The sequence below is a fragment of the Streptomyces sp. NBC_01463 genome (assembly GCA_036227345.1).
Lineage (GTDB): Bacteria > Actinomycetota > Actinomycetes > Streptomycetales > Streptomycetaceae > Streptomyces.
In genome coordinates this window covers 1725839-1783017 of the sequence record CP109468.1, presented here as the reverse complement: position 1 = coordinate 1783017, position 57179 = coordinate 1725839, and the positions used below count along the sequence as shown (strand labels likewise).

Annotated in this window: 50 protein-coding genes and 1 pseudogene (1 of these 51 cut by a window edge); 32 read left to right on the top strand and 19 right to left on the bottom strand. The window is 71.5% G+C overall.

What is annotated here, in order from left to right; translation table 11 throughout:
- The first annotated feature begins 58 nt into the window (after window positions 1-58).
- From OG521_07755 to OG521_07740, 4 genes are all read left to right on the top strand, one after another.
- A complete protein-coding gene (locus tag OG521_07755; GenBank protein ID WUW20691.1) occupies window positions 59-1282 on the top strand; it encodes a histidine kinase in 1224 nt (407 codons plus the stop codon).
- Window positions 1279-2010: a response regulator transcription factor gene (locus OG521_07750; GenBank protein ID WUW20690.1), complete on the top strand. Its 732-nt coding sequence runs from the start codon at window positions 1279-1281 to the stop codon at window positions 2008-2010. The genes OG521_07755 and OG521_07750 overlap by 4 nt, the downstream gene beginning before the upstream one ends.
- Window positions 2011-2096: 86 nt before the next feature.
- Entirely contained in the window at window positions 2097-3275 is a 1179-nt protein-coding gene (locus tag OG521_07745) for a cytochrome P450 (GenBank protein ID WUW20689.1), read from the top strand.
- Window positions 3276-3342: 67 nt separating this feature from the next.
- Window positions 3343-3762, top strand: coding sequence for a PaaI family thioesterase (locus tag OG521_07740; protein WUW20688.1), 420 nt, complete (start codon window positions 3343-3345; stop codon window positions 3760-3762).
- 9 nt (window positions 3763-3771) lie between these two features.
- On the opposite strand, the gene OG521_07735 is transcribed toward OG521_07740, so the two are convergent.
- A complete protein-coding gene (locus OG521_07735; protein ID WUW20687.1) occupies window positions 3772-4776 on the bottom strand; it encodes a Gfo/Idh/MocA family oxidoreductase in 1005 nt (334 codons plus the stop codon).
- A gap of 151 nt (window positions 4777-4927) precedes the next feature.
- On the opposite strand from OG521_07735, the gene OG521_07730 reads away from it, so the two are divergent.
- The 12 genes from OG521_07730 (at window position 4928) to OG521_07675 (ending at window position 18508) form a co-directional block, all read left to right on the top strand.
- Window positions 4928-5686, top strand: coding sequence for a GntR family transcriptional regulator (locus OG521_07730; protein ID WUW20686.1), 759 nt, complete (start codon window positions 4928-4930; stop codon window positions 5684-5686).
- A gap of 261 nt (window positions 5687-5947) precedes the next feature.
- The gene (locus OG521_07725; GenBank protein WUW20685.1) at window positions 5948-6931 is read left to right on the top strand and encodes a substrate-binding domain-containing protein; all 984 of its coding nucleotides are present in this window, start codon (window positions 5948-5950) and stop codon (window positions 6929-6931) included.
- Window positions 6928-7977, top strand: coding sequence for an ABC transporter permease (locus OG521_07720; protein ID WUW20684.1), 1050 nt, complete (start codon window positions 6928-6930; stop codon window positions 7975-7977). The genes OG521_07725 and OG521_07720 overlap by 4 nt, the downstream gene beginning before the upstream one ends.
- A complete protein-coding gene (locus tag OG521_07715; protein WUW20683.1) occupies window positions 7974-8843 on the top strand; it encodes an ATP-binding cassette domain-containing protein in 870 nt (289 codons plus the stop codon). The genes OG521_07720 and OG521_07715 overlap by 4 nt, the downstream gene beginning before the upstream one ends.
- Window positions 8844-9018: 175 nt before the next feature.
- Window positions 9019-10182, top strand: coding sequence for an ROK family glucokinase (locus OG521_07710; protein ID WUW20682.1), 1164 nt, complete (start codon window positions 9019-9021; stop codon window positions 10180-10182).
- A 14-nt stretch (window positions 10183-10196) separates the two neighbouring features.
- Window positions 10197-10787 (top strand): hypothetical protein, encoded by a 591-nt coding sequence (locus tag OG521_07705; protein WUW20681.1) that lies wholly within the window; start codon window positions 10197-10199, stop codon window positions 10785-10787.
- 704 nt (window positions 10788-11491) lie between these two features.
- Window positions 11492-12196 (top strand): class I SAM-dependent methyltransferase, encoded by a 705-nt coding sequence (locus OG521_07700; GenBank protein ID WUW20680.1) that lies wholly within the window; start codon window positions 11492-11494, stop codon window positions 12194-12196.
- Window positions 12197-12227: 31 nt separating this feature from the next.
- On the top strand, window positions 12228-13961 hold the full coding sequence (locus OG521_07695) for a thiamine pyrophosphate-binding protein (GenBank protein WUW20679.1): 1734 nt from the start codon (window positions 12228-12230) through the stop codon (window positions 13959-13961).
- 57 nt (window positions 13962-14018) lie between these two features.
- The gene (locus OG521_07690) at window positions 14019-15059 is read left to right on the top strand and encodes a saccharopine dehydrogenase (protein ID WUW20678.1); all 1041 of its coding nucleotides are present in this window, start codon (window positions 14019-14021) and stop codon (window positions 15057-15059) included.
- A 6-nt stretch (window positions 15060-15065) separates the two neighbouring features.
- On the top strand, window positions 15066-16226 hold the full coding sequence (locus OG521_07685) for a saccharopine dehydrogenase NADP-binding domain-containing protein (protein ID WUW20677.1): 1161 nt from the start codon (window positions 15066-15068) through the stop codon (window positions 16224-16226).
- A 54-nt stretch (window positions 16227-16280) separates the two neighbouring features.
- On the top strand, window positions 16281-17288 hold the full coding sequence (locus OG521_07680; GenBank protein WUW20676.1) for a DMT family transporter: 1008 nt from the start codon (window positions 16281-16283) through the stop codon (window positions 17286-17288).
- The gene (locus OG521_07675; GenBank protein ID WUW20675.1) at window positions 17285-18508 is read left to right on the top strand and encodes an ATP-grasp domain-containing protein; all 1224 of its coding nucleotides are present in this window, start codon (window positions 17285-17287) and stop codon (window positions 18506-18508) included. Before OG521_07680 ends, OG521_07675 begins: the two co-directional genes overlap by 4 nt.
- 79 nt (window positions 18509-18587) lie before the next feature.
- Here the strand turns inward: OG521_07675 and OG521_07670 are convergent, their stop codons facing one another.
- The 3 genes from OG521_07670 to OG521_07660 all read right to left on the bottom strand — a co-directional run bounded on the left by OG521_07670 (window position 18588) and on the right by OG521_07660 (window position 21594).
- Window positions 18588-18893 (bottom strand): DUF1330 domain-containing protein, encoded by a 306-nt coding sequence (locus OG521_07670; protein ID WUW20674.1) that lies wholly within the window; start codon window positions 18891-18893, stop codon window positions 18588-18590.
- 77 nt (window positions 18894-18970) lie between these two features.
- Window positions 18971-20323 (bottom strand): MFS transporter, encoded by a 1353-nt coding sequence (locus OG521_07665; GenBank protein ID WUW20673.1) that lies wholly within the window; start codon window positions 20321-20323, stop codon window positions 18971-18973.
- A complete protein-coding gene (locus OG521_07660; GenBank protein WUW20672.1) occupies window positions 20320-21594 on the bottom strand; it encodes an ATP-grasp domain-containing protein in 1275 nt (424 codons plus the stop codon). Before OG521_07660 ends, OG521_07665 begins: the two co-directional genes overlap by 4 nt.
- Before the next feature lie 573 nt (window positions 21595-22167).
- Between OG521_07660 and OG521_07655 the strand changes: the two genes are divergently transcribed.
- The 11 genes from OG521_07655 (at window position 22168) to solA (ending at window position 33451) form a co-directional block, all read left to right on the top strand.
- Window positions 22168-23367, top strand: coding sequence for a GNAT family N-acetyltransferase (locus OG521_07655; protein WUW20671.1), 1200 nt, complete (start codon window positions 22168-22170; stop codon window positions 23365-23367).
- Window positions 23368-23396: 29 nt separating this feature from the next.
- On the top strand, window positions 23397-24611 hold the full coding sequence (locus tag OG521_07650) for an ATP-grasp domain-containing protein (GenBank protein WUW20670.1): 1215 nt from the start codon (window positions 23397-23399) through the stop codon (window positions 24609-24611).
- Window positions 24608-25426, top strand: a complete 819-nt coding sequence (locus tag OG521_07645; GenBank protein WUW20669.1) for a PIG-L family deacetylase — start codon at window positions 24608-24610, stop codon at window positions 25424-25426. Before OG521_07650 ends, OG521_07645 begins: the two co-directional genes overlap by 4 nt.
- A 43-nt stretch (window positions 25427-25469) precedes the next feature.
- Window positions 25470-26390 (top strand): 4-hydroxy-tetrahydrodipicolinate synthase, encoded by a 921-nt coding sequence (gene dapA, locus OG521_07640; protein WUW20668.1) that lies wholly within the window; start codon window positions 25470-25472, stop codon window positions 26388-26390.
- Window positions 26387-27043 carry a hypothetical protein gene (locus tag OG521_07635; protein ID WUW20667.1) on the top strand — a complete coding sequence of 219 codons (657 nt, stop codon included), beginning with the start codon at window positions 26387-26389 and terminating at the stop codon, window positions 27041-27043. Before dapA ends, OG521_07635 begins: the two co-directional genes overlap by 4 nt.
- 129 nt (window positions 27044-27172) lie before the next feature.
- Window positions 27173-28354: a M20/M25/M40 family metallo-hydrolase gene (locus tag OG521_07630; protein ID WUW20666.1), complete on the top strand. Its 1182-nt coding sequence runs from the start codon at window positions 27173-27175 to the stop codon at window positions 28352-28354.
- 96 nt (window positions 28355-28450) lie between these two features.
- Window positions 28451-29230, top strand: a complete 780-nt coding sequence (locus OG521_07625; protein ID WUW20665.1) for a hypothetical protein — start codon at window positions 28451-28453, stop codon at window positions 29228-29230.
- Window positions 29231-29477: 247 nt separating this feature from the next.
- Window positions 29478-30377 carry a TauD/TfdA family dioxygenase gene (locus OG521_07620; protein WUW20664.1) on the top strand — a complete coding sequence of 300 codons (900 nt, stop codon included), beginning with the start codon at window positions 29478-29480 and terminating at the stop codon, window positions 30375-30377.
- Window positions 30378-30495: 118 nt separating this feature from the next.
- Entirely contained in the window at window positions 30496-31344 is an 849-nt protein-coding gene (proC, locus tag OG521_07615) for a pyrroline-5-carboxylate reductase (GenBank protein ID WUW20663.1), read from the top strand.
- A 5-nt stretch (window positions 31345-31349) separates the two neighbouring features.
- Complete coding sequence (locus tag OG521_07610; protein WUW20662.1) at window positions 31350-32282, top strand: class I SAM-dependent methyltransferase; 933 nt, start codon at window positions 31350-31352, stop codon at window positions 32280-32282.
- Window positions 32279-33451 carry an N-methyl-L-tryptophan oxidase gene (gene solA, locus OG521_07605; GenBank protein WUW20661.1) on the top strand — a complete coding sequence of 391 codons (1173 nt, stop codon included), beginning with the start codon at window positions 32279-32281 and terminating at the stop codon, window positions 33449-33451. Before OG521_07610 ends, solA begins: the two co-directional genes overlap by 4 nt.
- A gap of 73 nt (window positions 33452-33524) precedes the next feature.
- Here solA and ssuE read toward each other — a convergent pair whose 3' ends face one another.
- The 8 genes from ssuE to ispH all read right to left on the bottom strand — a co-directional run bounded on the left by ssuE (window position 33525) and on the right by ispH (window position 43386).
- Window positions 33525-34076, bottom strand: coding sequence for an NADPH-dependent FMN reductase (ssuE, locus tag OG521_07600; GenBank protein ID WUW20660.1), 552 nt, complete (start codon window positions 34074-34076; stop codon window positions 33525-33527).
- 81 nt (window positions 34077-34157) lie between these two features.
- Window positions 34158-35483, bottom strand: coding sequence for an NtaA/DmoA family FMN-dependent monooxygenase (locus tag OG521_07595; protein ID WUW20659.1), 1326 nt, complete (start codon window positions 35481-35483; stop codon window positions 34158-34160).
- A complete protein-coding gene (locus tag OG521_07590) occupies window positions 35480-37150 on the bottom strand; it encodes an ABC transporter ATP-binding protein (GenBank protein WUW20658.1) in 1671 nt (556 codons plus the stop codon). Before OG521_07590 ends, OG521_07595 begins: the two co-directional genes overlap by 4 nt.
- Window positions 37147-37998, bottom strand: coding sequence for an ABC transporter permease (locus OG521_07585; GenBank protein ID WUW20657.1), 852 nt, complete (start codon window positions 37996-37998; stop codon window positions 37147-37149). The genes OG521_07590 and OG521_07585 overlap by 4 nt, the downstream gene beginning before the upstream one ends.
- Window positions 37995-39035 carry an ABC transporter permease gene (locus OG521_07580; GenBank protein WUW20656.1) on the bottom strand — a complete coding sequence of 347 codons (1041 nt, stop codon included), beginning with the start codon at window positions 39033-39035 and terminating at the stop codon, window positions 37995-37997. Before OG521_07580 ends, OG521_07585 begins: the two co-directional genes overlap by 4 nt.
- Entirely contained in the window at window positions 39032-40591 is a 1560-nt protein-coding gene (locus tag OG521_07575) for an ABC transporter substrate-binding protein (GenBank protein WUW20655.1), read from the bottom strand. Before OG521_07575 ends, OG521_07580 begins: the two co-directional genes overlap by 4 nt.
- A gap of 136 nt (window positions 40592-40727) precedes the next feature.
- The gene (locus OG521_07570; protein WUW20654.1) at window positions 40728-41972 is read right to left on the bottom strand and encodes a cytochrome P450; all 1245 of its coding nucleotides are present in this window, start codon (window positions 41970-41972) and stop codon (window positions 40728-40730) included.
- Window positions 41973-42042: 70 nt separating this feature from the next.
- A complete protein-coding gene (ispH, locus tag OG521_07565) occupies window positions 42043-43386 on the bottom strand; it encodes a 4-hydroxy-3-methylbut-2-enyl diphosphate reductase (GenBank protein WUW20653.1) in 1344 nt (447 codons plus the stop codon).
- Between the two features lie 194 nt (window positions 43387-43580).
- Between ispH and dxs the strand changes: the two genes are divergently transcribed.
- Entirely contained in the window at window positions 43581-45542 is a 1962-nt protein-coding gene (gene dxs / locus OG521_07560) for a 1-deoxy-D-xylulose-5-phosphate synthase (GenBank protein ID WUW20652.1), read from the top strand.
- Complete coding sequence (gene ispG, locus OG521_07555) at window positions 45539-46696, top strand: flavodoxin-dependent (E)-4-hydroxy-3-methylbut-2-enyl-diphosphate synthase (protein ID WUW20651.1); 1158 nt, start codon at window positions 45539-45541, stop codon at window positions 46694-46696. Before dxs ends, ispG begins: the two co-directional genes overlap by 4 nt.
- Before the next feature lie 17 nt (window positions 46697-46713).
- Here the strand turns inward: ispG and OG521_07550 are convergent, their stop codons facing one another.
- From OG521_07550 to OG521_07540, 3 genes are all read right to left on the bottom strand, one after another.
- Window positions 46714-47415, bottom strand: a complete 702-nt coding sequence (locus OG521_07550; GenBank protein WUW20650.1) for a helix-turn-helix domain-containing protein — start codon at window positions 47413-47415, stop codon at window positions 46714-46716.
- Window positions 47416-47562: 147 nt separating this feature from the next.
- Window positions 47563-48621, bottom strand: coding sequence for a polyprenyl synthetase family protein (locus OG521_07545; GenBank protein ID WUW20649.1), 1059 nt, complete (start codon window positions 48619-48621; stop codon window positions 47563-47565).
- 566 nt (window positions 48622-49187) lie between these two features.
- Window positions 49188-50624 (bottom strand): MFS transporter, encoded by a 1437-nt coding sequence (locus tag OG521_07540; GenBank protein ID WUW20648.1) that lies wholly within the window; start codon window positions 50622-50624, stop codon window positions 49188-49190.
- A 270-nt stretch (window positions 50625-50894) separates the two neighbouring features.
- On the opposite strand from OG521_07540, the gene OG521_07535 reads away from it, so the two are divergent.
- Window positions 50895-51305 (top strand): helix-turn-helix transcriptional regulator, encoded by a 411-nt coding sequence (locus OG521_07535; protein WUW20647.1) that lies wholly within the window; start codon window positions 50895-50897, stop codon window positions 51303-51305.
- A gap of 2 nt (window positions 51306-51307) precedes the next feature.
- Here the strand turns inward: OG521_07535 and OG521_07530 are convergent, their stop codons facing one another.
- Both OG521_07530 and OG521_07525 read right to left on the bottom strand, forming a co-directional pair.
- On the bottom strand, window positions 51308-52645 hold the full coding sequence (locus OG521_07530; GenBank protein WUW26603.1) for a serine/threonine protein kinase: 1338 nt from the start codon (window positions 52643-52645) through the stop codon (window positions 51308-51310).
- A gap of 450 nt (window positions 52646-53095) precedes the next feature.
- Complete coding sequence (locus OG521_07525; GenBank protein ID WUW20646.1) at window positions 53096-53764, bottom strand: TetR/AcrR family transcriptional regulator; 669 nt, start codon at window positions 53762-53764, stop codon at window positions 53096-53098.
- A 57-nt stretch (window positions 53765-53821) separates the two neighbouring features.
- Between OG521_07525 and OG521_07520 the strand changes: the two genes are divergently transcribed.
- Together OG521_07520 and OG521_07515 are read left to right on the top strand one after the other, a co-directional pair.
- Entirely contained in the window at window positions 53822-55270 is a 1449-nt protein-coding gene (locus tag OG521_07520; GenBank protein ID WUW20645.1) for an MFS transporter, read from the top strand.
- Window positions 55267-55662 carry a cupin gene (locus OG521_07515; protein WUW20644.1) on the top strand — a complete coding sequence of 132 codons (396 nt, stop codon included), beginning with the start codon at window positions 55267-55269 and terminating at the stop codon, window positions 55660-55662. The genes OG521_07520 and OG521_07515 overlap by 4 nt, the downstream gene beginning before the upstream one ends.
- Window positions 55663-55726: 64 nt before the next feature.
- Here the strand turns inward: OG521_07515 and OG521_07510 are convergent.
- Together OG521_07510 and OG521_07505 are read right to left on the bottom strand one after the other, a co-directional pair.
- A pseudogene (locus OG521_07510) lies at window positions 55727-55837 on the bottom strand (SDR family oxidoreductase).
- A 566-nt stretch (window positions 55838-56403) separates the two neighbouring features.
- Window positions 56404-57179, bottom strand: partial view of a glycosyltransferase 87 family protein gene (locus OG521_07505; GenBank protein WUW20643.1) — the 3' portion only. It continues 247 nt past the right edge of the window; 776 of the gene's 1023 nt are visible here — the last part of the coding sequence; its start codon lies off the right edge, out of view; its stop codon occupies window positions 56404-56406.

The following is a 57179-nucleotide window of genomic DNA, read 5'->3' as shown; positions in this document are numbered from 1 at the left end:
GTCGCTCCGCGGACCGCAACGCCCAAAAGCGGCCTCCGGGCCGCATAGCTTTGTCGATATGACGCGTACGGAATACCCCTGGCTGCTGCCCTCGGCGATGGCCGACCCCGAGCTGCCCGGGGACCGGGGCGGCAGATCGCGCCGCACCGTGCGGGACTGGGCCGTCGACATCACGGCCTTCCTCTGCGCGGCGGCCATCGGGATGGCGGCCGTCTCCGCGATCGAGGCGGACGACACCACCCCCGAGGTCTTCGTCCTGGTGGACTCGCTCGTCGGCGCCGCGGCCTGCTGCTCGCTGTGGGTGCGGCGGCGCTGGCCCGTCGGGGTCGCGGTCGGCCTGACACTGCTGTCCACCGTGGAGCCCGCAGCGGCGGGAGCCCTGATGGTGGCCCTGTTCAGCGTGGCCGTGCACCGGCCGTTCCGGCCCGTGGCCCTCGTCGGCGCGGGAGCCCTGCTCGTCGCCCCCGTACAGCCGTACCTGCGCCCCGACCCGTCCACCTCGTTCATGGCGTCCACCGTCATCGGGGTGCTGCTGGTCCTCCTCGTCATCAGCTGGGGCATGGTCGTACGCTCCCGGCGCCAGCTCGTCGTCACCCTGCGCGAACGCGCCCGGCGGGCGGAGACCGAGGCAGGGCTCCGGGCCGAACAGGCCCAGCGGCTGGCCCGGGAGGACATCGCCCGCGAGATGCACGACGTCCTCGCCCACCGGCTGACCCTGCTCAGCGTCCACGCGGGGGCACTGGAGTTCCGGCCGGACGCGCCCCCGGCCGAGGTCGCCCGGGCCGCCGGCGTCATCCGGGACAGCGCCCACGAAGCACTCCAGGACCTCCGCGAGATCATCGGCGTGCTGCGCAGCCCCCGGGACGGCGACGCCGACGGCAACCGGCCGCAGCCGACCCTCGCCTCGCTGGACGGCCTCGTCGCCGAGTCCCGGCAGGCCGGCATGAAGGTCGCCCTCGACAACCACATCGCCGAGCCGTCCGCCGCGCCCGCCGCCACCGGCCGCACGGTCTACCGCATCGCCCAGGAGGGCCTGACCAACGCCCGCAAGCACGCGCCCGGGTCCGAGGTCACCGTCACGGTCAGCGGCGGGCCGGGGCAGGGGATCACCGTGGAGGTGCGCAATCCGGCCCCCACCGAACCCTTCGAGCAGGTGCCGGGCTCCGGCCAGGGACTGATCGGCCTGACCGAACGGGCCACCCTCGCCGGGGGCCGCCTCGACCACGGACCGGAGCCTGACGGCGGGTTCGGGGTGCGGGCCTGGCTACCGTGGTCCTCATGACCACCCCGGCGCCCACCCCCTCCACGCCCCCCGAGTCCCGGCCCGTCCGGCTGCTCATCGTCGACGACGACCCGCTCGTCCGGGCGGGGCTCACCCTCATGCTCGGCGGTGCCGACGGCATCGACATCGTGGGGGAGGGGGCCGACGGCAGCGAGGCGGCCGGACTCGTCGACCGGCTCCGGCCGGACGTGGTGCTGATGGACATCCGGATGCCCGTCATGGACGGGCTGACGGCCACCGAACTGCTGCGCGCCCGCCCGGACGCGCCCGAGGTCGTCGTCCTCACGACGTTCCACGCCGACGAGCAGGTGCTCCGTGCCATCCGGGCCGGAGCCGCGGGCTTCGTCCTCAAGGACACCCCGCCCGCGCAGATCGTCGACTCCGTGCGACGCGTCGCGGCCGGTGACCCCGTCCTGTCGCCCGCGGTCACCCGTCAGCTGATGGCCCGTGCCGCGGGCTCCGGACAGGAGGAACGGGCGGACCGGGCCGAACGGGCGCGGCAGCGGATCGCATCGCTGGCGGACCGGGAGCGCGAGGTCGCGGTCGCCGTCGGACAGGGCCGCTCCAACGCGGAGATCGCCTCGGCGCTGTATCTGAGCGTGGCCACGGTGAAGACCCAGGTGTCACGCATTCTCGCCAAGTTCGGCTTCAACAACCGGGTCCAGATCGCGCTGCTGGTCCACGACGCGGGGCTCCTCGGCGACGACGGTGACGCGGATCCGGCCTGAACCACTCGGCCGCGCGGGAGCGGGCCGCCTAGGCTGACCGTTGCCGGTCCTGGCGGCCGGCGCGACCAGACCGGGAGGGCGGGCCCATGTCCGATGTCGACGCCGATCTGCGCGGAGCAGCCGACTTCGTCGCGAATCCGTACCCCTACTACGCCACGATGCGCGCCAAGGGTCCGGTGCACACCGTGCGCACCGACGACTTCGACCGGGTCTGGCTCGTCGTCGGATACGACGAGGGCCGCGCCGTCCTGGCCGACCAGCGCTTCGGCAAGGACTGGCGGAAACTGCCCGGGCAGACGGCCACCGGCGACCCGATCAACGCCAACATGCTGGAGATGGACGCCCCGGACCACACCCGGCTGCGCAAGCTGGTCGCCCGGGAGTTCACCCCGCGCCGCATCGAGGCGCTGCGCCCCCGCGTGCAGGAGATCACCGACCAACTGCTCGACGCGATGCTGCCCGCCGGGCACGCGGACCTCATCGACGCGCTGGCCTTCCCGCTGCCGATGACCGTCATCTGTGAACTCATCGGAGTGCCCGACCTCGACCGGGCCGGGTTCCGCACGATGTCCAACGCCGTGGTCTCCCCGGCCGGTGCGCAGGAGGAGGGGGACGCGGTCCGCACGATGGGCGCCTATCTCGCCGAGCTGATCGAGGACAAGCGCCGCGCGCCGGGCGACGACCTGCTGAGCGCGCTGATCGCCGCACGGTACGACGACGATGACACGCTGTCGCCCGACGAACTGGTCGGCATGGCCTTCCTGCTCCTGGTCGCCGGCCACGAGACGACGGTCAACCTGATCTCCAACGGGGTGCGCGCCCTGCTCACCCACCCGGGTCAACTCGCTGATCTGCGGGCGGACTTCGGTCTTCTCGACGGGGCGGTCGAGGAGATGCTCCGGCACGAGGGCCCGGTGGAGACCGCCACCTTCCGCTTCGCCCGGGAGGCCGTCGAGATCGGGTCCCGGACGATCGGGGCCGGCGACCCGGTCCTGGTCTCCCTGGCCGGCGCCGACCGGGACCCGGCACGCTATCCCGGGCCCGACCGCTTCGACATCCACCGCGAAGCCCAGGGGCACCTGGCCTTCGGGCACGGAGCCCACTTCTGCATGGGGGCACCGCTGGCCTGGATGGAGGGCCGCATCGCGATCCGTACGCTGCTGGAGCGCTGCCCCGGGCTCGTGCTCGACCCCGGCGCGGGGGAGCCCGACTGGCTGCCGGGCATGCTGATCCGGGGGACGCGCCGGCTCCCGGTGCGCTGGTGAGACAGACTCGGCGGCAGAACTCGCCGACAGGGTGCGGCGGGAGAACCGGATACAGGGAGGAGCCGTCGTGTCAGGACTCGACCTGGGGATGGCACAGAAGGTGCTCGACAGCCAGCCGTTCAGCAGCCTCGTCGGTGCCCGGATCACCGCCTTCGGCGACGGCGCGGCCACGCTGGAGATCGACAGCCGCGCGGAGCTGCACCAGCAGAACGGATTCCTGCACGGCGGCGTGCTCGCGTACGCCGCCGACAACGCACTGACGTTCGCGGCCGGCACGACCCTCGGCCCGGCCGTGCTGACCGGCGGCTTCTCCATCCAGTACCTGCGTCCCGCCACCGGCACCGCACTCGTGGCGCGCGCCGAGGTCGTGCACTCCGGACGCCGGCAGGCCGTGGCGCGCTGCGATCTGTTCGCGGTGGGGGAGGACGGTGCCGAGACCCTCTGCGCCGTCGCCCAGGGCACCGTGCTGAACGCCAACCCGTCCTGAGGGCTGTCCTCAGACGGCCGGGATCTCCGTCAGCTCCACCGGGCGCCCCTCCCGCCGCGACACCTCGCACGCCTCCGCGATCCGCAGGGCGTGCAGCGCCTCCCGGCCGTCGCAAGGATTGGCCGCCTCGCCCCGCACCAGGCGGACGAAGGCGTCGAGTTCGGCCTCGTACGCCGGGGCGAACCGCTCCAGGAACCCGGGCCAGGGCTTGGCGGGAGCGCCGGGGCCCTGCGGCTCGGCGGAGGTGAGCGGTGTGCGGTCGTCCAGGCCGACCGCGAGCTGGTCGTCCTCGCCCGCGAGCTCCATCCGCACGTCGTACCCGGCGCCGTTGCAGCGGGTCGCCGTCGCGGTGACCAGGGTGCCGTCGTCGAGGGTCAGCAGCGCCGCGGCCGTGTCGACGTCACCGGCGGCGCGGAACATCGCAGGACCGGCGTCCGACCCGGTGGCGTACACCCGTGTCACCTCACGGCCCGTCACCCAGCGCACCATGTCGAAGTCGTGGATCAGACAGTCCCGGAACAGGCCGCCGGAGAGCGGGAGGTACGCGGCGGGCGGCGGCGCCGGATCGGAGGTCACCGTCCGCACGGTGTGCAGCCGGCCGAGTGCCCCGCCGCGCACCGCCGCACGGGCCGCCGCGTATCCGGCGTCGAACCGGCGCATGAAACCGAGTTGGAGGACGCTGTGAGCCCGCTCCGCCTCGCGCAGCGCGCCGAGCGTGCCCGCCAGATCCAGGGCGACGGGCTTCTCGCAGAAGGCCGGCAGTCCGGCGCGCGCGGCCCGGCCGATCAGTTCGGCGTGCGCGGAGGTGGCCGAGGCGATCACCACCGCGTCCACGCCCGCGTCGAACACCTCCGCCGCCGTGGCCACGGCGCGCGCCCCGGTCCGGCCGGCGACGGCGGCCGCGCGGACCGGGTCGGTGTCCGTCACCACCAGGGCATCCACCGCGGGATGGCGGGCGAGGACGCCCGCGTGGAAGGAGCCGATCCGGCCGGTGCCGAGGAGTCCGATGCGCATGGACCCAACGTGCCGTCCGCCGGGAACGGTGTCAACTAAATGTCATGACAAATGCGGTTCCGTTCCCGCGAGTCGGTCCCGGGTCATGCTGTCCGGACAACAGGACGACCGGACTACCGGAGATTCGGACGTGCGGGATACGCTCCCCGGCGTGCCGAACCCCACCGCCGACACCGCCGCGCTCGACCTGGACGTGGACCGTGCCAGCCCGGTCCCGCTCTACCACCAGCTCGCCCAGCAGCTGGAGGCGGCCATCGAGCAGGGCCGGCTCGCCCCCGGCGGACTCCTCGGCAACGAGATCGGGCTCGCCGCCCGGCTCGGACTCTCCCGGCCCACCGTCCGCCAGGCCATCCAGTGCCTCGTCGACAAGGGCCTGCTGGTCCGCCGCCGCGGCGTCGGCACCCAGGTGGTGCACAACCGGGTCAGGCGCCCGGTCGAGATCAGCAGCCTGTACGACGACCTGGAGGCCGCCGGCCGGCACCCCACGACCACCGTCCTCGTCCGCACCACCCGGCCCGCGACCATCGCGGTCGCCGCGGCGCTCGGCGTCCCGGAGGGCGCGGAGGTGAGTTACGTCGAGCGGCTCAGGTACGCGGACGGCGAGCCCCTCGCCCTGCTGCGCAACCACCTGCCCGCCGGACTCCTCGACCTCTCCGGGGATCGGCCCGCGGCCACCGGCCTCTACCGGATGATGCGCGGCGCGGGCATCACCCTGCACAGCGCCCGCCAGACCGTGGGCGCCCGCCCAGCCACCGCCGAGGAGGCCGGACGGCTCGCCGAGAGCGAGGGCGCCGCCCTGCTCACGATGGAGCGCACCACCTTCGACGACACCGGCCGGGCCGTCGAGCACGGCACCCACCTCTACCGGGCCTCGCGCCACGCCTTCGATTTCCAGCTCCTCGCCCGGTGACACCGGCGCCCGGCTCTCGTACGGTGACACAGGCTTCCCGGCTACCCGTACGGTGACGACGGCCGCACCCCGGCCGCCCCCGGCGCCGTACACGCCCCGGCCCGACACACGCGCCGCGCCCCTCCGGGCGACGGCGGCACGGGCTCGGGGATACTTGCCCAGCCGGGCCGGGACCGTATGGCCCCGGCTCCACCAGCAGCACAGCGAGCAGCACAAGAAGGGCACGGCGTCGTGGCAAGGGTTCGGACAGGGGTACGTGCGATGGGCGCCGTGCTTGCGGCGGTGCTCGGCGCTTCCCTCATGGGATGCAGCAGCACCGGCGGCAAGCGGGCGGAGGAGCGTGCGGCGCAGGCCGCATCCGAGGGCCGGTCCGCGGTGAACACACCCCGCTGGACCTTCGCCATGGTCACCCACTCGGGCGACGGCGACACCTTCTGGGACATCGTCCAGAAGGGTGCCGACATGGCGGCCAAGAAGGACAACATCAACTTCCTGTACTCGCACAACGACGAGGCGCAGCAGCAGGCCCAGCTCGTCCAGGCCGCCATCGACAAGAAGGTCGACGGGCTGATCGTCACGCTCGCCAAGCCCGACGCCATGAAGGCCGTCGTCGCCAAGGCCGTCAAGGCCGGCATCCCGGTCATCACGGTGAACTCCGGCTCGGCCGAGTCCAAGCGGTACGGCGCGCTCACGCACATCGGCCAGGACGAGTCGATCGCGGGCGAGGCCGTCGGCGACGAGCTCAACGCGCGCGGCCGCAAGAAGGCGCTGTGCATCCTGCACGAGCAGGGCAACGTCGGTCACGAGCAGCGGTGCGCCGGCGCGAAGAAGACCTTCGACGGCGAGATGCAGAACCTGTACGTCGAGGGCACCAACATGCCCGACGTGCAGGCCTCCATCGAGGCGAAGCTCCAGGCGGACAAGGACATCGACGCGGTCGTCACCCTCGGCGCGCCGTTCGCGGACGCCGCCGTCCAGGCGAAGAAGACCGCCGGCAGCAAGGCCGAGATCGACACCTTCGACCTGAACGCCAAGGTCGCAGCCGAGCTCCAGGCCAAGACCCTCGGCTTCGCCGTCGACCAGCAGCCCTACCTCCAGGGGTACGAGGCCGTCGACCTGCTCTGGCTCTACCGCTACAACCGCAACGTGCTCGGCGGCGGACGCCCGGTCCTGACCGGCCCGCAGGTCATCACGTCCGACGACGCCGCCCAGCTGGCCGAGTACGCGGACCGGGGAACCCGATGACCGCGGGGCCCGGTACGTCCTCCGCCGTGGCCGACGAGCGGCTGCTGCGCACCTCGCCGCTGCGCAAGCTGCTCGGCCGCCCCGAGCTCGGCTCGGTCGTCGGCGCGCTCGCCGTCTTCCTCTTCTTCGCGATCGTCGCCGACAGCTTCCTGCGCGCCACCAGCTTCGGCACGGTGCTGTACGCCGCCTCCACCATCGGGATCATGGCGGCGCCGGTGGCGCTGCTGATGATCGGCGGCGAGTTCGACCTCTCCGCGGGTGTGATGGTCACCAGCTCCGCGCTGATCTCGTCGATGTTCAGCTACCAGATGACGGCCAACGTCTGGGTCGGCGTCTTCGTGTCCCTGCTGGTCACGCTCGCCATCGGCGCGTTCAACGGCTTCATGCTGACCCGCACGAAACTGCCGAGCTTCATCATCACGCTCGGCACGTTCCTCATGCTGACCGGACTCAACCTCGGCTTCACCAAGCTGATCAGCGGGACCGTGTCGACGAAGACCATCGGCAACATGGAGGGCTTCCCCTCCGCCCGCAAGCTCTTCGCCTCGTACTGGACCGTCGGCGGCGTCGAGCTGAAGGTCACCATCCTGTGGTGGGCCGTCCTCGTCGCGATCGCCACCTGGATCCTGCTCCGCACCCGCTTCGGCAACTGGATCTACGCCGTCGGCGGCGGCGCCGACGCGGCCCGCGCGGTCGGCGTCCCGGTGATCCGGACCAAGATCGGACTCTACCTCGGCGTGGCCTTCGCCGCCTGGGTCTCCGGCCAGCACCTGCTGTTCAGCTATGACGTGGTGCAGTCCGGCGAGGGCGTCGGCAACGAGCTGATCTACATCATCGCGGCCGTCATCGGCGGCTGTCTGATCACCGGCGGATACGGTTCCGCGATCGGCTCGGCGGTCGGTGCCTTCATCTTCGGCATGACCAGCAAGGGCATCGTGTACGCGGAGTGGAACCCGGACTGGTTCAAGTTCTTCCTCGGAGCCATGCTGCTCCTGGCCACCCTGCTCAACGCATGGGTACGCAAGCGCGCGGAGGCGACGAAATGACGGCCCCCCAGGCATCGAGCGGGCCGGCGGACACCGACCGGCAGGCGCTGGTCGAGCTGGACCACGTCAGCAAGTTCTACGGCAACATCAAGGCGCTCCAGGACGTCTCGCTGGAGGTCCACGCGGGCGAGATCTCCTGCGTCCTCGGGGACAACGGCGCCGGCAAGTCCACCCTGATCAAGATCATCGCGGGGCTGCACCGGCACGACGCCGGGCACTTCCTCATCGACGGCGAGGAGACCACGCTCGCCAATCCGCGCGACGCCCTGGACCGCGGCATCGCCACGGTCTACCAGGACCTCGCCGTGGTCCCCCTGATGCCGGTCTGGCGGAACTTCTTCCTCGGCTCCGAGCCGACGACCGGCAAGGGCCCCTTCAAGCGCCTCGACGTCCGGCTGATGCGGGAGACGACCCGCTCCGCGCTGCTGCGGATGGGCATCGACCTGCGTGACGTCGACCAGCCCATCGGCACCCTCTCCGGCGGCGAGCGCCAGTGCGTCGCCATCGCCCGGGCCGTCCACTTCGGTGCCAAGGTGCTCGTCCTGGACGAGCCGACGGCCGCGCTCGGCGTCAAGCAGTCCGGGGTCGTCCTCAAGTACGTCGCCGCCGCCCGCGACGCCGGCCTCGGCGTGGTCCTCATCACGCACAACCCGCACCACGCCTACCTCGTCGGCGACCGCTTCGTCCTGCTCAAGCGGGGTGCGATGGCGGGCAGCCACACCAAGGACGGCGTCACGCTGGACGAGCTGACCCGCCAGATGGCGGGCGGCAGCGAGCTGGAGGAGCTCAGCCACGAGCTGGAGCGGGCCACCCCCGGCCCGGGTCCCGCCGACGGCCGCCCGGACAAGGGCGACACCTCCGGGTGACGGTGTCCGCAGCACTCCCCGCACGCCCGCCGGGCCCGCTCTCCGCACCCGGCGGGCGCCCTGCCGGGGACCGGATGCCGCACGGACCCCGCCCGGCAGTGGCAGAATCGACTGCGGCGGGCACCGTCCGCCGCCGGCAGCACCACCGGCCGGCCCCCCAGACCCCGCAGGGACGATGAGCACGTACCGCGACTTCGCACACCGCGGCTCCGCCCGCGCCACCGTCCTGCGGACCGTCGGCACCAGGGAGCGGCGCTCGCACCTCACCGCGCCGCGGGTCCCCACCGTCGGCATCGACATCGGGGGGACGAAGGTGATGGCCGGCGTCGTGGACGCCGACGGCAACATCCTGGAGACCCTGCGCACCGAGACGCCCGACAAGTCCAAGAGCCCCAAGGTCGTCGAGGACACCATCGTCGAGCTGGTGCTGGACCTCTCGGACCGCCACGACGTGCACGCGGTGGGCATCGGGGCGGCCGGATGGGTCGACGCGGACCGCTCCAAGGTGCTGTTCGCCCCGCACCTGGCCTGGCGCGACGAACCCCTGCGCGACGCCCTCGCCTCCCGGCTCGTCGTCCCCGTCATGGTGGACAACGACGCCAACACCGCCGCCTGGGCCGAATGGCGCTTCGGTGCCGGCCGCGGCGAGGACCACCTCGTCATGATCACGCTGGGCACCGGCATCGGCGGCGCGATCCTGGAGGACGGTCAGGTCAAGCGCGGCAAGTACGGCGTCGCCGGTGAGTTCGGCCACATGCAGGTGGTGCCCGGCGGCCACCGCTGCCCCTGCGGCAACCGCGGCTGCTGGGAGCAGTACAGCTCAGGGAACGCCCTGGTCCGGGAGGCCAGGGAACTGGCCGCCGCCGACTCCCCGGTGGCCCACGGGATCATCGAGCGCGTCAAGGGCAACATCCCCGACATCACCGGACCGCTCATCACCGAACTGGCCCGCGAGGGCGATGCGATGTGCATCGAGCTCCTCCAGGACATCGGCCAGTGGCTCGGCGTCGGCATCGCCAATCTCGCCGCCGCGCTCGACCCCTCCTGCTTCGTCATCGGAGGCGGTGTCAGCGCCGCCGACGACCTGCTGATCGGACCGGCCAGGGACGCCTTCAAACGCCACCTCACGGGCCGGGGCTACCGCCCCGAGGCCCGGATCGCGAAGGCGCAGCTCGGCCCCGAGGCGGGTATGGTCGGCGCGGCCGACCTCGCACGGCTGGTGGCCCGCCGCTTCCGGCGCACCAACCGCCGCAGGGTCGAGCGGTACGAGCGGTACGCCCAGATCTACGACCAGGCCGCGAGCACCATCCGTAACACGCGCAACACCCGCACTTCCTAGGGAACACCACACCCATGACCGCAGCCGAGCACCCCGTCGTGCCGCGTCAGTCCCCGCCGCCCGGCGAGGGACCGCCGCCCGAGGACCGCCGCCGGACGATCCGCCGGCGCCTGATCACGGCGACCATCATCGTGCTGCTCATCGGGGTCCCGGCCGGGTATCTGCTGATCTCCGCGGGCCAGAGCCGCCGCTCCGGCCAGGACAAGGCCGCCGAGGCGGCGGCGCAGGGACTCCGCGAGGGCTGGCCGTCGCGGATGCTCCGCCGGATCTTCGAGGTGCCGATCCCGCGGGACGCCGTCGAGGTCCAGTACTACGAGACCAACAACTGGAAGGCCAGCCGGATGTACGTGCAGTTCCGCACGACGTCCAACGGCCTCGACCGGTTCCTGACCCAGGTGGGCACCGGCCGCGCGGCCCTGGAGGCCGGTGACGTCACCGTCGGCGAGCGCGACACGAAGATCGCCGGCTGGTACTTCGGCGACGGCGTCGCATGGGCCGGCACCACGCACCGCAACAAGGACCCGCGTCCCACCCAGGACATCACCGTCGACATGACCGACCCGATGTCACCGGTCGTCTACGTCGTCTCCGCGGCGACCCCCTGAGCGCTTTCCAGCCGGCTTCCCGCCGCTGACGGGCGGCTCAACGGCCGCTTCCGTGCGTGGAGTTGAGTCGTGCCGGGGTGTGCGGACGCGGGATTTCCGTGCATGCAGCTGCGCGATCGGCGCCGGCTTCGCGAGGAACCGCTCATCGAGTGAAGGGCCCCGGCCCGGCACGGTCCTTCACCGTGCCGCACGAATCGTCCATATGGCGGACGTGTGATCCAGGTCACTATTACGGTGTGCTGCGGCCCCGTACGGTGCAATTCGGGCCCAACCGACTTCTTTCCCGGTGGCGTCGACGACTCTTGGTGAACGCCGATTTCCGGTGGCGGCTGAATTATGGCCCCGATGGCTTGATCCCGCCTTTTGTATCCTTGACGTTCCAATCGCGTGAAGGGCAGTCTGACCGTAGCGCAGCCGAAACGACCTCGGTAATTCGCGCCCATCGGCACCGACGCGGCTTCCACGATCAAGCCCGTCGATGACCGGTCCACTTCACATGGGGCTGGACCCTTCCTGTGTCCAGCCGCAAGGTCATGTCCGGATCGATCCGCCCGTCGAAGTGCGGCGTCATCCGCGGTGCGGTCTTTCGGGCCCGCATTTCCCGATTCGCAGTTCACACACTGTTGTATTGCCGTCGTCGTGCCCCGGCCTGCCCGAAAACGCGCAGGCACGGGTTATGGGCATGTGATTTCCGTGGGGGAGCAATGGAAAGCATCGAGGCAAAGAACCGCAGTAACCTGATCAACTTCTATACGGCCGACGGCCCGGACAGCCCGAGCATCTTCGAGGTGTGGGAGAACGGCGGCAGCCGCAACGACTCGGTCACCCCGTCCACGTACAGCCCGGAGTACCGGGACTTCATGAGCGACCGGCTGATCGCCGAGCTGGAGCGCAACGGGGGCGGTCTGCTCAGCCTGGGCTGCGGAAACGCCGCCGTCGAGGCATGCGTGGCGGAGCGCGGCTTCCGGGTCCTGGCCGTCGACGCGATGGAGGACGCGGTGACGCTGGCCCGCGCGAAGGGGCTGGACGCGATCTGCGCCGACATCTACCGATGGGAACCGGACGAGCCGTTCTCGGTGATCTACATCGACGGCGTGCTGGGGCACCTCATGGACGAACAGGACGGCCTGAACCCGATCCTCAAGCGCATTCGCGGCTGGCTGGCCCCGCAGCCGGATTCCCTTTCCGGCCGTGCCGCGCTCGTCGCGTCGAACGACGCGCCCGGAGAGGACCGTGCGTTCGAGAAGGCCCCGAAGGTCAACGGATTCCACTGGCTCTCCGCCGACTACATGAAGGATCAGGCCATCGCGGCCGGATTCGAAACAGCCGAGACCGCGGAGTTCCGCTACGTCCGGCCGATCTCCGGCGAGCGCGTCAGGGCCATCATGACGGGATATGTGACGCGTTGATCAGCGCAGTGGAACGGAAGAGGACAGCGGCATGACAAACGGTGCTGAACTTCTGGTGAACGCGCTGATCCGGAATGGCGTCGACACGATATTCGGGTACCCCGGGGACACCAGCATCGCCTTCTACGACGTGCTCGGCCGGCGGACCGACGAAATCCGCCACGTCCTGGCGCGCGACGAGCGGCATGCCGGATTCATGGCCGACTCCTACACCCGCACGACGCGGCGGCTCGGCGTCTGCGAGGCGTCCAGCGGGGCGGGAGCGGTGTACCTGGCGAGCGGACTCGCGGAGGCCTTCGCCTCCAGCATCCCGGTGCTCGTGATCACCACGGACAACAACCGGCGCAGCATGGGCACCGCCCCGATCAGCGAAGTCGATCAGGAGCAGCTGTTCGCCGCGTGCACGAAGTGGCGCCGCAGCGCCGGCTCCACCGACGAGATCCCGGCCCTGGTGGAGGAAGCGGTCGCCGCCGCCACCTCGGGCAGGCCCGGCCCCGTCGCGCTGATCCTGCCCGAGGACGTCCTGGAAGGGCCCGCGGCGCACACGGCGGACGCCCTGGACGGCCCGGCGCCGCACGGAAGCACCGTGCCCGGCGTCCGGCCGGCGGCGCCCGCCGACGCGGCGGAGGAAGCCGCGGCCCTGCTCGCCGCCGCCGAGCGGCCGGTCATCGTGGCCGGGGGCGGTGCCCACCTGTCCGGGGCGGGCGGGGAACTGGTGCGACTCGCCGAGCACGCGGCCGTGCCGGTCGCCACCTCCATCCACGGCAAGGGCGTCATCGACGAGTCCCATCCGCTCGCCCTGGGCGTGGTGGGCGGCAACGGGGCCCGCCCCTACGCCAACGCGTGGGTCGCGCAGAGCGACGCCGTCGTCTTCGTCGGCACCCGGGCCAACGCCACGGACACCCTCGGGTTCACCGTGCCCGACCGCGACGGACCGGCCCGGATCGTGCACATCGAGAGCGACACCGAGCGGGCCGGGCGCAACTACCCGGGCAGCACGGCCCTGGTGGGCGACGCCAGGACCGTGATCGAGCAGCTGCGGACACGGCTGCCCCGCGCCGCCGGGGCCGTACGCGCCGACCGTGACGCGCAGCTGGCGGCGGCGCGCGAGGTGTGGGCCCGGCAGGAGGAGGAGCGCCGGCCCGGGCTGCGGCCCGGTGTCCTCGACCCGCGGGAGATCGTGCGGGCGCTGCGGGACGCGTTCGGCCGGGACACCTGGGTCGTCGCCGACGCCGGCACGCCGACGCCGTACCTCTCCTGTCACTGGGAGGCCCCCGGTGACGGCTGGCGGGTGGTGATCCCGCGGGGACACGGGCCCATGGGGTTCGCCGTCCCGGCCTCCATCGGGACGGCGATCGGCCACCCCGGCGAGCGCGTTCTCTGTCTGACCACGGAGAACAGCATCGCGATGGCCGTCGGGGAGTGGGAGACCGCCGTTCGCCTCGCCCTGCCCGTCACCTATGTGGTGCTCGACAACACATCGATGGCCTGGATCAAGATGATCCAGCACCTCTACGCCGGCGGACGGTACTTCGCGGTCGACCCCGGCCCGCTCGACCCCGTCACCCTCGGACTCGGCATGGGGATCGAGGGCAGCCGCGCCCACACGCAGGAGGAGTTCGCGGCCCTGGCCAAACTGGCCGCCGACTCCGCGGGGCCCTCCCTCATCCACGCGATGGTCCCCGAACACACGGAGGTCCTGCCGCCCGTTCCCGTGTGGCAGGCGGCGATCGCCGACGGCTCCGCCACCCGGCCCATCCACTGACGAGCGACCGCAGGCAACCGAACCGGAACAGCCCAGGCACAGGAGAGATTCGCGAACATGCCGACCAGTGAAGGCATCTGGCTGCGACGCGAGGTCGCGCCCAACGAACAGCGCACCCCGCTCGTCCCCGCCGACGCGGCGAAACTGATCGCCGAGGGCATCCCCGTCACCGTCGAGGAGTCCCCGCACCGGGCGTTCCCCGCCGACGCGTACGCGGCGGTGGGCTGCACCGTGGTGCCGGGGGACACCTGGCCCGACGCCCCGCCCACCGACGTCGTTCTCGGTCTGAAGGAACCCTCCACCGCGGCAGTGGAGCTGACCCATCGTCATGTGCTGTTCGGGCACGCGTACAAGGGCCAGGTGGGCGGGCCGCCCCTGCTGCGGCGCTTCGGTGCCGGCGGCGGGACACTGCTCGATCTGGAGTACCTCACCGACGGAGCCGGCCGGCGGGTGGTGGCCTTCGGCCACTGGGCCGGCTACGTGGGCGCCGGACTCGCCGCGCTGCGGCACGGCGGTCTCCTGGAGGCCCCGCTGCGGTCATGGACCCTCGAAGGGTTCGACGCGCTGCTGAAGGAGTCCCGCGCCGGAGCGCGCGCCCTGGTCATCGGGGCGCGGGGCAGGTCCGGACGCGGCGCCGTCGCCGCGCTGGGAGTCGCCGGGGCGACGGTCACCGCCTGGGACATCGAGGAGACGGGCAACCTCGACCGGGACGCGCTGCTCGGCCACGACATCCTCGTCAACACCGTCTTCGCCACCGAGCCGGGCACGCCCTTCCTCGGCCCGGACGACCTGGCGGACCCCGGCCGGCGGCTGTCCGTCGTCTCGGACGTCACCTGCGACGTGACGTCCGAGTGCAACCGGCTGCCCGTCTACGACCGGGTCACCGAATGGTCCGAGCCGGTGCGCCGGCTCCACGACGCACCGCCCCTCGACTTGATCGCCATCGACAACCTGCCCTCGCTGCTCCCGAGGGAGTCCAGCACGGCGTTCTCCGAGGGCCTGCTGCCCCACCTGGCCACCGTGCACCGGGGCGACGGGATCTGGGGCCGTTGCGAGGAGCACTACCACCATGCCCGCCGCGCCACGAAGGACAAGTGAGCACCCATGACCACTGCTGAGTTGATCGCCCCGAGCGGACGGGTGCACTGGGTCGGTACCGGGATGTCCACCGGCAGCGGACTGGCCCTGGTGTGCGACGGCGCGTCGACGACCCTGTGGGGACGTACCGCGGCCAAGGCCGATGCGTGCCTGGCCCGGCTCGGGCTGGAGGGCCGGGCGGTGTCCCGCGCCTACGACCCGGACGCGCTGGCCGGCGAACTCGGCGCCGGTGACGTCGTCGTGTCGATGCTCCCCGCACCCCACCACCCCGAACTGGTGCGGATCGCGCTCGAACACGACGCGCACTTCGTCTGCTCCAGCTACGTCAGCCCGCAGATCCAGGAACAGGCCGACGCCGCCCGCGCGCGCGGGGTCGTCCTGCTCACGGAGATCGGGCTCGACCCCGGCATCGACCACCTGCTCGCCCACGAACTGGTGCGCAAGGCGGTGGAGTTCACCGGCGACCGGCCGGCGACGGCCCACTTCACCTCGTACTGCGGCAGCAACCCGGCCGTACCGAACGACTTCCGCTACCGGTTCAGCTGGGCACCGCGCGGGGTGCTCACCGCGCTGCTCAGCCCCGCCCGGCTGATCACCGAAGGGCAGCGCACGGACGTCGCGCGCCCCTGGGAGGCGGTGCGCACCGAGGAGGCCGGTGACGAGGCCTTCGAGGTCTATCCCAACCGCGACAGCATCCCCTTCGTCGACACCTACGCCATCCCCGCCGCCTGGGACCTGCGCACCTTCGTCCGCGGAACACTGCGGCTGGCCGGCTGGAGCGAGGCCTGGAAGCCGGTCTTCGCCGAACTCCCCGACGCGTCGGAGTCGAGGATCACCGAACTCGCGGCGGAACTCGCCGCCCGCTACCCGACCACCGCCGCCGACCACGACCGGGTGGTGATGGCGGTCAGGCTCCAGGTGCGCGCGGACACCGGCGAGAGCTGGTGGGGTGAGTACGTGCTCGACGTGGCCGGCGACGAGCGGGAGAGCGCGACGCCCCGGCTGGTCTCCGTCCCGCTGGCGTGCGGCATCCTCGACGTGGTCGCGGGCCGGGTGGCACCCGGCCTCCACCAGGCGACCGGCGAACCGGACGACTCCGCGCGCCTGCTGGACCTGCTCGGCTCGCACGGCATCACCACGACGTACCGCGAAGGCCGGGAGGCGTGAGCGCCGCGCGCCGGGCGGCGCACCCGGAGCGGGCCACCGGCGGCGGAGAACGCCATGAGTGAGGCGGCCGCGCCGGCGTCCGCCCTGCGCCGCGGGGTGATGCCGCTGCTGGCGTACGCCGTGCTCACCGCCGCCATGGACGTGTACGCGGGCAACCGCTTCGAGGTGGTCAGCCCGGCGAGCCTGGCCGCCGTGTCGTTCACGCTCACCATGCTGTTCTTCCTCGCCGTGGAGGCGCGGCGCGGCGGCGTCCGCCCCCGCGCCGCGGTCATCACCCACCGCCGCGACATCGTGGCCATCAACATCACCACCGCGGTGACCTGGCTGTCGACGTTCTACGCCCTGGAATACCTCGAACCGGCCATCGTCAACGTCATCGGTCTCGCACTCGGACCGATGATCATGACGCTGGCGGGGCCGCTGCTGCGCCGGCACAGCCGGGTGATGGGCGCCGAGATCGTCGTCTCCGTCGCCATCGGCATGCTGCTGGCCGCGCTCATGTGGGCCTCGTTCAGCGGCCGGAGCGGCCTGGGGGACCTGTCCACGTCGGACGCCGTGCTGGGCCTGCTCTTCTCGCTGACCTGCGCGGCCGGTTCGGCGGTCAACATCATCTACATGAAGCGGCTCAGCGACGCGGGCTGCGAACCCGGGCTGGTCCTGGCCACCCGGTTCTTCCTGATGAGTCTGGTCGCGTGGATCCTGGTGGCCTTCGAGGACGGGCCCGACCTGACGGCGGCGCTCGTGCCCGGCGCCGTCGTCGCCGTCATCGGCGTGGGCCTGCCGATCTTCGTCCTGCAGATCGGGATCCGCCACACGGAGCCGATCACCACGTCCCTGCTGGTCTGCCTCTCGCCGCTGTTCGCCTTCGCCCTGCAACTCGCGGACGGCAGACTGCGGTTCTCCCTGTTCACGCTCGGCGGGGTGATCGGTGTGGTCGTCCTCGTCGCCGTGGGCGTGCTCGTACGGGACCGAGAACCCGCTCCCGGGGAGCCGGCGGCCGCCGGGCGCCCGGCAGCACCCGAACCCCTGGTAAGCGACGAGCACGGAGGCCCACGACCATGACCACAGCGATCGTCGACGCGTACGGCGCGGGACGCCTCCTGCCCGGGGCGCTCAGGCAGCGGGGCGTGGACGTCGTCCACGTGCGCTCCCCGTTCCCGGACACCCGACTCGCCTACCGCCCCGAGGACTTCGCGGTGGACATCCAGCACACCGGCGATCTCGTCCGCACCGTCCGCGCCCTCACCGACCTGAACGTGCGCGCGGTCGTCGCCGCCGCGGAGTCCGGAGTGTTCCTGGCCGACGAGCTCTCCTTCGCCCTCGGTGTCGCCGGCAACGACCCGCACCGCTCCGCCGCACGGCGGGACAAGGCCGCCATGCAGCTCGCCGTCCGTGCCGCCGGCCTGGCCGCGGCACAGGATCTGTGCTCCGCCTCGCTGACGGAGATCACGGACTGGGTCACGGGCCGGGACCAGTGGCCCGTGGTGCTGAAGCCGGTCCTGAGCGCGGGCACCGACAACGTCTTCATCTGCCGGACCGTCGAGGAGGTGACCGCCGCCCACACCGCGATCATGGCGTCGGCCGACCGCTACGGGCAGCACAACACCGTGGTGCTGGCCCAGGAGTACCTCGCGGGCTCCGAGCACTACGTCAACAGCGTCAGCCGGGACGGTGTGCACCGCGTCATCGAGGTGTGGCGGTACCACAAGCGGCTGGTGGACGGCCGTTCCGTGTACGACTACGAGGACCTGCTGGCCCTCGACGAGCCCGGCGTGCCGGAGACGATCCGCTACGTGCGGTCGGTGCTCGACGCCCTGGGCATCCGCAACGGCGCCGCCCACACGGAGATCATGCTCACCGCGAACGGCCCGGTGCTGATCGAGAGCGGGGCGCGGCTCGGCGGCGGCCAGATGCCGGACCTGCTGACGCGCTGCGTCGGGGACGACCAGGTCAGCAGTCTCGCCTTCTCCCTCGCGGACGCGGGCAGCTTCCTGGCGGAGGCCGAGGCCCCCTACCGGCTCAAGAGCCGGCTGCGGTGCGTGAACCTGATCTCGCCGCGGGCGGGCACCGTCCCCGCCGAGGATGGCTGGGCGGCGGTCAGGGCGCTGCCGTCCTTCGCGAGCATGACGGTGAACCTCCCCCCGCACAGCCCCCTGACCCGCACCGTGGACATGGCCACCTGCCCGGGCACCGTCTACCTGACCAGCGGCGACCCGGCCGCCCTGGAGGACGACTACCGCACGCTGCGCGCGCTGGAACGAGACGGTCTGTACGACGCCTGATCCCGGGGCCGGGGCGGCGGACGGGCCGCCCCGGCGTACGGCGAGGGCGCGTACGGGTGGAGTCGCCCCGTACGCGGGTTCAGACGACCGGGCCGGTGACCCCGTCGACGAACAGGATGCGGCGTCCTTCGAGGTCGGAGCGGGTCGCCCTGGCCTCGGTGTACTCGGGCGAGGTGTACCAGGCCTTGGCCTGTTCGAGGCTGGGGAACTCGATGACGACCATGCGGTGGTCCTCGCCCCATGTGCCCTCCATCGCCTCGGGCAGAGCGCCGCGAGCCAGATAACGGCCGCCGTGCCGGGCGATGGAGGCCTGCGCGACCTCGCGGTACGCGCGTACCTCCGGCGAGTCCGCGTGCCGGGATTCAGCAATCACATAGGCCGTCATACGTACATGATGGCACGCGGTCCGTCGCGTCGGCGGGGTATCGAAGACGTAGGCGGGATCGGTCAACCCGTCTGTATTCAGGCGTGGTTGGTGGACGCCGAAGGCTCGGCGGCGGGCGGGGAGTCTCCCGGCCCGCCGCCGGCGTCGGTGCCGCTGTCCGTTGCCACGGCGGTGTCCGTGGTGGTGTCCGCCCCCTCCGGTCCGGAGCCGGCCCGCGAGGCCGCGAGGTGGCCCGCCACCGGGCGTACCAGGACCGTGGCGACGCAGAAGAGCCCGCCCAGCGCGAGCCAGCCCCAGCCGCCAAGGGCGATCACGCCCCCAGCGAGCAGCACCGGCCCGACGATCTCCTGGACGCTGAAGCCGAGATTGAAGGTCGAGAGGTACTCGGTGCGCCGGTCTGCGGGGGCATGACGGTACGACAGCTCCCAGGCCCCGGCGGACTGGAGGATCTCGCCCAGCGTCAGGGCCACCGTCGCCGCGACGAGCAGCGCCACCGCGGGCCAGCGGGTCACCGATCCCGTCCCGGCCAGGGCGAGCGCGCAGACGGCCAGGGCGAGTCCGGAGCCGATCAGGCAGCGCACCGCGCCGGCCTCGTGCTCGGCCCGCCGCGACAGCGGCACCTGGAGGAGTACGGCCAGGACCGTGTTCACGGCGAGGAGCACGGCGACGACGCCCACGGGGGCCTCGGTCCGGGCCACCACCCACAGGGGGATGCCGACCGACAGCAGGGTCATATGGAGGACGAGCACGCTGTTGAGCGCGGTGAGCTGGAGGTACGGGAGGTCCCGCAGACCCTTGAGGCGCATGAGCGCCCCGCTCCCGGCCGTGGGCGCCGGCGCGTGGGCGACGAGCCGGAGGCGGGCCAGGACGAGCGCGGCGATCACGAACGAGACGCCGTTGGCCAGCACCGTCGAGCGGAAGGCCCAGGCCGTGCCCACCGTGAGCAGCGGCGTCGCCGCCAGCGCCCCGACGGAGAACCCGGCGTTGCGCAGGGTCCTGAGGATGGCCATGGTGCGGACCCGCTGGTCGTCCCCGACGGCCGAGGCGACGACGACCTGGGTCAGCGGGGAGACCGCCGCTTCGGCCAGGGCCAGACAGCAGACGATGACGACGAAGGTGGACAGGTTCCAGGCGAAGGCCAGCGCCGAGAACCAGACCGCGCGCCACAGTTGCAGGGTCACCAGCAGCCGGCGCGGTCCGATCCGGTCGCCGAGTCGGCCCAGGGGGACGCCCACGATCAGTCCGACCAGCCCGGCCGCCGACATGGCCCAGCCGAACTGCGAGGTGTCGAGGCCGATATGGCGTACGGCGAAGACGGCGGAGCTGGCCAGGAAGAGGCCGGTGCCGACCGAGTCGATGAAGGAGATCAGGGCCAGCCGGCGGCCGGTGGGTCCCGGGGGGACGTAGTCGCGCAGCCATCGGACGGTCATGAGGCGGCCTCCACGGTGATCCGGACGAGACCGGCGGCGTCCACGGCGCGCGCGGCGGCTTCCGCGGGGTCGTCCCCCACGGCGATCACGTGCCCGAGCCGGTCCCAGGAACTGGTCACCGCTCCCACCGCGGTGCCCGCCTCGACGTCGACCTCGCACTCCACGACGCCGGGGGCCCGGGCCGCTTCCGCGGTGCCCTCGACGGCGGTGACGAGTCCGGGCCCGGAGGCCAGGAAGCGGATGGCCGAGGCCCGTCGGGCCGGCGCGCGGTCGACCGGGGCCTGCCCTTCGAGGAGGTGCAGGTAGTCCTCGGTCAGATTGCAGGCGTAGCTGAGGTTGATCAGCTGGTCGATGCTGTCGCCCGGCAGTCTTCCGGCACATTCGACGAGGTGCGGCCGGTCCTCGTGCAGGATCCACTCCGCGTGCACGACGCCGGTGCGGAATCCCGTGGCCTTCATCAGCCGGCGGGTGGCCGACAGCAGCGACTCCGCTGTCCGGGACGGGAGTTCGGCAGGGACCACATGGCCCATCTCGACCGGAACGGCGGTGTGCTGGACGGACTTGGCCGTGACGTTGGCGAACCGCACCTCGCCCTCCTGCACCAAGGCCTCCACGCTGAACTCAGGTCCTTCCAGCCGCTGTTCGACCAAGTACTTCGGCGGCAGCGCGTACCGCGCACGCATGCGGGTCTCGTCGGCGGCCGCGGTCTCGGCCCACAGGGCCGCACTGTCCGAGCCGTCATCGAGCAGCCGGACACCGAGGCTCGCCTGCCGGTTGGCCGGTTTCACCACACAGCGGCCGCCGAAGCGACCGCGGAAGAGGTCCACGCCGTCGGGCCCCTCGACGACCTCCCAGGCGGGCTGATCGATCCCGAGCCGCTGCGACGCCTCCCGGAGCAGCGCCTTGTCCCTCAGCAGCCGGGCGGCCTCCGTGCCGGCGCCCAGGGCGCCCCAGGCGTCCGCGAGCGCGGCCGCGGCGACGACGCCGTACTCCAGCGCAGGGATCACCGCCTTCAGACGGGGCGGGCGGGCCACCAGTCCGCCGAGGAGTCCGGCCCCGGCCTCGTCCTGGGTGGGTGCCTCGACGAGCCCCGCCACGCAGCTGAACGCGGCGGCGCGTGCGCGGCCGTCGCGCGCCTTTATGGTGTCGGGCTCGTCGAGCACGAGAACGCTGCGGGCGGGCAGCAATGGCTCAAGATCCGCCAAAAGTGCCACGCTCAGACCCACGGCGACGTGCGTGACCTGGCTGACGTCCAAGGGAGTCTCCGGCATGGTTCCTCCGACCGCCTTTGCGGAAAATCGATAGCGAGCGAGGTGACCGCAAAGAATGGCAGACCCGGTGCCTCTTCTTTCGGCCACTCTTTAGGTCAGGGGAAATAACGGGCCACGACAGGGAAGCGGAATTCCCGAAATCGGGCATCCCGCGTGTGTCCGACAGGTGGCGTAATAGGCACCCCGTCCGGATTGGACGCAGATTGTCCCGGGTGGACCGTGCCCCCTCCGGTGCGTAGCCACGGGAATCCTGCGTCGGCATGCGTATCGTAGCGGCAGCAAAAGATCTTCCCATGTGATCCTCGTCACATTTTCGCCCCTTGCTCTCCGGTGATCGGAGCGTGCAAAATCGGCTGGCGCAACATCCTGTTAATGATGTTTCTCCCTTTCGGCCGCCGTAGATTCTCCGCCCGCATGAGGCTTCAGCGACGTTTTCCACACCGCCGTGGCGCGTCCGCAAAAAATCATCCGAATCCCGCACGGGTAATCCGGCGCTCTGCGAATGTGTTCCTGCTCAGCCTGCCTGCGACCTGTGCGTCGTAAAGCCACGTCCGAAGTCCTGGGGGGAATGTGATGAGTGCGGAAAACATTCGTACGGCCGCGCTGCCGCCCCCGGACTGGGACGACCTGACGGGTACGTCACCGCTCTATCTCGGGTCGGGCTGGATGCGGTTCGTCGACTCCGGGGGCGGAGCCGATCCCCGCTACACGACGCTGACCCGCGGCGGGCGGGCCGTGGCCGCGCTCGCCGCGCACTGGAACCCCGACGAGGGCCATGCCGACTACCGGGCGCAGTCCGTCCTCGGCGGCTCCCCGCACCCCGCGCCGCCCCGGCTCACCCTCGGCGGCCGGCGCGGATTCTCCTCGGGGCTGCTCAAGGAGCCGTCGGCCGGTCCCCGAAGGGCGGCAGCCGACCTGGCGGCACTCCTCACCGACACACTCGCCAACACCCCCCACTCCGCAGGCAGATGGTGGTGGCCCTACCTGACGTCGGACGACGCGGACATCGTGACCGAGGCGGCCCGCCTGGCCGCACCCGGCCCCGGGGACGCCGGCGTGCAGCTCCGGCTGCTCGGCGCCGACTGCGTCATGGACCTCACCGGCGACAGCGTCGACGCCTTCACCGCCGCCCTGCCCACGAAGCAGCGACGCACCAACTTCCGCGGAGAGCAGCGCCGTTACGCCGAGAGCGGCCTGCGCACGGCGCAGCTGAAACTGTCGGACGTCTGGGAGGAGGGGGCCGGACTCCTCGCCCAGGTGCAGAGCAAGTACGGCCACGACGCGCCCGTCGACTACCTCAAGGACTTCCTCCGCCGCCAGGTGGACCAACTGGACGACCGCTCCGTCGTGTTCGCCGCCTACCGCGGTGACGACCTGATCGGATTCACCCTCTGCTTCGTCGCCGGCGACGAACTCGTGGTGCGTCTCAACGGCTTCGACTACGCCCGCCTCACGGGCTGCGGTGAGTACGCCCACCTCACCGTGCACGAACCGCTGCGCCACTGCTACGCCAACGGGCTGCGCCGGCTGCACCTGGGCATGGACTCCTACGACGCCAAGTGCCGCCGCGGCGCCCGCGTCCGCCCGCTGTGGGCGGTCGTGGGCAAGGACCCCGGCAGGGACACCACCTCCACCGAGTGCCTGAACGACCTGCTGCCCCGGATGCCCGCCCGCGAGGCCGCGGCGTTCCGGGCCGAGGTCGCCCGGCGGCTCACCCTGCCGGACGACGCGACGCACAGGACCGGACAGCCGGTTCCGGCATCGCGTCCCTGAACTCACGCACGAACCGAAGGAGTCCCTCCGTGACGCCGCACGTCCTGGTCCTGTGTTCCCGCCGCCGCGCCATGCCGGCGCGCCTGTTCGACGCCCCCGGAATGGAGCGCGTCACGGTGATCGCCGAGACCGGCCATCCGCACCGCTTCCCCGACTCCGTCGAGACCGTCGAGGTCGGTGACATCCAGGACCCGGGAGAGGTGTACGCCGCGGCCCTGTCCATCGCCCGCCGCGCCCCGTTCGGTCACGTCGTGGCCCCCGTCGAGTTCAGCCAGGCCGCCGCGGGCTACATCCGCTCCACCCTGGGACTGCCCGGACTGGGATACGAGTCCGCCCTCGGCTTCTCCCACAAGTACCTGATGAAGCAGCGCCTGCGGGACGCCGGACTGCCCGTCACCGACTTCGCCCAGGTCCTCGCCCTCGACGACGTGCCTGACGCCGCCGACCGCGTCGGCTGGCCCTGCGTGGTCAAGCCCGTGTTCGGCGGCGGCTGCCTCGACGTCGTCACGTTCACCTCCCGCAAGGAGTTCGACGACTTCGCGGCGTCCCCGCGCGCCGACTCGCTGCGCGGCACCCGCATCCCCCTGATCGTGGAGCGCTTCGTCCCCATGGACGCCGAACTCCACTGCGACGGCGTGGTGCACGACGGAGAGGTGCGATTCGCTGCGGCCGCACGGTACTTCACCCCCCTGCTCGGCCAGATCGACAACTTCAGCGGCTCCTACTTCCTCCCCGGGGATCACCCCGACCTCGCCCCGGCACTCGACCTGCACGCCCGTGTCGTCCGCGCCCTCGGCATGCGGTCCGGCGTCACCCACCTGGAGCTCTTCAAGACGCCCGGCGGACTCCTCGTCGGCGAGGTGGCCTGCCGCCCGGCCGGCGGCGGCATCCCCGAAGCGCTCCGGCTGCAGTACGGCATCGACATCTGGCAGGCGTTCCTCGACACCTCGATCGGCCGCGACCCGCACTGGGAGCCGCGGCACCGGGACAACGTCGTGGTCAACGCCGACTTCCCGACCAGGCCCGGACGTATCACCCGGCTCGTCCCCGAGGCGGACCTGGCGGCCCTCCCCGGAGTGATCGGCACCCGGATGACCATGGCCGTCGGTGACGTGATCCCCGCCGACCTCACGTCCTCCACCAGCCCCGGACTCGTCTTCTACGAAGCCGGTGACGAGGGCGAGGTCCTCTCCCGCCTGGAGAACATCCGCGAGGCCTACTTCCTGGAGACGAGCGCCCCGTGAGACCCACCGACCCCGGCACCGCCGCACTCCTGCCGCTGCCGCGCGCCTTCCACCGGGTGCTGGTGATCGCCGCCCATCCGGACGACGCCGAGTTCGCCTTCGGGGCGACCGTCGCCCGTCTCACGGACGAGGGCGCCCAGGTCGTCTACGTGGTGGTGAGCGACGGCGCCCAGGGTGGGGAGGACCCCGACGAGCCCACGGCGGAACTGGTCGCGACGCGGTACGCGGAACAGCGCGAGGCGGCCGGCACGCTGGGGGTGAGCGAGGTCGTGTTCCTCGGCCTCCCCGACGGCACGCTCGCCGACACCCCCGCGCTCCGGCTGGCCCTGACCCGGGAGATCCGCAGGCACCGCCCCGAACTCGTGCTCACCCACCAGCCGCTGCGCTCCCTCGAGTTCCCGGTCGGCGCCTCGCACCCCGACCACCTGGCCGTGGGGGAGGCGGCGCTGAACGCCGTCTACCCCTTCGCCCGCAACCCGCGCGCCTTCCCCGAACTCCTGGCGGAGGGGCTGCCCGCCCACCGCGTCGCGGAGGTGTGGGTCCCGGGCCACGAGCACGCCGACCTGTTCGTCGACGTCAGCCGGTCCGCCGAGCGCAAGGTCGCCGCCGTCCTCACTCACCGCAGCCAGTTCCGTACGTCCGAGGACCCGCGGGCGGACGTCCAGTGGGTGACCGACCGGATGCGCGGGAACGGCGCGTCGGCCGGCTGTGCCCACGCCGACGCGTTCAAGCGGATCGTCACGGACGCCGCGGGAGCCGCCGGCCCGCCGCCCGCCCGGCAGCGGACCGACACCCCCGGCGACGGTGCGCCATGAAGGGCCGATGTCCGACTCCCCATCCAGAGCCAGAGGTTGTGACGTGACGTTGGATCATCCGCGCCCGGGCGGCGTGTACCTCCCGCTGGTGACCCCCTTCCTCGACGGCGAGGTCGACCACGCGTCGGTCAAACAACTCCTGGCCCGCTACCGGGATTCGGGCATCGCGGGGATCGTGCTGCTCGGCACGACCGGTGAGTCCCCGGTGCTCGACGCCGACGAGGCCGAGCGCATCGTCGAGCTGGTGGCCTCCTGCGTACAGGGATCGCTCCCGCTCTACCTCGGGGTGAGCGGCAACGACACCCGGCACGTGGCGGCCTCGGTGCGGCGCAGCGGCCGGCTGCCCGTCGACGGGTACCTGGTCACCGCCCCGTACTACAACCGTCCCTCGCAGAGCGGACTGATCGCCCACTTCGACGCCGTCGTGTCGGAGACCGACCGCGACGTCATCGTCTACAACATCCCGTACCGCACCGGGGTGAACCTCCACAACGACTCGCTGTTCACGCTCGCCGACCGGCACCCGCACATCGTCGGCGTGAAGGACTCCTCCGGCGACATCAAGCAGTCCCTGGAGCTGCTGCGCGAGGGCAGCGACCGGCTGGCCGTCCTCACCGGCGAGGACCACCTGTTCTTCGCCTCGGTCGCGCTGGGCGGAGCCGGCGGAATCCTCGCCGCCGCGCACATCGAACCCGAGTCGTTCGTCCGGGTCTTCGACGAGCTGCGCGGCGGGAACGCGGCCGCGGCCCTGGAGCACTGGAACGCGCTCAGCTCCTGGATCCCGCTGCTGTTCGGCGAGCCCAACCCCGCCCCCCTCAAGGTCTGGCTGGCGGACCAGGGGCTCGTGCAGTCGCCCGAGTGCCGGCTTCCCCTCAGCGCGGTCTCCGAACAACTGGTGACGGAACTCCGGCACCGGCTTCCCCAGGAAAAGGACTCCCTCCGGGGAGACAGGAGCGGATCATGAAGTTCGTCATCCCCGCCAAGCGCTCCTCGACCCGGGTGCCCGACAAGAACTACCGCGACTTCGCGCGCGGCAAGTCGCTGCTGGGCATCCTCACCGAGAAGCTGACCCGCATCGCCGAGCCGGGCGAGGTGTACATCTCGTCCGAGGACGAGTCGACCCGCGCCCTGGCCGAGGAGTACGGGGCCACGTTCCTGCCGCGGGCCGCACACCTCACCGACAACTCCTATCCGTTCCAGTCGGTGGTCAACGAGGTCTGCAAGCAGCTCCCGGACGACGACGACGTCATGTGGTGCCACGCGACCGACCCGTTCTTCGACGAGCACGAGGCGGTCGTCAAGAGCTGGAACTCCAGAGACACCTCGGCGGCCGACTCGATCACCGTCGTCTACCCGATGCGGGACTACCTCCTGGACGGGAACTTCAACCCCATGGGCTTCGGGTTCGGTTCCTGGCACCGGCCCTCGCAGGAACTGCCGACGTTCTATCAGCTCGGCTTCACCTGCTCGATCATGACGCGGCACGTCGCCACGACGCTCGGCCTCGTCAGCGGCCGGCCGATGTGGCACACCGCCACCAACCTCACCATCGACATCGACACCCAGGCCCAGTTCGACCTGGCGGCCCGGCTGTACGAACTCGGTGACGCTTCCTGACAGCACCGGCCCGACCGGGCCGCAGCAGGACCGTCCGGCCGGCGCAGTCCGGCGGTCCACCGTCCGCGGGAAGGGCCCGGAGATCCGGGCCCTCCTGTCACAATCTGGGGGACACGTGGTGATCACGTCATGTACGTAGGCGCGCGGACGCTGGCGGAGGAAGTGGCCGGACTGGTCAGGATCCCCAGCGTCAACCCGCTCCACGCGGGACCGCGCGCCGAGGAGTACGGCCCGGTCGGCGAGGGCGCGATCGCGGCCCGGCTCGCCGCCCGGTGCGAGGCGGCGGGGGCGCGGGAAGTCGTGCTGGACGAGGTGCTGCCCGGCCGGCCGAATGTGTACGGGCTCTTCCGGGGCCGGTCCGACCGGCTCGTCGTGGTGGACGTCCACACCGACACCGTGACCGTGGAGAGCATGACCGACCCGCCCTTCGACGGGCGCATCGAGCAGGGCAGCGTCTGGGGCCGGGGCGCGCTGGACACCAAGGCCACCCTCGGGGTCCTGCTCGCCCTGCTGGACTCCTGGCACCGTGCCGGTCTGCGACCCGAGCACGGCCTCCTGCTCGTCGGCTCGGTCGGCGAGGAAGCCGGCGGGCTGGTCGGCGCGACCCGGTTCAGACCGTGGGCCGAACAGCGCGGCCTGCGCATCGACCGGATGCTGGTGGCCGAACCGACCGAATTCCGCCCGGTCCACGGCCTCAAGGGCCTCGTCCTCGTCGAGGTGACCGCGCACGGCACCGCGAGCCACTCGGCCCGCCCCGACCTGGGGGCGAACGCCGTCGAGGCCATGGCACCGGTGATCGCCGCCTTCGTCGCGGAACAGGAGCGGCTCGGGGCCCTGCCCGCCGCCACCGAACTGGGCAACGGCACCGTGTCCGTCACCCAGATCTCCGGCGGCACCGGCAGCAACGTGATCCCCGAGCGCTGCTCGGTCACCGTGGGCCGGCGCATCGTCCCCGGTGAGGACCCCGACGACGTCCTGGCCCGACTGGCGGACATCGCCCGAGCCGCCTGCCCCGTCCCCTGCAAGGTGACCTCGCTCCTGCCGCGGACCCCCGACGGCCGGGCCGGATCGCCCGCGTTCTACCAGCCGCCGGACAGCGATTTCGTCCAGTACCTGGCACGGGCCGCCGGAACCGCCCCCGCCGTCGCACCGTTCGGAGCGAACGCGCTGCGCTACTCCGGCCTGGCCGACGAGCTCGTCGTCTTCGGCCCCGGCTCGATCGAGGACGCCCACCAGGACACCGAGCGGGTCGCCGTCGCGGACCTGGTCCGCCTCGCCGGCATCCTCACCGGCTGGCTCGCCCCGGGCTGAACCGAACGGACCGCCGCGCACACCGCACCGGAGAACCGTGCCGCCCGCTGCCCCGCCGGAGGCGGGCGACGACGAACAGCAACAGGAGAGGAAGAGATGGCGAGCGCCTCAGCCACGGAGACGATCGAACGGGTGAAGGAGCCGATCCAGGGGTTCAGCCGCGCCTGGATGCTCGCGGACTCCACCAATGCCTACGGCGTGGATCTGGGCTTCAAGTCCGGCAGCCAGTTCTGGGTCGTCGGCCGCGCCGGCGTACTCGGCGGCTGCCCGGCCGAAGTCGCGGCCGCGGCCATCGCGTTCGAGCCGCTCGACGAAGTGCGCGCGGCCTGGTCCGGCGTTCCCGAGGGCCTGACGCACTACGAGGTGTCGCTCCGCTACCGGGACGTGATCACCGGCTGGGGGACCCGGGTCCTCGCGGGCTCCGACCCCGCGACGCTCGGGGCCGTCGATGTACTGGGCCGCCGGATCATCGATGCGGCCCCGGCCGCACTCGGCACCCTCTTCGCCGGGTGGCGGCAGCTCCCCGCCCCCGATTCCCCGCCCGCGCGAGCGGCGCTGACCCTGCATCTGCTGAGGGAGCTGCGGGGCGCGGCGCACATCGCCGCGATCCTGGCGCACGGCCTGACCCCGCTCGACGCGATCCTCGCCGCGACCCACGCACCCCCGCGCACCGGACCCGGCTATGCCGAACGGATGGGGTACAGGGGCCCCTTCCGCGATCCCGCCGAGGTGCGGGAGCGGCGCGTCGAGGCCGAGGCCCTCACCGGGGAGATCATCGTGCCCTGCTTCTCGGCCCTGACACCGGAGGAGCGCGCGCGGTTCGGCGATGCCGTCGAGCGGACGTGCGCCGATGCCGCCGTGCACACCGGCCCCTGAAGAATTCCATTGAACGAGTAAAGGAAAACCGCTTCCAGGTAAAGCTGACGCATTTATCGAACCGTCGTGTTCTGTAGTCGGAGCGTGGATCCGGCGGCTCCGTATTCGGTCGCGCAGTGCAATGCCTACCGCACCGTACGCTTTCTCTTGCATCTTTCAGGGAGCGCTACCCCGAAAGGGAAGTGCGTGGTAGCGTAAACCCGGCTTTACAGCGTCGGTATGACATTCTGATTCCCAGGAGATGTACATGGCGATCTCGCTCGAGTCCCTCCATTCCTCTTTCGCCTGCAAGGTGACGGGAGTCGATCTCGCCCGCCCCCTCGCGGACGGCGTGTTCGCCAAGATCGATGCGGCCTTCAAGCGCCACGCGGTGCTCGTATTCCCTGGTCAGGAGCTCACCGACGAGCAGCAGATCATTTTCAGCCAGAACTTCGGCCCCCTTGAGGAGGCGCCGAACTACGCGGGCAAGGCGCTGCGGCTCCGCAATGAGTTCACCGATATATCCAACCTCGATTCCGAGGGTAGGCTGCTGGACCCCGAGGACCGGCTCACGAAATACAATCTGGGAAACCAGATGTGGCATACGGACAGCTCTTTCAAGGCGATCCGGTCGAAATGCTCGCTCCTCTCCGCGCGCGAAGTGACGCAGGTCGGCGGAGAAACGCAGTACGCGGATCTGAGGGCCGCTTACGACGCATTGCCGGACGTGCGGAAGAAGGAACTCTCAGGTCTTCTCGCCGAGCACAGCATCGCGCATTCGCGGAGCAAGTCCGGCTTCGACGGATTCAACAGCGAGATCGCCACCATGCTGCCGCCCGTGCCGCAGCGGATCGTCGACTTCTACCCCGCCTCGGGCCGCACGAGCCTCTTCCTCGCCTCGCACGCCTCGCACGTGATCGGCCGGCCCGTCGACGAGGGCCGGGCACTCCTTGAGGAACTGGTCGAGTTCGCCACGCAGGAACGGTTCGTCTACACCCATCGCTGGAGCGTCGGCGACCTGGTGGTGTGGGACAACCGCTGCACCATGCACCGCGGCCGCCCCTACGACCTGACGCAGCGTCGCGTCCTGCACCGTACGACGGTCTCCGATGTCGAGACGCCGTTCCACAAGGAGCCGGCCCCGGTCCCGGCCGGGCAGAGCGTCTAACGGCCGCCCGGCCGATCCGAGGACCTGCTCACGTGCAACCAACAGACATGCCGTCATTCGGGACGTCTGCTCGACCAGTTCGCGGCACCCCGGAACTACGTCACCAAGGGGCTCAGTCATGACCACCGCCACGCGTCCGTCCGACGCCACGCGTCCGGCCACCGTCACGCGCCTGATCATCGTGGGATGCGGACACATGGGACTCGCGATCGCCCGCGGCCTCCTCGGCGGACCGCCCGGTCCCGAGATCGTCGTCGTCGACACCGACGCCGAGCGGCGCAAGGCCCTCGCGGAGTACGACGGCCTGACGGTGACCGGCGAACTGGACATCGCCGAGGGCGACTTCGTCACCCTCGCCGTACCACCGCAGGTCTTCGCCGACTTCGCGGACGCCGAACGCCACCGGTTCACCCCACGGACACCGGTGCTGTCCGTGATGGCGGGACTCACCTCCCGCTCCATCGCCACGGCGCTGAACACCTCCCAGGTCGTCCGGTCGATCCCCAACACCCCGTCCGAGGTGTTCGAGGGGATGTCCGTCTACTTCGCGGACGCCGAGGTGTCCGCGGACACGGTCGCCCGGGCCGAGGCGCTGCTCGGCGTCATCGGCAAGGTGCTGCGCGTCGACGCCGAGGAACTCGTCGACGACGCCACGGCGCTCTGCGGCGGCGGCCCGGCCTTCGTCAGCTACATCGTCGACGCCTTCTGCCGCTTCGCCGTCTCACGCGGCTTCAGCGAGGAGGCGAGCCGCGAGATGACCGTCCAGGTGTTCGCCGGCACCGCGGCCCTGATCGAGGAGAGCGGCAAGCCGCCCATGCAGCTGTGCCACGAGGTGATGACACCGAACGGGACGACCGAACGGGGCATCGCCGCCTTCGACGCGGCCGACCTGGGCGGCTCCGTCGTGGCCGCGCTCGCGGCGTCCGCCCGGCGCTCGCGAGAGCTCGCCTCCGTCATGAGCCGGTGACGGCGATGGTGACGGAGGAGGGACCGCACGAAACCGACGACTCCGGGGCCCGGCCCGAACGGCCCGACGACACGTACGACGTGTGCTTCGAGCAGGGCCACCGCTTCCGCCTCTTCCACCGCGACGAGACGTTCCACGTCAGCCGGGCGGGTCTGGAACTCGGCAACCACCTCGTCCGCAACCTGAGCCCGGGCGAACTCTCCGGCCGGATCCTCGAACTCGGCACCGGAAGCGGCGCGATCGCCCTGCTGTTGCGCAGCCTGGGCGCCACGTCGGTCACCGCCACCGACATCTGCGCCTCGGCCGTGACGACCGCCCGGCAGAACGAGCTCCGGAACTTCGGCGACTCCGTTATCGACTTCTGGCACGGCGACCTCTTCGCCGGACCCGAGACCGGCCGGGAACAGCTCTTCGACCTCATCGTCTTCAACCCGCCGGGATGGCGTGCCCCGTCCGACGTCCTCAAGGCGCAGCTGGGGGAGCGGCGCAGCTCGCTCAACCTGGAGGCGATGTTCTACGGGGACAGCGTGCTGCTGCGGTTCCTCCAGCAGCTCCCACAGCACCTGGCCGAGAACGGCCGCGCCGTCCTCGGCCTCAACTCCCTGCTCGGCATCGCCGACATCTTCGACTCCTCACGCTCCACGCACCGGCCGCCGGGCGGCCTGGCCCTGCACTCCCAGCTTCTCGAACGCGTCGAGTTCCCCTTGTTGTTCTATACGGACGAGTGGCTCGAAATGCGCCACTCCCTGCTGGACCAGTTCGAACAGGGGCGCAGGGACTACGCCGCGACGTACCGCGCCAAGGGCGAGACCATTCACTGGTTCTACGAGATCACCGAGGTCACCGTGAAGGCACTGGCCCCCCTGCCGCTCGAACCGCAGGACCTGGAGACGCCGCCCATGGAGCCGCAGCCCCTCGAACCCTCGCAGCTCGCATGAGCACCGCCACGGCGGACGACACCACATGGGGCACCTACGACGTCGTGGTCGTCGGGCTGGGCATCATGGGGGCGTCGGCCCTCGCCCGGCTCAGCCGGCTGGGCGTGAAGGCCCTCGGGATCGAGGCGCACGGGCCGGTGCACGGGATGGGCTCCTCGCACGGCGAGACCCGGATCTTCCGCCGGGCGTACTGGGAGGGCGAGCAGTACGCCCCGCTCCTGCAGCGGTCCTACGACGGCTGGGCGGAGCTCGGCGAGGCGACGTCCGACACCATCGCCCTGAAGACCGGGGGACTCTTCATCGGTTCCCGCGACTCGACCCTGGTCCAGGGCTCGCGCGAGACCGCCCAACGCTGCGGCATCGAGCACGAGTTCCTCGACGCGCGGGAGATCACCGAACGGTTCCCCGCGTTCCGCGTCCCCGAGGACGCGGTGGCCGTCCACGAACCGGACGCGCTGATGCTCTTCGCCGAGCGGGCCCGGCTCGGGTATGTGACACAGGCGGTCCAGCACGGAGCGCACCTCGCCTACGGCCGGACGGTACGCGCACTGCACCGCACGTCGGGCGGCTCCACGACCGTGTCCGGCGACGGGTGGCAGGTGAGCTGCGGCGCGGTCGTCCTGACGACGGGCGGCTGGATCGACCGCTTCCTGCCCGGCGAGACGGGCCACCTGGTCACACCGATGCGGATCCCCGTCTACGAACTCGACGTGGCGGAGACCGACGGGCGCGCGCACGAGCCCGGGCGGTTCCCGGTCTTCCTCCACGAGGAAACGGACGGCGCGCTCGTCTACGGACTGCCGCGGTGGCGAGCCGACGGCGGACTGAAACTCGGCTTCCACAACCGGCAGTTGACGCCCCTGGACGTCGACAAGGCCAGGCGCCCGCCCTCCGAGGCGGAACGGCACGAGCTGTGGTCGGCCATCCGCGGGCTGCTGCCCGGCGTGCGCAGCACGGGACGCGCGACGTCCTGCGTCTACACGATGTCGCGCGACGAGAGCTTCCTCATCGGACGGTCCGGTGAACGGGAGGGTGTCGTCTACGCGAGCGCCTGCTCCGGGCACGGCTTCAAGTTCGCCCCGGGCATAGGGGAGGCACTCGCTCAGCTCGCCCTGGGGCAGCCGACCACCGTGGACCTGTCGGCGTTCGCGCCCGGCCGGTTCCGGTGACCGGCTCGGCCTCCCGCCTCTCCCGAGGCCCCCGCCGCGGTCGACGAGGGCCTCGTAGGGGCGAAGCGACGTCTCACCCCGTCGGGAGCGGCTCGGACTCCACCTGTTCCAGCCGCAACTCCAGTGAACCCAGGCACCTCTGGAGGCGGGCCGCTGCGGAAGGGGCCAGCGGCTGCTCGGCCCCGGCGGCCACGTCCGAGTCGGCGAAGAAGGCGCCCCTGGCGATGTGCGAAGCACCCAGCGACATCAGGACCGGACGCAGCGCGTAGTCCACCACCAGTGAGTGGGCCAGGGTGCCGCCGGTGGCGAGCGGCAGGACCGAGCGGCCCGCGAAGGCCTCCTGGGGCAGCAGGTCGAGCCAGCACTTGAGCAGTCCCGAGTAGCCGGCCTTGTACACCGGAGTGCCGATGATCAGCACCTCCGCCCACTGGACCCGTTCGGCCGCCTCGCGCAGCCCGGGGGCGCCCGGGTCCGCTCCCGTCAGCGCGGCGGCGGGCAGGTCGCGTACGCGGAGCAGTTCGGTCCGGTGCCCGGCCCGGGCCAGTGCGGCGGCCGCGGCCTCGACCACTGCCGACGTACGGGAGTGCGCGGTCGGGCTGCCGGCGACGGCAAGGACACGAGCCATGTGATTTCTCTCCGATCGACATTCGGTGCTGTGAGCTGGGTGGTGCGCGCCGCGTGGTGCGCACCGTGCGATGCGGTCCGGTCAGCGGATCGCCGCGTCGCGGCTGGCCGGGAACTCCAGGCCGTAGTGGTCGCGCATGGTCGATCCGCGGTACTCGGTGCGGAAGAGGCCGCGGCGCTGCAGGACCGGCACGACGTGGTCGACGAAGGCCGGCAGCCCGTCGTCCATCACGTCGGGCATCACGTTGAAGCCGTCGGCCGCGCCGCTGGTGAACCACTGCTCGATGATGTCGGCGATCTGCTCCGGCGATCCGGCGGCCACCAGGTGCCCGCTGCCGCCGCCCCGGCGCAGGATGTCGCGTACCGTCAGGCCGTCGTGCGCGAGCTGCGAGATCTTCCTGTGGTGTCCGTGCACGGGGTTGTAGGCGCCGGTGAGCAGTGTCTCCGGAACCGGCTTGTCCAGCTCCAGTTCGCGCGGGTCGACCGTCAGCTGGGCGGCGAGCCGCCGCAGTTGATCGCTGCGGTCCTCCAGCTCGTCCAGCTGCTCGCGCCGTTCGAGGGCCTCGCGTTCGGTGCCGCCGACCGAGGTGGTGAGCCCGGGCAGGATCACGATCGAGTCGGCGTTCCGGCCCGCCGCGGTGACCCGGCCGCGGATGTCCGCCCGGTCGGCCCGCGCCGCCTCGATGTCGAGGGCGCCGGAGAACACCGCGTCGGCGGTGGCGGCCGCCAGGTTCCGGCCCTCGTGCGAGCCGCCGGCCTGGAGGATCACCGGGTGGCCCTGCTCCGACGGCGGCAGGCAGAGCGGCCCCTCGACGTTGAAGTACGTCCCCTCGTGGTTGATCGGCCGGATGCGAGAGGTCTCCGCGTAGTGCCCGGTCTTCACATCTGCCGGTATCGCCCCCGGCTCCCAGCTGGTCCACAACTGGCGTACCACGTCGACGAATTCGGTCGCCCTGGTGTAGCGCGCCTCCCGGTCGGGCGGGGTCGGCACGAAGTTCCTGGCCACGTTGGGCGCGTACGTGGTGACGGCGTTCCACGCGGTGCGGCCGTGGCTGATCAGATCCAGGGCCTGGAGCCGGCGGGCCAGGTTGTAGGGCTCGTTGTAGCTGGTGGACGCCGTGGCGATGAGCCCGATGTGCTCGGTGGCCTGGGCGATCGCGGTGAGGATCAGGGTGGGTTCCAGGGCGTTGAACTGGGGGTGGGTCGTGATGTTCTCGACCAGGCCCGGGATGTCGCCGAGGAAGACGGCGTCGAGAAGCCCGCGTTCGGCGATGCGCGCGGAGGCGACGTACCGCTCCACGTTGATGAAGGTGAGCGGGTCGGAGCCGGGCCAGCGCCAGGAACCGTGGTGGGTACCCGTGCCCAACAGGTTGACATTGAGGTGGAGTTCACGGGGGTGGGCGTTCACAGTCTCTCCTTCGGACGGGGCACGGTCTGCTGCGGTGCGGCGTGCAGCAGGGCCCTGGTGTGTTCGTGCTGCGGGCTGGTGAAGATGCGTTCGGTCCGGCCGGACTCCACGATCCGGCCGTCCTTCAGGACCAGGACCTCGTCCGCGATCTGCCGTACGACAGCCAGGTCATGGGTAATGAAGAGGTACGCGATGCCGAGCTCCGCCTGGAGCTCTTCGAGGAGGGCCAGGATGCGGGCCTGCACCGACACGTCGAGCGCCGAGAGGGGCTCGTCGCAGACCACGAGGCGCGGTTCGAGCGCCAGAGCGCGGGCGATGGCGACGCGCTGCCGCTGTCCCCCCGAGAGCGCGGCCGGGCGCCGTTCGTGCAGGTGGGCGGGGAGCGCCACCCGGTCGAGCAGGGCGCGGACCCGGGCCCGGCGCGCGGTGCGGCCCTCGGTGCCGAAGACCCTGAGGGGCTCCTCGACGATCCGCTCGACGGTGAGCCGCGGATCGAGTGCGGCGTACGGGTTCTGGTGGACCAGCTGGGCGCCGCGGCGCAGTGCGCGCAGCTCGCGCTCGGGCGCCGCGGTGATGTCCCGGCCGTCGAACTCGATGCGCCCGGCGGAGGGCTTGAGCAGGCGCAGTGCGAGCCGGGCCGCGGTGGACTTGCCGGATCCGGACTCCCCGACGAGGGCGACCGTGCGTCCGGCGGGGACGGTGAAGCCGACCCCGTCCAGGGCCCGCAGCGTACGTCCGCCGCTGCCGCCGGTGCGTGGCAGCGGATAGTCCATGACGAGGTCCTCGGCGACCAGGAGCGGGCGCGGCCCGTCGGCGGCCGCTTCACGCTCACGGACCTTCGCGCGCCGCCGGCTCGGCGCGCCCGGTACGGCGTCGAGCAGCACCCGGGTGTACTCGTGCCGGGGCTCCGTCATCACCTGCTCGGCCGGACCCGCCTCCACGACCTCGCCGCCGCGCATCACGATGATGCGGTCGGCGCGTGCGGCGGCGACGGCCAGGTCGTGGCTGATCAGCAGCACGGCCGTGCCCGATTCCCGGCTGAGTTTCTGCAGGTGGTCGAGGATCCGCTGCTGGACGGTCGTGTCCAGGGCGCTCGTCGGCTCGTCCGCGACGATCAGCCGCGGCCGGCCGGCCAGGGCGATGGCGATGAGGGCGCGCTGCCGCATGCCGCCGGAGAGCTGGTGCGGGAAGTTCCGCGCGCGTACGGCCGGATCGGGCATCCCGGCGAGTTCGAGGATGCCGGTCGCGGCCGCGGCGGCTTCCTTCCGCCCGGCCAGACCGTGGATGAGCAGCACCTCGGCGACCTGGTCGCCGACCCGCTGCACCGGGTTGAGGGAGACCGCCGGATCCTGTGGGACCAGGGCGATGCCGCGGCCGCGCACCTCGCGCAGCCGCCGGTCGCCCAGGGCCGTCAGGTCCTCGCCGTCGAAGCGGACGGTGCCCGCCGTGATGCGGCCCCCGGCCGGCAGCAGCCCGAGCAGCGCGTGTGCGGTGGTCGACTTGCCCGACCCGGACTCCCCGACGACGGCCACGGTCTCGCCGGCCGCGATGGTCAGGTCGACGCCCGACACCGCCCGGGTCGTGCGGCCCCTGGAACGGTAGGTGACGCACAGGCCCCGCACGTCCAGCAGCGGGACGCACCCGCCGTCCTCGTTCTGCGCGGTCACTTCGCCTCCCCGATCTCCCCGTCCAGGGCCCGCGCCACCCGGTTGGCGGCCAGCGCCACGAGTGCGACACAGAGTCCCGGCAGGGTGGTCAGCCACCAGGCGTCCGCCAGGTGGTCACGGCCCTGGGCCACCAGGGACCCCCATTCGGGGGCCGGCGGCGGTGCTCCGTAACCGAGGAAGCTCAGGGCCGACACCGCCAGCACGGACGTCCCCAGGCTCAGTGCGGCGAGGGCGAGCACCGGGCCCCGGGCGTTCGGCAGCACGTGCAGGGCCAGCACCCGGTGGCGCTTGGCGCCGTACGAGCGGGCCGCCTCGACGAACAGCGAGCCGCGCACCCGGAGCACTTCGGAGCGCATCACGCGGGCGAAGACGGGGACGTTCCCGAACCCCACCGCGAGCGCGGTGTTCACCGTGCCGTAGCCGAGGACGGTGACCAGGGTGAGCGACAGGAGCAGGCCCGGAATGGCGAGGAGCACGTCCACACCGCGCATGATCAGCCCGTCCACGGCGCCGCCGCCGAAGCCGGACACGGCGCCGAGCAGACCGCCGACGACGACCCCCACCACCACCGCGATCAGCGCGGCCTGGAGGGACGGCGCGGCTCCGTGCACCATCCGGGAGAGCATGTCGCGGCCCAGCTGGTCGGTGCCGAGCAGATGCCCGCCACCGGGCGGGAGCAGCCGGTCGGCGGGGGCCACTTCGAGCGGGTCGCGCCCGGTGAACAGGCCGGGAAGCACGGCGGCGAGGGCCGCGATCAGAAGGACGGCGGCCGACCAGAGGAGGCCGGGGCGCAGGCGTCGGCGAGAGGTCGTGGCGAGATTCGTGCCGCGCAGGGAGAGAAGCGTCATGACGCGGCCACCTTCGCCAGGCCGGGGCTCGGATCGGAGTCCGCACCCGGGCGGGAGCCGGGGCCCGCACCTGGGGCGGAGCCCGCGCCCGGGCCGGAGTTCACCCGGCCCGCGGCCCGCGGGTCGAGCACCGGGTGGATCAGGTCGACGAGCAGGTTCACCGTCACCACGACCAGCGCCGTCAGGACCACCACGGCCTGCACCACGGGAATGTCCTTGGCCCCCACCGCGGTCACCGTGACCCGGCCGAGCCCGGCCCGCGAGAACACCGTCTCCACGACGACCGCGTTGGTGAGCAGTTCTCCCGTCAGCAGACCGACCACGGTCAGCGCGGGCAGCGACGCGTTGCGCGTGGCGTGGCGCAGATGCACCCGGGCCCGGCTCGCACCCTTGGCCAGGGCGGTGGTGATGTACGGCTCGGAGAGCGTCCCCCGCAGGCTGCGGGCGAGCACCTGGGCGATGGCGGCGGCCGCGGGCAGCGCGATGGTGACGGCCGGCAGGACCAGGCTCGCCGCGCCCTCGTCGCCGGTGGCGGGAAACAGCCGCAGCCTGAAGGAGAACAGCTGGATGAGGAGCAGACCGACCCAGAACGCCGGCACCGACACCCCGAACGGCGGAGCCGAGAGCAGCAGCGCGCTCAGCCGGCGGTTGCGCGTGTACGTCGCCGCCAGGGCGAGGCCGGCGCCGGCCAGCACCGCCAGGGGCAGCGCGACCAGCATGAGCTGCGCGGTCGGCGGCACGGCGGCGCCGATGATCCCGGACACCGGTGTGCCGGAGGCCACCGACTGACCGAAGTCACCGTGCACCACGGCGAGCAGCTGATTCACGTACTGCTCGGCGAGCGGCTTGTCCAGGCCGTAACTCGCCCGCAGTTCGGCGATGCGCGCCGGGTCCACCGTGCTCTGCCCGGCCCCGCCGCCCGCCATGATCTCGACGGGGTCGCCCGGCAGCAGATAGAGCAGCGCGAACGACAGGGTGAACGCCGCCCACAGCACCATGACGGCCTGCAGCAAGCGGCGCGCGAGGTAGTGCCTCACTTCGCCACCCAGGCATCGTGCAGCAGGAGCTGGGCGCCGGCGTCCAGCCGGAGGTCGTGCACGTGCGGGGCGAGGCCGACGACCGTGGCGTACTCGAACACGGGCAGCGAGTAGGCGTCCCGCACGATGATCTGCTGTGTCCGCTCGATCTGCCCGGTGCGGAGCTTGGCATCGCCCTGCACGGCCTGTGCGTCGAGCAGACCGGGCAGCGGGCCGTCGGTGACGCGTACGGCGTTGAGGGCCTTCGGCGAGTAGTAGGCGCGCAGGATGTCCGGGTCGGGGCTGGTCGCGTTGGACCAGGACAGGTCGTAGTCACCGGACCGGTAGGCCTGCTGGCCCTGGCCGATGCCGAACTCCTTCAGCTTCAGCTCGACGCCCGCCTTCTTGAACTGCTGCTGGATCAGCTCCAGTGCCGTCCGTCCGGGCGTGAACCCGGTGAAGAAGTTGACCGTGAGGGTGAGCCGCTTGCCGTCCTTGGTGCGGATTCCGTCGCCTTCGGCCCGCCAGCCCGCGCCGTCCAGGAGCTTGCGGGCGCCCGGCAGGTCGGTGGTCAGATCCGCGCTCAGATCCGTGAAGTCGGCGGTGGAGCCCGCCAGAATGCTCTTGGCCGGCTTGAAGGAGGGGCTGAGGACGGTGTCCACCACCTCGCGGCGGTCGATGATCTTCTGCAGCGCTCGCCGTACGGCGACGTCCTTGGTGAACGGCCGGGACACGTTGACGCCGAAGCTGTAGACGATGCCGGGGTTGCTGCGGGAGAGCACGGTGAAGCCGCTCTGCTTCAGGACCGGTTCCTCCTGGGCCGAGACCCCGAACGTGCCGTCGATCTGTCCTGAGGTGAGGCTCCCGGACCGTACGCCCTGCTCCGGAACGATCTTCAGGGTGACCTTGTCGAGGCGGGCCGCACCCTTGGCCGACCAGGCCGCCGAACCCCAGGCGTATCCGGCCCGCTTCTTCAGGACCACCTCCTGGTTGGGCGTGTACCGGTCGAGGGTGAACGGTCCCGAGCCGGTCACGGCCGCGCACCGCTGCCCCTGGCCGGCGGTGAGACCGGAGGGCGCGAGGATGCCGAGGGTGGTGGTCGAAGTGGCGTGCAGGAACTGGGCGTTGGGCCGGTCGAACTCCACACGCGCGGTGTGCTGGTCGACCACGGTCGTACGCCGGTAGCCGGACAGGTAGTTGTTGCCGAGGATGGCCTTCGCGCCCAGCTTCACCACATCGTCGAAGTTGGCCTTGACGGCCTGCGCGTCGACGGGCTTGCCGTCCGAGAAGGTGGCGTCGGAGCGCAGGTGGAAGGTGAACTGCCGGGCGTCGGGCCGTGCTTCCCAGGATGTGGCCAGCCACGGCAGGGTCTTGCCGGTCTTGGGGTCCTGCCCGGTGAGCGAGTCGACGATCTGACGGGCCGCGGACAGCCCGTCGCTGTTGCCGACCTGGTGCGGGTCGAGGCATTTGGGGTCGGAGCCGAGGGCCAGCACCAGGCTGCCGCCGGACCGGGGCTGGGTGTCCGACGTCCGGCCGTTGGCTGCCGGGTCGGCTGTACAGGCGGTCAGCGCGGCCATCAGCAGTGCTGCCGATACGATTGCGGGGCGGGCGTACCTACGAGTGCTGACGGCAGTGCTCCTTGTCTGGAAAAGCTGTGGATGAGCGCCCGTCGCCGAACCCCGGCAGGAGTCCGACGACAGGTTCCTGCGGTGGTCAGGGCCGGGTGAGCGGAAGCTCCGACAGTGCGTGGAAGATGAATCCGCCCGGCAGGTACTCCGGCTCGAAGCCGTCCCGGAGCCGCAGATCGGGCGCCAGCTCGACCAGCGTCTCCACGGCGATCCTGGCCTCCAGCCGGGCCAGCGCCGCGCCCGCGCAGAAGTGCATGCCCTGGCCGAAACTCAGGTGCTGGGGCAGCCCCGGGCGGTCCAGGCGGAAGACATCGGGGTCGTCGACCCAGTCCGGATCCATCCCGGCGGCGGCGAACATCACCCGAAGCCGGGCCCCGGCCGGGAGCTTCGTGGCGCCGACCGTGACGTCCTCGGTGGTGACCCTCAGCGCGCCCTGGACCGACGAGTCGATCCGCAGCGTCTCCTCCACGGCGGCGCCGATCAGCGCCGGATCGGCGACGACCGACTCCCACAACTCCCGGTTCTTCAGGAGCTGGTGGACGGTGTTGGCGATGAGGTTGGTGGTCGTCTCATGACCTGCGGCGATCATGAAGCGGAGCGCCACCACGGCCTGGTCCTCGGTGCAGACCGGATCCTCGGACCGGCTCGCCCGGGCGAGCCCGGTGGCCAGGTCGTCCGTGGGCCGCTCGACGCGCTGCGCCAGCAGATCACGCAGATACGCCTCGTAGACGGGCACGGTCTGCGCCGCCTGCAACTGCTGCTCCGGCTCCATCGGCACGACCTGGAGGCCCAGCCAGGTGTCGTTCCACAGCTTGACGGTGTCCCGGTCCTCGGCGGGGATGCCGATCAGATCGCAGATCACCGTGTACGGCAGCGGATACGCCAGCTGCTGGAGCAGGTCACCGTGGCCGGCGCCGGCGAGCTCGCCGGCCAGCCGCCGGGAGATCTCCCGGATGCTCGGCTCCAGCCGCCGCAGGCTGCGCGGCGTGAAGTACTCGCTGATCAGATTGCGGAAACGGGTGTGGGCGGGCGGCTCGACGTTGTAGATGGCGTTCTGGAAGAACAGCGAACCGTCCAGGACCTTCTGGCTCTCGGGGCTGAAGGGGTACGACCCCTCCAGGTTGTGCCTGCTGGTGAAGCGGCCGGGATCGCGCAGCACGGCGTCCAGCTCTTCGCGCCCGGTGACGATCCACTCGTCGAAGCCCTCGTGGTGTGCGACGGGCATGTCACGGCGCCCCACCTCGTAGGCGGCATAGGGGCACTTGCGGTACTCGGCCGAGCCCGGGTCGAATATCTCGTGGACCGGGGGGTGCAGCGCTGGCTCCGTCATGCGGTGACTCTCTTTCCCAAGTGCTTGTATTCCGTACGGGGGAGTGGTGGGGCGAGGCAGGGCGGGTGCGTCAGGCCGTGGACTCGCCGAGACCGCTGGGCAGACCGAAGGTGACCGTCTCCGTCGCGACCCGAACCTCCTGGGTACGGACCGGACCCAGGGCCCGCAGGCCCTCGACGATCTCCTCGACCAGGGCGGGCGCGGCGGACGCGCCCGCCGTGACGCCGACGGTGCCGGCGCCCGCGAGGAGGCCGAGCGGTACATCGCCGAGGTCCTCGACCAGCCGCGCCTTCGTGCCCTCCGCCTCCGAACGTTCCACCAGACGAACCGAGTTGGAGGAGTTCGCGGAGCCGACCACCAGGACGAGGTCGGCCTGGGCGGCCACTTCGCGCACGGCGTTCTGACGGTTGGTCGTGGCGTAGCAGATGTCGTCGGAACCCGGACCCCGGATGCCGGGGAAGCGGTCGTGGAGCGCGGCGGCGACCGAGTCCGCCTCATCGGCTCCCAGGGTGGTCTGCATGACGTAGGAGGCGTTCCCCTCGTCGTCGGGGAGCGCCGCCACATCGTCGGCGGTCTGCACCAGCACGGTCTGCTCGGGCGCCTCGCCGATGGTGCCTTCGCTCTCCTCGTGCCCCGCGTGCCCGATGAGGTAGATCCGGTCGCCGCGGGCGGCGTACCGGCGGACCTCCGCGTGCACCTTGGAGACCAACGGGCAGGTGGCGTCGTAGACATCGAGGCCGCGCAGCTCCGCGTCCCGGCGCACCGCGGGCGAGACACCGTGCGCGGAGAAGACGACCGTGGCGCCCTGCGGCACCTCGTCGAGCTCCTCCACGAACACCGCGCCCCGGGCCGCGAGATCCCGCACCACATGGGTGTTGTGCACGATCTCCTTGCGTACGTACACGGGGTGCGGACCGCGGTCGAGCAGTCGCTCCACGATCTCGATGGCCCGGTCGACCCCGGCGCAGAACGACCGCGGCTCGGCCAGCAGGACGGCACGCGGGCCGAGCGCCGCGCGCCAGGCCCCGATCGCGCGGCCGACCGCTCCGTCGGGATCCGCGTCGTCATCGGCGTTCCCGTCGGCGGACCCCGCCGTCAGGACCACCGCGGTCGGCCGGTCGGGCCGCGCGGCACGGAGCGCCGCCGCCACCACCGGCTCGTCCAGCGGGACACCGAGGTCCGCGAGTGTTCCGGCCCGCACCCTGCGGCCGGCCCTGCGCAGCTCACCGGTGAGCAGCGGGGCGGACGCACAGGTCGCCGCGGAGAACTCGGTGGCCACCAGCACGTCACCCGGCCGCACATCGGGGTGCGACGACGCGACCGTACCGGTCACCACCAGCGGCGCGGCGGCGGAACCGGCCGCCGTCCGCGCCGTCACGTCCTTCGTCTCGTCGTTCGCCACGTCCTTCGTCACGGAAACCGCCTCCTGTCTCGTGCTCGCATCGGATCGGGACGCGGCACACATTAGGCAGCGCCGCGCGGACCCGTCATCGGACCGTCCCGCCCGGCGGGACGGCCATTCGCCAACGACCCGGCCGAGGACCTGCAATGCCTCTACGCGCCGCGGCCGGCGCAGTTCCGCCCGGCGGAAGGAGCGGAAGGAACCCCATGACTGTCCTGGAGAACATCCACGGTCCGCACGACCTTCGAGCGCTGTCCCCGAACGCCCTGCGCCGTCTCGGCGCGGAGATACGCGAACTTCTCATCGAGTCGGTGAGCAGCACCGGCGGCCACCTCGGCCCCAACCTCGGCGTCGTCGAGCTGACCATCGCCCTGCACTGCGAGTTCGACTCGCCCCATGACCGCATCGTCTTCGACACCGGCCATCAGACCTACGTCCACAAGATCCTGACCGGACGCGCGGGCGGCTTCGACCGGCTGCGTCGCCGCGGCGGGCTGTCCGGCTACCCGGCCCGCGAGGAGTCGCCGCACGACCTGGTGGAGAACTCCCACGCCTCCACGGCGGTCAGCTACGCGGACGGCCTGAGCAAGGCCCACATGCTGAACGGCGAATCCGACCGCCAGGCCGTGGCGGTGATCGGCGACGGGGCCCTGACCGGCGGCATGGCCTGGGAGGCGCTCAACAGCGTCGCCGCGGGCAACCGGCCGAACGTGGTCGTCGTCGTCAACGACAACGGCCGCTCCTACGCCCCGACCGTCGGCGGTCTCGCCGAGCACCTCGACGTGCTGCGCACGGCCTCGACGTACGACAACATCCTCGAACAGGGCGGCCGGATCCTGCGCGGCATCCCCGCCATCGGCGACCTCGCCTACCGCGGGCTGCACGGCGCGAAGGCCGGGCTGAAGGACTTCACCACACCGCAGTCGCTGTTCACCGGACTCGGCCTGAAGTACCTCGGCCCCGTCGACGGGCACGACCTGGCGGCGGTACGGCGTGCGCTGCGCAACGCCCGCAGGTACCAGGGCCCCGTCCTGGTGCACGTCGTGACGCGCAAGGGCGCCGGATACGCCCCGGCCGAGAGCGACGAGGCGGACCGCTTCCACGGCATCGGCGTGCACGACCCGAAGACCGGCCGGCCGCTGCCCGCCCCGGCCAAGGTGTCGTGGACCTCGGTGTTCGGCGAGGAACTGGCCCGGGCGGGCGAGGAGCGCGAGGAGATCGTGGCGATCACCGCCGCGATGCTCAGGCCGACCGGCCTCGACCGGTTCGCCGCGGCACACCCGGACCGGGTCTTCGACGTCGGTATCGCCGAACAGCACGCCGTCACCTCGGCCGTGGGCCTCGCCATGGGCGGGAAGCACCCGGTGGTCGCCGTGTACGCCACGTTCCTGAACCGGGCCTTCGACCAACTGCTCCTGGACGCGGCGCTGCACGGCGCGGGCGTCACGATCGCCCTGGACCGGGCCGGCGTCACCGGCGACGACGGACCGTCCCACAACGGCGTATGGGATCTTGCCGTGCTCCAGGTGGTGCCGGGGCTGCGGATCGCGGCGCCGCGCGACGCCGCGACACTCCGTGCCGAACTGCGGGAGGCGCTCGACGTCGCGGACGCGCCGACCGTGGTCCGCTTCCCCAAGGGCGCGGTACCGGCGGACATTCCGGCGGTCGGGCGGCGCGGCGGGACGGACATCCTGGCCGAACCGGCCGCCGCACGCACCGACTCCACCGACTCCGGTGAGTCCGCAGCGCGCCTCCACGACGTCCTGCTCGTCGCGGTCGGTGCCATGGCGCCTCTCTGCCTCGCGGCGGCCGGGCTGCTCACCGAGGTGGGCCTCACCGTGACCGTGGCCGACCCGCGCTGGGTCAAACCGGTCGACAGCTCCCTGGTGTCCCTCGCCGCCGAGCACCGGCTGGTGGCCACGGTCGAGGACGGCAGCAGGGCCGGGGGAGTCGGTTCCGCCATCGCCCAGGCGCTGCGCGACGCCGACGTGGACGTACCGCTGCGGGACTTCGGAACGCCGGCCCGCTTCCTGAACCACGGAACACGCCAGGAGGTCCTGGAGGAGTCGGGACTCACGGCCGAACAGCTCGCCGCCGCGGTGGAGAAGGCCTGCCGACGGCTTCCGGCCGACGCACCGCACCTCACGGAACGGAGTTCGCACTCATGACGGTCGCCCTCGGCCTGCCCTCACTGCCGCCCCAGCCCCTCGCCACCCGCCGCCGCTCCCGGCAGATCATGGTCGGGAAGGTCCCGGTGGGCGGCGACGCACCCGTATCGGTGCAGTCGATGACCACCACCCTGACCTCCGACATCAACGCCACCCTCCAGCAGATCGCCGAACTGACCGCGGCGGGCTGCCAGATCGTCCGGGTCGCCTGCCCGTCCCAGGACGACGCGGACGCCCTGCCCGCCATCGCGCGCAAGTCGCAGATCCCGGTGATCGCCGACATCCACTTCCAGCCGAAGTACGTCTTCGCGGCGATCGACGCCGGCTGCGCCGCGGTGCGGGTGAACCCCGGCAACATCCGGCAGTTCGACGACAAGGTGCGCGAGATCGCACGGGCCGCGTCGGGTGCGGGTGTCCCGATCCGGATCGGTGTCAACGCCGGTTCGCTGGACCGGCGGCTGCTCGCCAAGTACGGCAAGGCCACCCCCGAGGCGCTGGTGGAGTCCGCGCTGTGGGAGTGCTCGCTCTTCGAGGAGCACGGCTTCGGCGACATCAAGATCTCGGTGAAGCACAACGACCCGGTGGTGATGGTCAACGCCTACCGGCAGCTCGCCGCCGTCTGTGACTATCCGCTGCACCTGGGGGTGACCGAGGCCGGTCCCGCGTTCCAGGGCACCATCAAGTCCGCCGTCGCCTTCGGGGCCCTGCTGAGCGAGGGCATCGGGGACACCATCCGGGTCTCCCTGAGCGCGCCGCCCGCCGAGGAGGTCAAGGTCGGGACCCAGATCCTGCAGTCCCTCGGTCTGCGGCAGCGCGCTCTGGAGATCGTCTCGTGCCCGTCCTGCGGCCGGGCCCAGGTGGACGTCTACAAGCTGGCCGACCAGGTCACCGCCGGCCTGGACGGCATGAAGGTACCCCTGCGGGTCGCGGTGATGGGCTGTGTGGTCAACGGCCCCGGTGAGGCGCGGGAGGCCGATCTGGGAGTGGCGTCGGGCAACGGCAAGGGACAGATCTTCGTCAGGGGCGAGATCATCAGGACCGTCCCCGAGTCGAAGATCGTGGAGACCCTGATCGAGGAGGCCATGAAACTCGCCGAACAGCTGGAGGAGGACGGCGCGGAGCCCGGCGAACCGACGGTCTTCGCCGGGGCCTGAGGGCTGTCCCGCCGCCCTTACCGGCAGACGGGACCGATGACCCCACCGGCCGCCAGCTCCCGGGCCGCGGCGTGCGCGGCCCGGCGGAGCTGGCGCGAAGCCGCCTGCACGTCGACGGTGTGCGAGGGACCGGCGACGGCGATGACCGCGGCCACGGTGCGCGCGGAGTCCCAGACCGGGATGGCGAGACTGGTCACGTTCCGGGTGGGGCCGCCGAGATTGACGGCGATCCCGTCGCGTCGTATGCGTGCCAGTTCGGCGCGCAGCCGCGCGGGCAGCTCGTCACCGGTCTCGTCCGAGTGGGCGGCCAGGACCTTGCCCATCGCCGTCGTGTGGCGCGGGAGCACCGAGCCGGTCCTGATCGGGAGCGGCAACCCCCGGTGCCCGTGCAGGTGTTCGAGGCAGAGCACCCCGTGTTCGTGCTCCACTCCGAGGTGGACGGCGAGCCCGGTGGCCTGGAAGAGGTCGAGGAGATGCGGCAGCAGGAGGTCTCTGAGTGCCAGGGCCCGGCCGCCGGACGCCTGACGGGCGAGGTTCAGCATGCGCGGGCCGAGCCGGTATCCGGCGGCCTGCCGGTCCGCGAGCCGTAGGTCGGCCAGGACGCCGAGGAGCCGGTGCACCGTCGACTTCGGCAGCCCGGTGTTCCGCGCCACCTCCGACGCGCCGATCCAGTCGCCGTCCACGGGGAGCGCGCCGAGGACGAGGTAGGACTTCTCCACCACGTTCCTCGCCGCCGCCGGCTCCTGCTGTGCCGCTTTCCGCCCCGCTTCGGGGCAGCGGGGTCCGGCCCCGGCTTTTCGTATGGTCGTCGCAGTACCACGGTCGAACATGTGAATCCCCCTGTTATGTGCTGTGTGTACGGCGTCTCAGTGCGAGCGGTCGGCGACGAACCGTGCCAGGCCCGTCAGTTCGGCCGCGGCGGTGAGGTCCACTGCCGTGGCCCCGATGACCTCCAGGGCCTGTCGCAGATGCCCGTCGGACTGCTCCGCGCCGAAGGTCCGGCCGCCGGCGCGGGCGATCAGGTCGGCGGCACGCCGCAGGTCGAGGTCCCGCTCCGGTGCGTCGGGCGCGGTGTCCAGGAGGCGCCCGAGGAGTTCCGCGTGTGTCCCGTTCTCGACGGTGGCCGCGAAGACCACCGGCAGCGACTTCTTGCGCCGCCGCAGATCGCTGAAGACCGGCTTCCCGGTGACCGAAGGGTCGCCCCAGATGCCGAGCAGATCGTCGATCGCCTGGAAGGCCAGGCCCAGGTGCCTGCCCGCCGTGGACATCGCGGCGGCGGCATCGGATCCGCCGCCGCCGAGCAGGGCGCCGAGTCCGGCGGCGCAGGCGAGCAGGGACCCGGTCTTGTCGGCGGCCATCGTGGTGTACTCGTCCACGGTCACCGCGTGCGGGCCCGCCCACGGGCGGCCCTCGAAGGAGATGTCGGCCGCCTGCCCCTCGACCAGTTCGACCAGCGCGGCGGACAGCATGGCCGTCGCGCCCTCGGCCGTGGACCCGATGGTGCCGAGGGCGAGTGCCAGCAGTGCGTCGCCCGCCAGGACCGCGGGCCCCACACCGAACGCCTTCCACAAGGTGTCCTGGTGCCGTCTGCGCTCGTCGCCGTCGATGATGTCGTCGTGCACCAGCGAGAAGGCGTGCACGAGTTCGACCGCGACCGCCCCGGCCACCGCGTCCGCGGCGGATCCTCCGACGGCCTCGGCACAGAGCACCGCGAGGGCGGGCCGCAGCCCCTTGCCACCGCCCCCGCCCCGGCGCACACCGTCGACGTCGCACCAGCCGAACGCGAACGACGCCATCCGCCCCACGCTCGGGTGCAACCGGCCGACCGCGTCGTGCAGTGCGGGCTGCACGAGGTCGCGGCATCTCTCCAGGGACTCCAGCGCGTCAGGCAGGGCTGGCCCCGTCAGGCGCATCTGATCCGCCATGGCGTACGGGGCCCCCTTCATGCTGTGCGGGACGGCGCGAGGCCGGCCCGGACGGAGATCTGTCGCCCGGCGAGATCCATTCGAATCCAGCCATTCGAAGTGATTCCGTTCCGTGGGGACTTCGAGGGGTAGGCGGAGGGGAGCAGTCGCGGGAACTCGGGGTAGAACAGGAAACGGGAATATGGTGACATGACCAGCCTTCCTCGATCGCACAACCCTTCGAATGTTCCGTCACTGAACAGGTCAGGGTCAATGACTTCCGGACGGGTTGGCCTATACCGGCAACGTGACGAGAGAGACATTAAAGAGTTCGCAAAACAGCGCTGATTTCACCCGTTAATGGTCTCACCTTCCTCACCTCGGACGATTGATGATTCGGCCGACGCGACCCGCGTCGGGAACGAGGCAGTGTCTATGTGGCAGAAATTTATGTTGCAAGCGCGAAACATTTGATTCATGTGGGCCGAAAAAGTTGCAGCACGTTTCGGCCATTTACTTTTCCGCCTGGAAACACAAAAAGGCCCGACAGCTCAGCTGTCGGGCCTTTTTGTGTTCCTACTGTGAAGCTATGCGCGCGGCTTCGTCTTGATCAGTGTGGCCACCAGGATCAAAGCCACCACGACGAATCCACTGCCGACGAGGAGCGCGTTCCCGATTCCGTCGGCCATCGCGGTCGTGGCCGCCGGACCGGTCGTGGCGTCATCGGCCCTGGCGCCGTACACGGTGACGAGCACGGCGAGCCCGAGGGCGCCGCCGATCTGCTGCATCGTCTGCAGGATGCCGGCCGCCACGCCGGAGTCGCGCGGTGCGACTCCGCCGAGGATCAGCGCGGTCAGCGGCATGAGGAAGGTGCCGATACCGACGCCGACCAGGACCAACGGCAGCAGCAGCCCGGCCGCGTACGAGGTGCCGGCGTCGAGCGAGGAGAGCCAGAGCACCCCGGCGAGGATCAGTACGAGCCCGGCGAGGATGAGCCGGCGGGGGCCGAACTTGGGGAGCAGCTTCGGGGTGGCCCGGGACATGGCGAACATGGCCAGACCCATCGGGAGGAACCCGAGTCCCGCCTTCAGCGCACTGAATCCGAGAACTTCCTGAAGGAATTGCGGAACGAAATAGAACACGCTGAAATTGCAGGCGAGCACCAACAGCATGACCGCATATCCGGCACCACGGAGACGGCTGGCAAGCAGCCGCATCGGCATGATGGGATTCTTGATGCGGAACTGTGTGACGAGGAAGCCGGCCAGGAGGACGAAAGCGGCCACGAGCGACCCGATGGCCACCGCGTCGGACCAACCCTCGGACTCGCCCCGGATCAGTCCGTACACGAGTGCGGTGAGACCCACGGTCGCGGTGAATGCCCCCACCACGTCGACACGCCCGGGGTGCTTGGCGGGCGAAGTGATGAATTTCGGTGTGAGGACGACCGCTGCGATACCGATCGGCACATTGATGAAGAGGACCCAGCGCCAGGAAGCCCATTCGGTCAGGATGCCGCTGAGGATCATTCCCAGCGCCATACCGAGGCCCGCCAGGGTCGAATAGACGGCAAGAGCCTTGTTCCGCGCGTTTCCCTCTTCGAAGTTCGTGATGAGCAGGGACATCGCACCTGGCGCCGCGAATGCCGCACCGACGCCCTGCACCGCACGGGCGGCGAGCAGCTGCCAGTCGTTCACGGCGAACCCGCCGAGCAGCGAGCAGACGGTGAACAGGAGGATGCCCGCCACGAAGGTGTTGCGGCGCCCGAAGATGTCACCGAGCCGGCCGCCGAAGAGCAGCAGGCCTCCGTAGGCGAGCACGTAGGCGTTGAGGACCCAGGAGAGACCGGTGGCCGAGAAGCCCAGGTCGGCCTGGATCTGCGGGAGTGCGACGGTCATGGCGGTGGTGTCGACGACCACCATCATCTGACAGGACACGATGATGGCGAGGATGATGCCGGGGTGCCGCGCCACCTGCCCGGCGGCACCCGCCACCGCAGTGGAGGGAGTCGTGGAGGAAGTCAACTCTGTTTCCTATTCGGTCTGTTGCGCTCCGAGTGACGGTGCGGACGGGGTCAGGATCCACCGCCACCCTCGTGCACCGTAGATCTCTACTGGTTGGCTACGAACCAAAAGAGAGTAACACTTGAACGGGGAGCTGTGGGGGGTGCGGTGCGGAGTGGCCCGGACTCGTCGCGGCGGGGGGAGCGCTCCGCCGCCGGAACCCGCGGAAGAGTTACTCTCTTCGAGTACGTGCAGACTCGGCAGCGTGCGGGACACCCGGAGGTGAGAGGCATGGCGGCCATGGCCACGGCGCGACAGAGCGCCAAGGAGGGCGCGGCGGACGACGCCTTCGTGAAGGACTGTCCGACCGGTCAGCTGCTCGCGCGGGTCAGTGACAAATGGGTCAATCTGGTGGTCAACGCGCTCGGTGAGCAGTCACCGATGCGCTACAGCGATCTGGGCCGCAAGATCCCCGGCGTGAGCCAGAAGATGCTCACCCAGACCCTGCGCTCACTGGAGCGCGACGGCATCGTGACGCGCACGGTCACGCCGTCGGTCCCGGTGCGCGTCGACTACGAGCTCACCGGGCTGGGCCACAGCCTGTGCTGTCTGCTCGCCGCCGTGAAGAACTGGGCGTCGAGTCACGTCGACGAGGTCGAAGGGGCCAGGGAGCGGTTCGACCTGGCGCAAGAGGCCCTCTGAGTTCATCCCTCGCTCACCCGGATGCGCTGCCACTTCGCGAACGCGTGCACAGCGGGCGCCAGTTGGGGAGCGGTGCCGAGCGGGGCAAGCCTGCGCGCGCGAACGACGACCGTGTCTCGGTAGGTGCTGTCGACCCAGGCAGGGTACGTGAAACCGATGGGTGTCTGTGGCACGGCATCGAGGTGGACGGTCAGGTCCGTCCATTCGGTGTGGTGTGTCAGTTCCAGAGCCCGGATCTCGTGCCAGGGCATGACCACGAGGTTCTTCGGCGTACCCAGTCCGATTCCGCGGCTGTTGAGGGTGAGGCTGTCCTTCGCCGTGCCGAGCAGTCCCAGGACCCTGAGGGCGACCGCGAGGGCGGCGATCGCGAGGGTCACCGCCACCACGCCGAGCTCGGGGGCGTACATGCCGGTCAGTACGGTTCCGGCGACGAGGCCGGCCGCGACGAGCGCGTTGCGCAGGATCTGCAGGAGCCAGACGCGCCTGCCGACGAGGTACACGGCAAGGGGAGGCGAGGGGCTCTCCGCCGCCGCTGCCGGTGTACGTGGCCGCGGTGGAGCCGCGGGAGGGGGCGGCCCGTCGTCCGTCACCGTGGCGTCGTGCGCCGTTCCGGCCCCCTCCTGCGCCCTGCACAGGTCGAGCAGTTCGCGTGGGGCAGGGCGCCGGAGAGGATCCTTGCGGAGGCAGGCGAGGACCAGGGGCCGAAGTGGGGGCGGCACCGCGGAGACGTCGGGGTCCTCGTGCACCACCCGATACATCAGCCCCGCGGGCGAGCCGTGGCCGAACGCGCTGCCGCCGGACGCCGCGACGAGCACCGAACCGAGAGCGAACACGTCGCTCGCTCCCGTGACCGCGTGTCCGAGAGCCTGCTCCGGCGAGTGGTACCCCGCCGTGCCGACCACCGCGCCGTCGGTCGTCAGCCTGGACTCCGCCACGGCCCGGGCGACCCCGAAGTCCAGGACGCGGGGGCCGTCGGACGCCAGGACGATGTTGGCGGGCTTCAGATCGCGGTGTACGAGGCCGTGGCCGTGGATCGCCCGGAGCGCCTCGGCCAGCACGGCGGCGAGCTGCCACAGCTCCGCTTCGGCGAGTTGCCCGCGCCGGGCGATCTCCGCCTGCAGCGTCGGTCCCTCGACATACGCGCTGGCCATCCACGGCTGCGGGGCGTCGGGATCGGCGTCCACCACCGCCGCCGTATGGAAGCCGCCGACCGTACGGGCGGCCTCGACCTCTTGGCGGAAGCGTTCTCTGAAGCGGGGGTCGGCGGCGTACTCGGGCCGGACGACCTTGATGGCCACGAGCCTTCCGGACAGCGAGCGGGCCAGGTAGACGGAGCCCATGCCGCCGCTGCCCAGCAGGCGCAGGACCGTGTACTCGCCGATCTGCTCCACGGCCGCCCAACCCCTGCTTCGTCTCGCGCCGCACAAGCCCCGGCGGACCGCACCCGGCATGAGCGCACACGCGAGTGCCCACCCGTGCGTCTCCACGTCCTGCGCCATGATCGGGAACCCCGCGCCGTCTGTCGAGCCCCGATCCGGTCAATGTGGCCGGGAGAGGCGCTCCGGCCCGTTCCTGCTCCTCGACACGGACAAGTACCGGGTGAAGTGACGGGTTTCGAGAAGCGCGACGCGACCGGGCCACCGTCAAGTGCGACATCCGCCGGCAGGCGCTGACATGATCGAGCCGCGGCCGGAAAGGTTCGCCTCCTCCGGCCGCAGTCCGGTTCACCTTGACTGGGGGCAATGGGCGGCTGACCGAGGGGGCGGTTCGCCGTCGGCGGCGGAGAGCCGTCAGCGGGCGGCGAGCAGGCCGTCCACCAGCGCTCGGAGCCCGTCCAGGTAGGTGTCCTCACCGGTCAGGGCGGCCCAGCGGTCCGCGACCTGTGCCAGCCGGGGCAGCGCGCCCGGATCGAGACTGCCGAAGACCTGTTCCCGGTAGGTCCCCCGGTCGTCGTCCGCGCGCCGCCGGGCCGCCGTCGCCCGGACCACGATCTCGCCGGCGGTGTAGTACCAGATCGCGCGGTAGCCGTGCACGGCCCGCTCGGGGGACAGCCCGCACTCGACGAGGCCGTCGACGATCTCCTCGACGAACCACAGCGCGGACGCCGACATCAGGTCATCGGCCGTCAGCACCTCCACGATCCAGGGGCAGGCGGCGAGCGCTTCGTGGATCGCGGCGGCGGCGCCGACGACCCGCTCACGAGGGTTAGCGGGCGGTTCGGGCCGGCGCAGCGCCTGCGCGGCGTAGTCGTTCAGCAGCAGGACGAGCAGTTCTTCCTTGTTGCCGACGTGGTGGTACAGCGCCATCGGCGTACTGCCGATCTCCTTGGCCAGCCGCCGCATGGTCAGCCGGTCCACACCTTCCTCGGTCACGATCCGGCGGGCCGTCCCGATGACCTCCTCGCGGGAGATACGGGGAGGTCGGCCAGGGGTCTTGCGCGGTGCGGATGGCTGCGGCATGTCCCCATCATTCCCCAGCTCTCGACAACGGCGACCCTCCGGCGCTAATTTCTATACATGTATAAAAACTCACGGGGCAGACCGGGAGTGGTGCTGGCGGCCGCTGCCGTCGCCCAGTTCGTCTTCGCCCTGGACATGTCGGTCGTCAACGTCGCGCTGCCCGCGATCCGCACCGCCCTGGGATTCGCGCCGCTCGACCTGTCGTGGGTGGTGCACGTCTACGCGCTCACCTTCGGCGGACTCCTGCTCCTGGGAGGCCGCGCCTGTGACCTGTACGGTCACCGCCGGCTCTTCGTGGGGGGCCTGGCCGTCTTCGGGCTCTGCTCGCTGGCGGGCGGGCTGGCCCAGGAGCCCTGGCAGCTGATCGCCGCCCGCGCCGGCCAGGGGCTGGGTGCCGCCGCGGCCGCCCCGGCCGCGCTGGGCATGCTCACGACGACGTTCTCCGAGGGGCCGCGGCGTGTCCGGGCGCTCGGCGTGTGGAGTGCGGTGAACGCCGCCGGGGGAGCGCTGGGCGTACTGGCAGGTGGCCTCCTGACCGAGTACGCGGGGTGGCGCTGGGTCATGCTGGTCAACCTGCCCATCGTGGCCGCTGCCCTCGCGCTGGTGCCGGCAGGCGTGACCGCCGCGGCACAGCCCGGCGGGCGCGCGAGGCCGGACGTGCTCGGCGCCGTCCTGGCGACCGGCGGAGTCGGGCTGCTGGTGTTCGGCGTCGTCCGCACCGACGCCCGGGGCTGGGGATCCCCGGCCACCCTGGCGACCCTCGCCGCCGCGGCCGCGCTCCTGGCCGCCTTCACGTTCACCGAATCCAGGGCCTCCTCGCCGCTGCTGCGCCTGGGCCTGTTGCGCAGCCGCTGGGTGGCCGGGGCCAACGTGCTGGTCTTCCTGGCCGCGGCAGGCCAGTTCACGGCGTTCTACTTCGTGTCCCTGTACATGCAGCAGGTCCTGGGCATGAGTGCCGCCGCCACCGGCGCCGCGTTCCTGCCGTTCTCGGTGAGCCTGGTCACGGGCACCGTCATCGCGACCCGCGTCACCACGGCACGCAGCCCCCGGGCCGCCCTGGTGCCCGGCGCCCTGCTGGCCGCCGCCGGCCTGGGCTGGCTGGCCCTCATCAGCCCCGGCGGCAGCTTCCTCACCGACGTGCTCGGCCCCTGCGTCGTCTCCGGCGTCGGCGTCGGACTGGTCCTGGCCCCGGTCGCGGCCGCCGCGACCACCGGTGTCGCCTCCCGCGAGGCCGGCATGGCCTCCGGCCTCTTCAACAGCTCCCGCCAACTCGGCGGCTGCGTCGGCCTGGCCGCCCTGGCCACCGTCGCCGCACTCCGTACCGGCACGGCCACCGGCCCCGCCGCCCTCAACGACGGCTACGCCCTGGGCCTCGCCGTCACGGCCGGCCTCTTCGTGCTCGCCGCAGCCGTGGCGATCGTGGTCCTGCCCCGGCACCGGCCCGCCCCGCCCGGCCCGCAGCCGGCCGCCCCCGCACAGAACCGACTGGAAGGAACCCCTTCATGACGACGATCCCCATCGACCTGTTCGCCTCCGCGCTACAGTTCCGCCCCGACGGCGGTGTCCGGGCCGCCGGCCGGCAGATGACGAGCAGCGACCCCGGCACCTGGCAGATCGCGACCTTCCACGTGGAGACCGACGCCGACGTCCACGGCGACCACTGGGAGATGCACCCGGAGGCCGAGGAAGCGGTGTGCTGCCTGACCGGCGCAGCGCGCATCCACTTCCGTGCCACCACGCCCGGCGGTGCCGAGGACATGGTGCGGTTACTGCCGGGCAGCGCGGTGATCGTCCCCCGCGGCCGCTGGCACCGCCTGGAGCTGGACGCCCCCAGCGACCTGATGTCGGTCACCCTGCGCCACGGCACCCGCCTCGAAAAGCGCACCTACACGCACTGAAGCGGTGGTGGCCCGGCAGATCCGCTGCCGGGCCACCACGCATGCCCTGACGCGAGAGGCGACGTCAGGCGAACCGGGCCGACACGCCTCCGTCGACGGCCCAGTCCGCGCCGGTCACGAAGCCCGCCGCGTCGGACAGCAGGAAGGCGACCACGGACGCGACCTGTTCCGGGGTTGCTGAACCCGCGCTGGACACGGCGACAGTGCATCGAGCAGGAGCGGCGGTCGCCTGACTGTGCCGCTGGGCCCTCGGAGAGGAGCGTCCGTGAGGGTACGTCAGAGCGGCCGGGGTGTACCCGACCCGCGGGCACCGTGGAACGAAGTCAGGCCGCGGCTATGGCTGGGCGGGCACTTCTGGGCCCGCCCTGACGGTGAGGGGCAGGCTGTGGTGGTCGGCGCTGAATTCGATCTGGTCATCAGACTGTTCGCCCGGCCGGGCCACGGACCGAACCCGGGCATCGACCATCTGATCAGTGAGATTCCAGACGGCCCGCCCACGGCTGAACAGCTTCACTCCACCTGGACCCAACACCCAACCCACAACAGGAGATCCGAAGACTGCGCCTGATCGGCGGGCGCGTGCGTTAGCGATCTCCCGCATCTCGTGGGCGCCCCCCGTGGCCGCTGACCGAGCGGTGTCGGTCCTTCCGCACGGTGATCATCAGCTTCCGCCCCGCCACCACACCATCAGGCGACAGCAAGACCACTCAAAGCCGCACGAACCGCCCACTCGGAGCCGCTCTACGGCCGGGGCAGCACTGGACTGCTGGCGCCCAGGTCCGGTGTCGGTTCCGGGGCGGGCTGTGGCCTGGCCAGGGTGGTGCAGCGGGCCCAGATCAGAAGGGTGAGGGGGTAGACGGCGTAGCCGATGCGGGTCGCCGGAGACAGCAGGATGGCGATGGTGAGGCCGAGCGCGAGCCGATGGGCGGCGGCCGCCGTGGTCTTCGGCGGCTGAACGATGAGCGACATGGCTACGGCAATGGCACCGATGCCTATCAGAGCCACGGCGATGGTCTTTCCGTGGGGCAGCACGGCAGACAGGAGGGCGCCCAGGAGCGGGCTGGCGGCGGTCGAGGCGGTATCGCTCAGTCCGAAGGGGTAGAGCACCGCGTTGTCGACGAAGGCATGTGGATCGGTCAGGAGCGGCGGCACGACCGCCAACGCCGCCACTGCGACCGCCACCGCAGCCGCGGTCCTGGCCGCGCGTGATCCCTTGGTCGCGGCCAGGAGGACGACGATGACCGGTATGGCCGGCCACGCGGTCCACTTGAGAATGGCTGCCGCTCCCAGTGCCAGACCCGCACCCATGGAACGGCCCCGGTGTGCGTATGCCAAGGCCAGAAGAACGAAGGCCACGACCACGGGATCAACTCCGCCTATGGCCAGCGGCAGTGCCACCACGGGGCAGGCCGCTATCCACGCCGCCCCCGTCACCGCCGTGCGTCGGGCCTGCGGCCGGCCCTTGACCAGTACGGCCACGGCAGCGGCCAGCGCGGCAACGAACCCGGCCAGGCTCC

What these genes read in the sequence shown, in the direction of transcription:
- OG521_07755 (WUW20691.1), top strand. Translation starts at nt 59, where the DNA reads ATGACGCGTACGGAATACCCCTGGCTGCTGCCCTCGGCGATGGCCGAC.
- OG521_07750 (WUW20690.1), top strand. Translation starts at nt 1,279, where the DNA reads ATGACCACCCCGGCGCCCACCCCCTCCACGCCCCCCGAGTCCCGGCCC.
- OG521_07745 (WUW20689.1), top strand. Translation starts at nt 2,097, where the DNA reads ATGTCCGATGTCGACGCCGATCTGCGCGGAGCAGCCGACTTCGTCGCG.
- OG521_07735 (WUW20687.1), bottom strand. Translation starts at nt 4,776, where the DNA reads ATGCGCATCGGACTCCTCGGCACCGGCCGGATCGGCTCCTTCCACGCG.
- OG521_07725 (WUW20685.1), top strand. Translation starts at nt 5,948, where the DNA reads ATGGGCGCCGTGCTTGCGGCGGTGCTCGGCGCTTCCCTCATGGGATGC.
- OG521_07720 (WUW20684.1), top strand. Translation starts at nt 6,928, where the DNA reads ATGACCGCGGGGCCCGGTACGTCCTCCGCCGTGGCCGACGAGCGGCTG.
- OG521_07715 (WUW20683.1), top strand. Translation starts at nt 7,974, where the DNA reads ATGACGGCCCCCCAGGCATCGAGCGGGCCGGCGGACACCGACCGGCAG.
- OG521_07710 (WUW20682.1), top strand. Translation starts at nt 9,019, where the DNA reads ATGAGCACGTACCGCGACTTCGCACACCGCGGCTCCGCCCGCGCCACC.
- OG521_07705 (WUW20681.1), top strand. Translation starts at nt 10,197, where the DNA reads ATGACCGCAGCCGAGCACCCCGTCGTGCCGCGTCAGTCCCCGCCGCCC.
- OG521_07700 (WUW20680.1), top strand. Translation starts at nt 11,492, where the DNA reads ATGGAAAGCATCGAGGCAAAGAACCGCAGTAACCTGATCAACTTCTAT.
- OG521_07695 (WUW20679.1), top strand. Translation starts at nt 12,228, where the DNA reads ATGACAAACGGTGCTGAACTTCTGGTGAACGCGCTGATCCGGAATGGC.
- OG521_07690 (WUW20678.1), top strand. Translation starts at nt 14,019, where the DNA reads ATGCCGACCAGTGAAGGCATCTGGCTGCGACGCGAGGTCGCGCCCAAC.
- OG521_07685 (WUW20677.1), top strand. Translation starts at nt 15,066, where the DNA reads ATGACCACTGCTGAGTTGATCGCCCCGAGCGGACGGGTGCACTGGGTC.
- OG521_07680 (WUW20676.1), top strand. Translation starts at nt 16,281, where the DNA reads ATGAGTGAGGCGGCCGCGCCGGCGTCCGCCCTGCGCCGCGGGGTGATG.
- OG521_07675 (WUW20675.1), top strand. Translation starts at nt 17,285, where the DNA reads ATGACCACAGCGATCGTCGACGCGTACGGCGCGGGACGCCTCCTGCCC.
- OG521_07670 (WUW20674.1), bottom strand. Translation starts at nt 18,893, where the DNA reads ATGACGGCCTATGTGATTGCTGAATCCCGGCACGCGGACTCGCCGGAG.
- OG521_07665 (WUW20673.1), bottom strand. Translation starts at nt 20,323, where the DNA reads ATGACCGTCCGATGGCTGCGCGACTACGTCCCCCCGGGACCCACCGGC.
- OG521_07660 (WUW20672.1), bottom strand. Translation starts at nt 21,594, where the DNA reads ATGCCGGAGACTCCCTTGGACGTCAGCCAGGTCACGCACGTCGCCGTG.
- OG521_07655 (WUW20671.1), top strand. Translation starts at nt 22,168, where the DNA reads ATGAGTGCGGAAAACATTCGTACGGCCGCGCTGCCGCCCCCGGACTGG.
- OG521_07635 (WUW20667.1), top strand. Translation starts at nt 26,387, where the DNA reads ATGAAGTTCGTCATCCCCGCCAAGCGCTCCTCGACCCGGGTGCCCGAC.
- OG521_07630 (WUW20666.1), top strand. Translation starts at nt 27,173, where the DNA reads ATGTACGTAGGCGCGCGGACGCTGGCGGAGGAAGTGGCCGGACTGGTC.
- OG521_07625 (WUW20665.1), top strand. Translation starts at nt 28,451, where the DNA reads ATGGCGAGCGCCTCAGCCACGGAGACGATCGAACGGGTGAAGGAGCCG.
- OG521_07620 (WUW20664.1), top strand. Translation starts at nt 29,478, where the DNA reads ATGGCGATCTCGCTCGAGTCCCTCCATTCCTCTTTCGCCTGCAAGGTG.
- proC (WUW20663.1), top strand. Translation starts at nt 30,496, where the DNA reads ATGACCACCGCCACGCGTCCGTCCGACGCCACGCGTCCGGCCACCGTC.
- OG521_07610 (WUW20662.1), top strand. Translation starts at nt 31,350, where the DNA reads ATGGTGACGGAGGAGGGACCGCACGAAACCGACGACTCCGGGGCCCGG.
- solA (WUW20661.1), top strand. Translation starts at nt 32,279, where the DNA reads ATGAGCACCGCCACGGCGGACGACACCACATGGGGCACCTACGACGTC.
- ssuE (WUW20660.1), bottom strand. Translation starts at nt 34,076, where the DNA reads ATGGCTCGTGTCCTTGCCGTCGCCGGCAGCCCGACCGCGCACTCCCGT.
- OG521_07585 (WUW20657.1), bottom strand. Translation starts at nt 37,998, where the DNA reads ATGACGCTTCTCTCCCTGCGCGGCACGAATCTCGCCACGACCTCTCGC.
- OG521_07575 (WUW20655.1), bottom strand. Translation starts at nt 40,591, where the DNA reads ATGGCCGCGCTGACCGCCTGTACAGCCGACCCGGCAGCCAACGGCCGG.
- OG521_07570 (WUW20654.1), bottom strand. Translation starts at nt 41,972, where the DNA reads ATGACGGAGCCAGCGCTGCACCCCCCGGTCCACGAGATATTCGACCCG.
- dxs (WUW20652.1), top strand. Translation starts at nt 43,581, where the DNA reads ATGACTGTCCTGGAGAACATCCACGGTCCGCACGACCTTCGAGCGCTG.
- ispG (WUW20651.1), top strand. Translation starts at nt 45,539, where the DNA reads ATGACGGTCGCCCTCGGCCTGCCCTCACTGCCGCCCCAGCCCCTCGCC.
- OG521_07545 (WUW20649.1), bottom strand. Translation starts at nt 48,621, where the DNA reads ATGGCGGATCAGATGCGCCTGACGGGGCCAGCCCTGCCTGACGCGCTG.
- OG521_07535 (WUW20647.1), top strand. Translation starts at nt 50,895, where the DNA reads ATGGCGGCCATGGCCACGGCGCGACAGAGCGCCAAGGAGGGCGCGGCG.
- OG521_07530 (WUW26603.1), bottom strand. Translation starts at nt 52,645, where the DNA reads ATGGGCTCCGTCTACCTGGCCCGCTCGCTGTCCGGAAGGCTCGTGGCC.
- OG521_07525 (WUW20646.1), bottom strand. Translation starts at nt 53,764, where the DNA reads ATGCCGCAGCCATCCGCACCGCGCAAGACCCCTGGCCGACCTCCCCGT.
- OG521_07520 (WUW20645.1), top strand. Translation starts at nt 53,822, where the DNA reads ATGTATAAAAACTCACGGGGCAGACCGGGAGTGGTGCTGGCGGCCGCT.
- OG521_07515 (WUW20644.1), top strand. Translation starts at nt 55,267, where the DNA reads ATGACGACGATCCCCATCGACCTGTTCGCCTCCGCGCTACAGTTCCGC.